56 protein-coding genes, 1 tRNA gene and 1 pseudogene (2 of these 58 running past the window's edge) are annotated in these 54,638 nt (G+C 66.1%); 22 read left to right on the forward strand and 36 right to left on the reverse strand.

The window, feature by feature from the left end:
* The 3 genes in view from J0I42_RS12535 to J0I42_RS12545 are tightly spaced (at most 2 nt apart) and all read left to right on the forward strand, a layout consistent with a single transcriptional unit that may run on beyond the window.
* Positions 1-57 carry the 3' end of an ABC transporter permease gene (locus J0I42_RS12535; protein ID WP_291655176.1) on the forward strand. The gene continues 1,116 nt to the left of window position 1, outside the view, so the window shows 57 of its 1,173 coding nt (coding positions 1,117-1,173); its start codon lies beyond the left edge, outside the window; its stop codon occupies positions 55-57.
* The gene (locus tag J0I42_RS12540) at positions 54-1,682 is read left to right on the forward strand and encodes an ABC transporter ATP-binding protein (protein ID WP_291655177.1); all 1,629 of its coding nucleotides are present in this window, start codon (positions 54-56) and stop codon (positions 1,680-1,682) included. Before J0I42_RS12535 ends, J0I42_RS12540 begins: the two co-directional genes overlap by 4 nt.
* A 2-nt stretch (positions 1,683-1,684) precedes the next feature.
* Positions 1,685-2,902, forward strand: a complete 1,218-nt coding sequence (locus J0I42_RS12545; protein ID WP_291655178.1) for a phosphopentomutase — start codon at positions 1,685-1,687, stop codon at positions 2,900-2,902.
* Between the two features lie 5 nt (positions 2,903-2,907).
* On the opposite strand, the gene J0I42_RS12550 is transcribed toward J0I42_RS12545, so the two are convergent.
* From J0I42_RS12550 to J0I42_RS12585, 8 genes are all read right to left on the reverse strand, one after another.
* Positions 2,908-4,365 carry a methyl-accepting chemotaxis protein gene (locus J0I42_RS12550; protein WP_291655179.1) on the reverse strand — a complete coding sequence of 486 codons (1,458 nt, stop codon included), beginning with the start codon at positions 4,363-4,365 and terminating at the stop codon, positions 2,908-2,910.
* Positions 4,362-4,688 carry a hypothetical protein gene (locus J0I42_RS12555; protein ID WP_291655180.1) on the reverse strand — a complete coding sequence of 109 codons (327 nt, stop codon included), beginning with the start codon at positions 4,686-4,688 and terminating at the stop codon, positions 4,362-4,364. Before J0I42_RS12555 ends, J0I42_RS12550 begins: the two co-directional genes overlap by 4 nt.
* A 522-nt stretch (positions 4,689-5,210) precedes the next feature.
* The gene (locus J0I42_RS12560; RefSeq protein WP_291655259.1) at positions 5,211-5,615 is read right to left on the reverse strand and encodes an arsenate-mycothiol transferase ArsC; all 405 of its coding nucleotides are present in this window, start codon (positions 5,613-5,615) and stop codon (positions 5,211-5,213) included.
* 41 nt (positions 5,616-5,656) lie between these two features.
* Positions 5,657-6,145: a UPF0262 family protein gene (locus J0I42_RS12565; protein WP_291655181.1), complete on the reverse strand. Its 489-nt coding sequence runs from the start codon at positions 6,143-6,145 to the stop codon at positions 5,657-5,659.
* A 103-nt stretch (positions 6,146-6,248) separates the two neighbouring features.
* A complete protein-coding gene (gene hisD, locus J0I42_RS12570) occupies positions 6,249-7,541 on the reverse strand; it encodes a histidinol dehydrogenase (protein ID WP_291655183.1) in 1,293 nt (430 codons plus the stop codon).
* Positions 7,542-7,581: 40 nt separating this feature from the next.
* A complete protein-coding gene (locus tag J0I42_RS12575; protein ID WP_291655184.1) occupies positions 7,582-8,028 on the reverse strand; it encodes a DUF2948 family protein in 447 nt (148 codons plus the stop codon).
* 31 nt (positions 8,029-8,059) lie between these two features.
* Positions 8,060-9,349: a UDP-N-acetylglucosamine 1-carboxyvinyltransferase gene (gene murA / locus J0I42_RS12580; protein WP_291655186.1), complete on the reverse strand. Its 1,290-nt coding sequence runs from the start codon at positions 9,347-9,349 to the stop codon at positions 8,060-8,062.
* Positions 9,350-9,409: 60 nt separating this feature from the next.
* Positions 9,410-9,571, reverse strand: a complete 162-nt coding sequence (locus J0I42_RS12585; protein ID WP_291655188.1) for a hypothetical protein — start codon at positions 9,569-9,571, stop codon at positions 9,410-9,412.
* 414 nt (positions 9,572-9,985) lie between these two features.
* On the opposite strand from J0I42_RS12585, the gene J0I42_RS12590 reads away from it, so the two are divergent.
* The 4 genes from J0I42_RS12590 to J0I42_RS12605 all read left to right on the forward strand — a co-directional run bounded on the left by J0I42_RS12590 (position 9,986) and on the right by J0I42_RS12605 (position 16,421).
* Positions 9,986-10,927: an enoyl-CoA hydratase-related protein gene (locus J0I42_RS12590; protein ID WP_291655190.1), complete on the forward strand. Its 942-nt coding sequence runs from the start codon at positions 9,986-9,988 to the stop codon at positions 10,925-10,927.
* A gap of 150 nt (positions 10,928-11,077) precedes the next feature.
* Complete coding sequence (locus J0I42_RS12595; RefSeq protein ID WP_291655192.1) at positions 11,078-13,408, forward strand: putative bifunctional diguanylate cyclase/phosphodiesterase; 2,331 nt, start codon at positions 11,078-11,080, stop codon at positions 13,406-13,408.
* 107 nt (positions 13,409-13,515) lie between these two features.
* Complete coding sequence (locus J0I42_RS12600) at positions 13,516-14,961, forward strand: FAD-dependent oxidoreductase (protein ID WP_291655193.1); 1,446 nt, start codon at positions 13,516-13,518, stop codon at positions 14,959-14,961.
* A gap of 11 nt (positions 14,962-14,972) precedes the next feature.
* On the forward strand, positions 14,973-16,421 hold the full coding sequence (locus tag J0I42_RS12605; RefSeq protein ID WP_291655194.1) for a sensor histidine kinase: 1,449 nt from the start codon (positions 14,973-14,975) through the stop codon (positions 16,419-16,421).
* Between the two features lie 13 nt (positions 16,422-16,434).
* On the opposite strand, the gene J0I42_RS12610 is transcribed toward J0I42_RS12605, so the two are convergent.
* Entirely contained in the window at positions 16,435-17,064 is a 630-nt protein-coding gene (locus J0I42_RS12610; RefSeq protein WP_291655196.1) for a S24 family peptidase, read from the reverse strand.
* A gap of 167 nt (positions 17,065-17,231) precedes the next feature.
* Here J0I42_RS12610 and J0I42_RS12615 point away from each other — a divergent pair, with 167 nt between their 5' ends.
* Positions 17,232-17,576: a DUF952 domain-containing protein gene (locus J0I42_RS12615; protein ID WP_291655198.1), complete on the forward strand. Its 345-nt coding sequence runs from the start codon at positions 17,232-17,234 to the stop codon at positions 17,574-17,576.
* On the forward strand, positions 17,573-18,661 hold the full coding sequence (locus tag J0I42_RS12620) for a quinone-dependent dihydroorotate dehydrogenase (protein ID WP_291655200.1): 1,089 nt from the start codon (positions 17,573-17,575) through the stop codon (positions 18,659-18,661). The genes J0I42_RS12615 and J0I42_RS12620 overlap by 4 nt, the downstream gene beginning before the upstream one ends.
* 3 nt (positions 18,662-18,664) lie before the next feature.
* Here the strand turns inward: J0I42_RS12620 and J0I42_RS12625 are convergent, their stop codons facing one another.
* From J0I42_RS12625 to J0I42_RS12635, 3 genes are all read right to left on the reverse strand, one after another.
* On the reverse strand, positions 18,665-18,919 hold the full coding sequence (locus J0I42_RS12625; protein ID WP_244638997.1) for a DUF6460 domain-containing protein: 255 nt from the start codon (positions 18,917-18,919) through the stop codon (positions 18,665-18,667).
* A 103-nt stretch (positions 18,920-19,022) separates the two neighbouring features.
* Positions 19,023-19,703, reverse strand: a complete 681-nt coding sequence (locus J0I42_RS12630) for a response regulator transcription factor (protein WP_265058086.1) — start codon at positions 19,701-19,703, stop codon at positions 19,023-19,025.
* Positions 19,704-19,849: 146 nt separating this feature from the next.
* Complete coding sequence (locus J0I42_RS12635; RefSeq protein ID WP_291655205.1) at positions 19,850-21,487, reverse strand: cisplatin damage response ATP-dependent DNA ligase; 1,638 nt, start codon at positions 21,485-21,487, stop codon at positions 19,850-19,852.
* Positions 21,488-21,600: 113 nt separating this feature from the next.
* Between J0I42_RS12635 and J0I42_RS12640 the strand changes: the two genes are divergently transcribed.
* Complete coding sequence (locus J0I42_RS12640) at positions 21,601-22,371, forward strand: SGNH/GDSL hydrolase family protein (protein ID WP_291655207.1); 771 nt, start codon at positions 21,601-21,603, stop codon at positions 22,369-22,371.
* A 7-nt stretch (positions 22,372-22,378) separates the two neighbouring features.
* Here J0I42_RS12640 and J0I42_RS12645 read toward each other — a convergent pair whose 3' ends face one another.
* A complete protein-coding gene (locus J0I42_RS12645) occupies positions 22,379-23,449 on the reverse strand; it encodes a ligase-associated DNA damage response exonuclease (protein WP_291655208.1) in 1,071 nt (356 codons plus the stop codon).
* A 137-nt stretch (positions 23,450-23,586) separates the two neighbouring features.
* On the opposite strand from J0I42_RS12645, the gene J0I42_RS12650 reads away from it, so the two are divergent.
* A complete protein-coding gene (locus J0I42_RS12650; RefSeq protein ID WP_291655210.1) occupies positions 23,587-24,525 on the forward strand; it encodes a methyltransferase domain-containing protein in 939 nt (312 codons plus the stop codon).
* 16 nt (positions 24,526-24,541) lie between these two features.
* Here J0I42_RS12650 and J0I42_RS12655 read toward each other — a convergent pair whose 3' ends face one another.
* On the reverse strand, positions 24,542-25,027 hold the full coding sequence (locus J0I42_RS12655) for a GNAT family N-acetyltransferase (protein ID WP_291655212.1): 486 nt from the start codon (positions 25,025-25,027) through the stop codon (positions 24,542-24,544).
* 96 nt (positions 25,028-25,123) lie between these two features.
* Between J0I42_RS12655 and J0I42_RS12660 the strand changes: the two genes are divergently transcribed.
* The 3 genes from J0I42_RS12660 (at position 25,124) to J0I42_RS12670 (ending at position 28,512) form a co-directional block, all read left to right on the forward strand.
* Complete coding sequence (locus J0I42_RS12660) at positions 25,124-27,610, forward strand: ligase-associated DNA damage response DEXH box helicase (RefSeq protein ID WP_291655213.1); 2,487 nt, start codon at positions 25,124-25,126, stop codon at positions 27,608-27,610.
* Positions 27,611-27,624: 14 nt separating this feature from the next.
* Entirely contained in the window at positions 27,625-28,326 is a 702-nt protein-coding gene (gene pdeM, locus J0I42_RS12665) for a ligase-associated DNA damage response endonuclease PdeM (protein ID WP_291655260.1), read from the forward strand.
* A 111-nt stretch (positions 28,327-28,437) separates the two neighbouring features.
* Positions 28,438-28,512 (forward strand) — tRNA-Thr (locus tag J0I42_RS12670).
* 464 nt (positions 28,513-28,976) lie between these two features.
* Here the strand turns inward: J0I42_RS12670 and J0I42_RS12675 are convergent.
* Entirely contained in the window at positions 28,977-29,600 is a 624-nt protein-coding gene (locus J0I42_RS12675; RefSeq protein WP_291655214.1) for a hypothetical protein, read from the reverse strand.
* A gap of 654 nt (positions 29,601-30,254) precedes the next feature.
* On the opposite strand from J0I42_RS12675, the gene J0I42_RS12680 reads away from it, so the two are divergent.
* Complete coding sequence (locus J0I42_RS12680) at positions 30,255-30,644, forward strand: hypothetical protein (protein WP_291655215.1); 390 nt, start codon at positions 30,255-30,257, stop codon at positions 30,642-30,644.
* A 196-nt stretch (positions 30,645-30,840) separates the two neighbouring features.
* On the opposite strand, the gene J0I42_RS12685 is transcribed toward J0I42_RS12680, so the two are convergent.
* Entirely contained in the window at positions 30,841-32,004 is a 1,164-nt protein-coding gene (locus tag J0I42_RS12685; protein WP_291655216.1) for a helix-turn-helix transcriptional regulator, read from the reverse strand.
* A gap of 300 nt (positions 32,005-32,304) precedes the next feature.
* On the opposite strand from J0I42_RS12685, the pseudogene J0I42_RS24015 reads away from it, so the two are divergent.
* A pseudogene (locus tag J0I42_RS24015) lies at positions 32,305-32,472 on the forward strand (RidA family protein); the annotation flags it as partial.
* 158 nt (positions 32,473-32,630) lie between these two features.
* Here J0I42_RS24015 and J0I42_RS12695 read toward each other — a convergent pair.
* From J0I42_RS12695 to J0I42_RS12720, 6 genes are all read right to left on the reverse strand, one after another.
* Entirely contained in the window at positions 32,631-33,224 is a 594-nt protein-coding gene (locus J0I42_RS12695) for an ankyrin repeat domain-containing protein (protein WP_291655218.1), read from the reverse strand.
* 112 nt (positions 33,225-33,336) lie between these two features.
* Positions 33,337-34,257: a DMT family transporter gene (locus J0I42_RS12700; RefSeq protein WP_291655219.1), complete on the reverse strand. Its 921-nt coding sequence runs from the start codon at positions 34,255-34,257 to the stop codon at positions 33,337-33,339.
* A gap of 53 nt (positions 34,258-34,310) precedes the next feature.
* Positions 34,311-35,600 carry an ArgE/DapE family deacylase gene (locus tag J0I42_RS12705; RefSeq protein WP_291655220.1) on the reverse strand — a complete coding sequence of 430 codons (1,290 nt, stop codon included), beginning with the start codon at positions 35,598-35,600 and terminating at the stop codon, positions 34,311-34,313.
* Positions 35,601-35,630: 30 nt separating this feature from the next.
* Complete coding sequence (locus tag J0I42_RS12710) at positions 35,631-36,140, reverse strand: hypothetical protein (protein ID WP_291655221.1); 510 nt, start codon at positions 36,138-36,140, stop codon at positions 35,631-35,633.
* Positions 36,141-36,198: 58 nt separating this feature from the next.
* Entirely contained in the window at positions 36,199-36,807 is a 609-nt protein-coding gene (locus tag J0I42_RS12715) for a helix-turn-helix transcriptional regulator (protein WP_291655222.1), read from the reverse strand.
* Between the two features lie 188 nt (positions 36,808-36,995).
* A complete protein-coding gene (locus J0I42_RS12720) occupies positions 36,996-37,760 on the reverse strand; it encodes a GntR family transcriptional regulator (protein ID WP_291655223.1) in 765 nt (254 codons plus the stop codon).
* A gap of 65 nt (positions 37,761-37,825) precedes the next feature.
* On the opposite strand from J0I42_RS12720, the gene J0I42_RS12725 reads away from it, so the two are divergent.
* Together J0I42_RS12725 and J0I42_RS12730 are read left to right on the forward strand one after the other, a co-directional pair.
* A complete protein-coding gene (locus J0I42_RS12725; RefSeq protein ID WP_291655224.1) occupies positions 37,826-38,767 on the forward strand; it encodes a PfkB family carbohydrate kinase in 942 nt (313 codons plus the stop codon).
* A 120-nt stretch (positions 38,768-38,887) separates the two neighbouring features.
* Positions 38,888-40,027 (forward strand): helix-turn-helix transcriptional regulator, encoded by a 1,140-nt coding sequence (locus J0I42_RS12730; protein ID WP_291655225.1) that lies wholly within the window; start codon positions 38,888-38,890, stop codon positions 40,025-40,027.
* Positions 40,028-40,363: 336 nt separating this feature from the next.
* On the opposite strand, the gene J0I42_RS12735 is transcribed toward J0I42_RS12730, so the two are convergent.
* The 3 genes from J0I42_RS12735 to pyrF are packed head-to-tail and all read right to left on the reverse strand — an operon-like array spanning position 40,364 to position 41,709.
* Positions 40,364-40,672, reverse strand: coding sequence for a DUF1330 domain-containing protein (locus J0I42_RS12735; RefSeq protein ID WP_291655226.1), 309 nt, complete (start codon positions 40,670-40,672; stop codon positions 40,364-40,366).
* Between the two features lie 3 nt (positions 40,673-40,675).
* Positions 40,676-40,963 carry a DUF1330 domain-containing protein gene (locus J0I42_RS12740; RefSeq protein ID WP_291655227.1) on the reverse strand — a complete coding sequence of 96 codons (288 nt, stop codon included), beginning with the start codon at positions 40,961-40,963 and terminating at the stop codon, positions 40,676-40,678.
* Positions 40,964-41,001: 38 nt separating this feature from the next.
* Positions 41,002-41,709 (reverse strand): orotidine-5'-phosphate decarboxylase, encoded by a 708-nt coding sequence (gene pyrF / locus J0I42_RS12745; RefSeq protein WP_291655228.1) that lies wholly within the window; start codon positions 41,707-41,709, stop codon positions 41,002-41,004.
* A gap of 180 nt (positions 41,710-41,889) precedes the next feature.
* On the opposite strand from pyrF, the gene J0I42_RS12750 reads away from it, so the two are divergent.
* Positions 41,890-42,654, forward strand: a complete 765-nt coding sequence (locus tag J0I42_RS12750) for a sulfite exporter TauE/SafE family protein (RefSeq protein ID WP_291655229.1) — start codon at positions 41,890-41,892, stop codon at positions 42,652-42,654.
* A 19-nt stretch (positions 42,655-42,673) separates the two neighbouring features.
* Here the strand turns inward: J0I42_RS12750 and J0I42_RS12755 are convergent, their stop codons facing one another.
* From J0I42_RS12755 to epmA, 3 genes are read right to left on the reverse strand one after another with little or no spacing between them, the layout of a single operon-like run.
* Positions 42,674-43,336, reverse strand: a complete 663-nt coding sequence (locus J0I42_RS12755) for a DsbA family oxidoreductase (protein ID WP_291655230.1) — start codon at positions 43,334-43,336, stop codon at positions 42,674-42,676.
* Between the two features lie 17 nt (positions 43,337-43,353).
* Complete coding sequence (locus tag J0I42_RS12760) at positions 43,354-44,421, reverse strand: lysine-2,3-aminomutase-like protein (RefSeq protein ID WP_291655231.1); 1,068 nt, start codon at positions 44,419-44,421, stop codon at positions 43,354-43,356.
* Positions 44,418-45,482, reverse strand: a complete 1,065-nt coding sequence (epmA, locus tag J0I42_RS12765; protein WP_291655232.1) for an EF-P lysine aminoacylase EpmA — start codon at positions 45,480-45,482, stop codon at positions 44,418-44,420. Before epmA ends, J0I42_RS12760 begins: the two co-directional genes overlap by 4 nt.
* A gap of 116 nt (positions 45,483-45,598) precedes the next feature.
* On the opposite strand from epmA, the gene efp reads away from it, so the two are divergent.
* From efp to J0I42_RS12780, 3 genes are all read left to right on the forward strand, one after another.
* Positions 45,599-46,168 (forward strand): elongation factor P, encoded by a 570-nt coding sequence (gene efp / locus J0I42_RS12770; protein ID WP_291655234.1) that lies wholly within the window; start codon positions 45,599-45,601, stop codon positions 46,166-46,168.
* An 89-nt stretch (positions 46,169-46,257) separates the two neighbouring features.
* Complete coding sequence (locus J0I42_RS12775) at positions 46,258-46,776, forward strand: DUF1993 domain-containing protein (RefSeq protein WP_291655236.1); 519 nt, start codon at positions 46,258-46,260, stop codon at positions 46,774-46,776.
* Between the two features lie 15 nt (positions 46,777-46,791).
* Positions 46,792-47,271 carry a GNAT family N-acetyltransferase gene (locus J0I42_RS12780; protein ID WP_291655237.1) on the forward strand — a complete coding sequence of 160 codons (480 nt, stop codon included), beginning with the start codon at positions 46,792-46,794 and terminating at the stop codon, positions 47,269-47,271.
* Between the two features lie 253 nt (positions 47,272-47,524).
* Here the strand turns inward: J0I42_RS12780 and J0I42_RS12785 are convergent, their stop codons facing one another.
* The 8 genes from J0I42_RS12785 to J0I42_RS12820 form a co-directional block, all read right to left on the reverse strand.
* A complete protein-coding gene (locus J0I42_RS12785) occupies positions 47,525-48,178 on the reverse strand; it encodes an MBL fold metallo-hydrolase (RefSeq protein WP_291655238.1) in 654 nt (217 codons plus the stop codon).
* Positions 48,179-48,210: 32 nt separating this feature from the next.
* Positions 48,211-48,534: a hypothetical protein gene (locus J0I42_RS12790; RefSeq protein ID WP_291655239.1), complete on the reverse strand. Its 324-nt coding sequence runs from the start codon at positions 48,532-48,534 to the stop codon at positions 48,211-48,213.
* Entirely contained in the window at positions 48,531-50,147 is a 1,617-nt protein-coding gene (locus J0I42_RS12795) for a fumarate hydratase (RefSeq protein ID WP_291655240.1), read from the reverse strand. The genes J0I42_RS12790 and J0I42_RS12795 overlap by 4 nt, the downstream gene beginning before the upstream one ends.
* 119 nt (positions 50,148-50,266) lie before the next feature.
* Positions 50,267-50,728 carry a PTS IIA-like nitrogen regulatory protein PtsN gene (ptsN, locus tag J0I42_RS12800; RefSeq protein WP_291655241.1) on the reverse strand — a complete coding sequence of 154 codons (462 nt, stop codon included), beginning with the start codon at positions 50,726-50,728 and terminating at the stop codon, positions 50,267-50,269.
* 85 nt (positions 50,729-50,813) lie between these two features.
* Positions 50,814-51,398 (reverse strand): ribosome hibernation-promoting factor, HPF/YfiA family, encoded by a 585-nt coding sequence (hpf, locus tag J0I42_RS12805; protein WP_291655242.1) that lies wholly within the window; start codon positions 51,396-51,398, stop codon positions 50,814-50,816.
* Positions 51,399-51,529: 131 nt separating this feature from the next.
* Positions 51,530-53,059 (reverse strand): RNA polymerase factor sigma-54, encoded by a 1,530-nt coding sequence (gene rpoN / locus J0I42_RS12810; RefSeq protein WP_291655243.1) that lies wholly within the window; start codon positions 53,057-53,059, stop codon positions 51,530-51,532.
* Between the two features lie 160 nt (positions 53,060-53,219).
* Positions 53,220-54,074, reverse strand: coding sequence for an LPS export ABC transporter ATP-binding protein (gene lptB, locus J0I42_RS12815; protein ID WP_291655244.1), 855 nt, complete (start codon positions 54,072-54,074; stop codon positions 53,220-53,222).
* Between the two features lie 37 nt (positions 54,075-54,111).
* Positions 54,112-54,638, reverse strand: the 3' portion of a protein-coding gene (locus J0I42_RS12820; RefSeq protein ID WP_291655246.1) for an LptA/OstA family protein. Its footprint extends 169 nt past the window's final position; only the last 527 of its 696 coding nucleotides appear in the window; its start codon lies off the right edge, out of view; the stop codon is at positions 54,112-54,114.

Raw genomic sequence — 54,638 nt, forward strand, 5'->3', positions numbered from 1 at the left:
ATCTTCATCGGCGAGGCCGTGCGCGACGCCTTCGACCCGCGGAAGACCTTCGCATGACCGCGCCCCTCCTTTCCGTCGAAGACCTCTCCGTCGCCTTCCGCCAAGGCGGGCGGGAGACGCTCGCGGTCGACCGCGTCTCCTTCTCGATCGCCAAGGGCGAGACCCTGGCGCTCGTCGGCGAATCCGGTTCCGGCAAATCGGTCTCGGCGCTGTCGATCCTGAAACTGCTGAACTATCCGGCGGCGCATCACCCTTCCGGCAAGATCCTGTTCAACGGGCAGGACCTGATCGCGGCCGACGAGGACGCGATGCGCAAGGTGCGCGGCAACGACATCACCATGGTGTTCCAGGAGCCGATGACCTCGCTCAACCCGCTCCACACGATCGAGCGACAGATCGGCGAGATCCTCGAGCTGCACAAGGGCCTGCGCGGCGAGAAGGCGCGAGCCCGCACGCTGGAACTGCTCGACCTCGTCGGCATCCGCGACGCGAAGAGCCGACTCGATGCCTATCCGCACCAGCTCTCGGGCGGCCAGCGCCAGCGCGTGATGATCGCGATGGCGCTCGCCAACGAGCCCGAATTGCTGGTCGCGGACGAGCCGACCACCGCGCTCGACGTCACCGTGCAGGCGCAGATCCTGAAGCTGCTGAAGGAGCTGCAGGGCCGACTCGGCATGGCGATGCTGTTCATCACCCATGACCTCGGCATCGTCCGGCGCATCGCAGACCGGGTCTGCGTGATGCTGAAGGGCAAGATCGTCGAGCACGGTCCCGTCGCCGAGATCTTCGGCAACCCGCAGCACGACTACACCAAGCGCCTGCTCGCAGCGGAACCGAAGGGCCGCCCCTCCCCTGTCCCGGCTGACGCTGCGACGCTGCTGGAGGCCGGGCCGGTCAAGGTCTGGTTCCCGATCAAGTCCGGCCTGCTGCGCCGTACGACTAGTCATGTGAAGGCCGTCGACGGCATCTCGGTCAAGGTCCGCGAGGGCGAGACGCTCGGCGTCGTCGGCGAATCCGGCTCGGGCAAGACCACGCTCGGCCTCGCCATCCTCAGGCTGACCGCCTCGGAAGGGCCGATCGTCTTCCTGGGTGACCGGATCGACGGGCTCTCCAGCAAGCAGGTGCGGCCGAAGCGCAAGGACCTGCAGGTCGTCTTCCAGGACCCCTATGGCTCGCTCTCGCCTCGCATGTCGGTGGCCGAGATCGTGGCCGAAGGGCTCGCCATCCAGCAGCCGGACCTGAGCTATCAGCAACGCCGCGCGATCGTGGCGCAGGCACTGGTCGACGTCGGCCTGGACCCCGCGGCGATGGATCGCTACCCGCACGAGTTCTCCGGCGGCCAGCGCCAGCGGATCGCGATCGCGCGAGCGATGGCGCTCAATCCGAAATTCGTCGTGCTGGACGAGCCGACCTCGGCGCTCGACATGTCCGTGCAGGCGCAGATCGTCGAATTGCTGCGCGGGCTGCAAAGCAAGCGTAAGCTGGGCTATCTCTTCATCAGCCATGACCTGAAGGTGGTCAGGGCGCTGTCGCACCGGGTGGTGGTGATGCAGAACGGCAAGGTGGTCGAGGAAGGCCCGGCCGAGGCGATCTTCACATCGCCACGCGAGGCCTACACCCAGGCGCTGCTGGCGGCGGCGCTCAATCTCGATACCGCCAATGACAGCGCGGTGAGGAGCTGAGCATGGCGCGGGCGCTCCTGATCGTGCTGGACTCGGTCGGCTGCGGCGGAGCGGCCGATGCGGCCGCCTATGGCGATGCCGGCTCCGACACGCTCGGCCATATAGCCGAGGCTTGCGCCGATGGGCGCGGCGACCGCGAGGGTCTGCGTCGCGGGCCGCTGCAACTGCCGAACCTCGTGCGTCTTGGCCTCGCCCATGCCTGCGAAGCCTCGACCGGCCGGCGGCTGGCCGGCATAACGAAGCCCGCCAGCCCCGAAGGGCGCTGGGGCTATGGCGTCGAAATCAGCCAGGGCAAGGACACGCCTTCGGGCCATTGGGAGATCGCCGGCTGCCCGGTGCCGTTCCGGTGGGGCTATTTCACCGATCACGAGAATGCCTTCCCGCCCGAGCTGATCGCCGGCATCATCAAGGAAGGCGCCCTTCCCGGCATCCTCGGTAACAAGCACGCGTCAGGCATCGCGATCATCGACGAGCTCGGTCCTGAGCATATCCAGACGGGCAAGCCGATCTGCTATACCTCCGTCGATTCCGTGCTGCAGATCGCTGCGCATGAGGAGCATTTCGGGCTCGACCGGCTCTATGCGCTCTGCAAGACCGTGCGCGGGCTCGTCGATCCCCTACGGATCGGTCGCGTCATCGCGCGGCCCTTCGTCGGATCGCCGGAAGAAGGCTTCACCCGCACCGGCAACCGCAAGGATTTCGCCATTCCGCCGCCGGACGAGACGATCCTCGACCGCCTGACGGCGCAAGGACGCACGGTCGTCACCGTCGGCAAAATCGGCGACATCTTCGCCCATCGCGCCACCGGCACCGAGATCAAGCCCTACGGCAATGCGGCCATGCTCGATGCTACGCTTGAGGCCTGGGACAGCCTGCCGGATGGCGGTTTCTGCTTCGTCAATCTCGTCGATTTCGACACCGAGTTCGGCCACCGGCGCGATATCCCGGGCTACGCGGCGGCACTGGAGGCCTTCGACCGCCATCTACCCCATATCGAAGCGGCCTTGAGGCCGGGCGATATTGCCGTGGTCACCGCCGATCACGGCAACGATCCGAGCTGGCCCGGCAGCGACCATACGCGCGAGCATGTGCCGATCCTGGCCTTCGGCCCGGGCATCGGGGCAGAGCCGCTCGGGCGTCGTGGCAGCTTCGCCGATATCGCGGCGAGCCTCGGCAGTTTCCTCGGTATCGGGCCCGTCGGTCCCGGCCGCGCCTGGTAAAATTCTCAGGCCGTAGCGACCCGCCCGCAGAAGCTCGCGACCTCCTGACGGATGTCCTGCGCCTGCTGCGCGAGCGTGCTGGCGGCACTCTGCAATTGCTGGGCGGCGCCATGTGTCTGGCGGGTCATGACCTCGAAACCTCCGGCAACGTCGGCGCTGCGCTGCGCACCCTCGAAGGACAACCGGACCTGATGCGCGATCTCGGCGGTGGCGCGGCTCTGCTCGTCAACGGAGAGCGCGATTGCATCGGCTACGCTCTCCACCTCGCCGATTGCCACGACGATATCGCGGATCGCCTTGAGCGAGCGCTGCGACGCCTGCTGCATCGCACCGATCTGATGCGAGACCTCGTCGGTCGCCCTGGCGGTCTGGGCCGAGAGCGTCTTGACCTCGCTGGCAACGACCGCGAAGCCGCGGCCCATCTCGCCGGCGCGGGCCGCCTCGATCGTGGCGTTGAGCGCCAGCATGCTGGTCTGGGCGGCAATGCCACGGATGATCTCGACGACTGCGCCGACATTCTCGCTGCTCTGCGCGAGATGCTCGATCTCGGCGCTGGCGCGCCGCGCGAGCTCCGCCGCGGCCTTCGAGCCATCGGCAGATTGTCCGGCATTGCGGCCAATCTCGCTGATGGAGGCGACGAGCTCCGTACTGGCGGCCGAGAGATGGTCGATGCTGTCCATCGTGCCGGCTGCGGAATCGGAGACCATCGCGGTCTGGCGCCGGACATGATCGGAGGTCTCGGTCAGCGCCCCGGCCTCGGTCGTCATCGCCGCAGCGGAATTGTCGAGCACGGCCATCGCCTGCTCCATCTGCGAGCGGAAGCCGGCGACGACATCTCGCATCATCTCGGCACGCCGACCTAGCTCTTCGGCGAGATTGCGCTCCTTCTCACCGGCGATCCGTTCGCGCTCCGCCACTTCCTGCGCCCGCGCCAGATTCTGCTCGTTCACGGCGAACATGCGCTGCAACACCACGGCGAAGACCGCGAGAAACGCCGTCTCGATGACGACGATCACGGCATGAAGCAGCACGCGCAGCAGGCTGCCGCCCTGATAGAACACGGCCGCAGGCAGGACATATTGCAGCACGAGATGATGCGCAGCCGTGAGCACGGCACCCATCAGGATCGGCCGCCAGTCGCAGAAGCCGGCCAGCAGCGCCAACACCGCGAAATAATACATGTGGATGTCCGGCTGCCAGGAATGGCCGGCAAAGCTGAAAACCAGGATCGAGACCTGCCCGATCAGCACAGACGCGATGACGAGTTGAGTCACGATCGCGGGACCCGCCAGGCGATAAACCAGAACGGCGGCAATGACCGCCAGCGTCGCCATCAGCACCGGGACGATGCCTGAGGCCCCGTTGGCCCAGAAGGACAGTGCGAGCAACGGCAGATGAAGCAGCCCGAGCGCAAGCAGGGCCTGCGCGACCCGATGGCGCACTGCCGACAACGTCCAGATCATGACGATGCACCTGTTCGGCCGGGGCGGTCGAGACATCCGGCAAGGCCAGCCAGAACGACGGAGAACCACGCGCCTTGCGGCAGGGAAGGTGCTTGCCCGCTCAGCGTCGGGGCCACGACAACGACTGCACTCAAACGGCCGCTACGCAGGACGCGATGACCGGCTGCAAAGCTCAGCGCCACGGCTTCCGCGCCATCGGTCCAGGGCGGAAAGACGATCGCCACCGGCTCGGTGCCGTCGGCTGCCGCCGGCAGGCTCGCAAGGGCCCCGAAACTGACCAGCAGACAGACCAGTCCGACGAAGAGACCGCCGGCAGGGGACAAGCGTTCCGCGGGCGCCGCACCAGGTTCCGCTGGAGAAGTCGAAGGCATTGGCAGGGATCACTCGGGGCAACGGCGGCGTCCAGGCGAAGCAACCGTAGCTGCGTAAAATTTCGCTTAACCCGTTCGTTCGGACCGAGGGTCGACTGCTCGGCCCGCAAGCTGCGCATCATTCATGAACGAGAGAAAATTACAATCCTACGCTGCATTCAATTGCAATCCTACCGTTTGTCTCTCTCCGCAAAACTGAAGGATTTCACCGCTATAAGCGGCATTTTATACAATTGTTGATTTTTTTGATACATTTTACAAACAATCCGGCCCATAACCGCCTCAGCCGCAGGAGGCAATTTTTACAATTACTGATTGAATTTTTGCGATGGCGCAGCAAGGTGGATATCCCACGGCTTTCGCGATCTCAAGCCAGGAGGGCATGCAGTCTCAGGACAAGGCACCGGCCTGAAGCAGTTTCCGTTCCATCGCATTTTCTTCACGCGAACCGGATCCGTCTCCCTCGAATATGCTCTAACCCTGGAGCCGCTGCTTGATCCGCCTGGTCAGGCCGTCCCGGACATCACGATAGGCATCGAGTTTCTGCTCGCGCGAGCCCTGGAACACGGTGGGATCGACCGTCGGCCAGTATTCCACTTCGGCCGCATGGGTTCTTGTCAGGTCCAGAGCCTTATGGTGCGCTTCCGGCGAGAGCGTGATGATCAGGTCGAAATTGAGCCCTTCCCACTCCTCCAGTTCCTCGATCGATTTCGGCTTGTGGCGGCTCAGATCGATGCCGATCTCCTCCAGCACCGTCTGCGCGAAGCCGTCTGCCTCGCCTTTGCGAGCACCGGCCGACTGGACATAGACCGACTTGCCGAAAAAATGCTTGGCCAGGGCTTCCGCCATGGGCGAGCGCACAGCATTCATCGCGCACATGAAGAGCACGCTCTGCACCTTACGCGGCGGCTCCAAGCGCGTCAGCCCTTCCAGTGCAAGGCGTAGATCAGCGTGAAGAGGCGGCGCGCCGTGTCGAAATCGACCTCGACCTTATTGGCCAGCCGCTCCGCCAGGATACCGGCGGCCTCGTCATGCAGGCCGCGCCGCCCCATGTCGATCGCCTCGATCTGCGCCGGGGTCGAGGTCCTGATCGCCGCGTAATAGCTGTCGCAGACCAGTTCATAGTCCTTGATGATGCGCCGGAACGGGCTGAGCGAGAGATGATGCGTCACGACAGGCGCGCCATCCGCCGCCTTGATCTCAAAGACGAGGCGTCGCTCGACCATCGCGAGGTGCGCCAGATACGGCCCCCCGTCGTGCTCGGGGATGACGAAGCTGTTGCGCTCGATCAGATCGTAGATCGCGACGGCGCGCTCGTGCTCCTGATCGGGCGTGCCGCGGCCGAGGGAATTCTCGTCGAGGGTCAGGCCCACCAGGCGCTTGGTGGGGGCAGTCGAGACGTCGGACATCGCTCCTCCGGCCATGGCACCGTCTGTCGAACGGAGCCGGTATCACTAAGCCTTAGGGTATTGCTCTTGCGGAAAACCGGTTCCCGCTTTCTCGCGCGATACTCTAGAGATTCAACCTGATCGTCACGGATCGGCCGTGCGCCTGCAAGCCCTCGGCTTCGGCCAGTTGCGTGGCGGCGGAAGCGAGCACGCGCAGGCCCTCGGGGCCGCATTTCAGGAGCGAGGTCCGCTTCATGAAATCGCCGACGCCGAGACCCGACGAGAAGCGGGCCGAGCGAGCGGTCGGCAGGACGTGGTTGGGGCCGCCGACATAGTCGCCAATCGCTTCCGGCGTATGGCCGCCGAGGAAAATCGCGCCGGCATTGCGGATCAGCCCGGCGAGGCGGTCCGGATCGGCCGTCATGATCTCCAGATGTTCGGGCGCAAGCCTATCGACCAGCGGCACCGCGGCCTCAAGATCGGCAACGAGCAGGATCGCGCCGAATTCCCGCCAGCTCTTGCCGGCGATCTCCGCCCGCGGCAGCGTCGCGAGCTGAGTGGCCACCGCCTTCTCGACCTCGGCGGCGAGTGCTGCATCGTCCGTCATCAGGATCGATTGGGCGGAGACGTCATGCTCGGCCTGCGCCAGCAGGTCGGCGGCGATCCAGTCCGGATTGGCGCTGCGGTCGGCGATCACCAGCACTTCCGAGGGGCCGGCGATCATGTCGATGCCGACCTGGCCGAAGACGCGACGCTTGGCAGCGGCGACATAGGCATTGCCGGGGCCGACGATCTTGGCGACCGGTGCGATCGAAGCCGTACCATAGGCGAGCGCGGCGACGGCCTGCGCGCCGCCGATACGATAGACCTCGTCGACGCCGGCGAGCCGGGCGGCCGCGAGCACGAGCGGATTGGTCTCGCCGCGCGGCGTCGGCGCGACCATGACGATGCGCGGCACGCCGGCAACCTTGGCCGGAATAGCGTTCATCAGCACCGAGGAGGGATAGCTCGCCGTGCCGCCGGGCACATAGAGCCCGACCGCCTCGACCGCGCTCCAGCGCCAGCCGGCGCCGACACCGGCAGCGTCCTCGACCCAGGAATCGGTGGGCTTCTGGCGACGGTGATAGGTCTCGATGCGCTCGCGCGCCGTCTCCAGCGCCGCGAGCAACTCCGGCGAGCAGGCGGCGACGGCCGCGTCGATCTCGGCTTCCGAGACGCGCAGGGTCTGCGGCGTCAGGACGAGCGCGTCGAAGCGGGAGGTATAGTCGATCAGCGCCGCATCGCCCTTTTCGCGAACCTCGGCGATGATGTCGGCGGCGATGCGGTCGACCTCCTCCGAGACCTCGCGCTTGACGGAGAGCAGCGCCGCGAAGCCCGCGGCGAAGCCGGCATCCCTGTCGTCGAGCCTGATCGGCATCGCTTGTCCTTGGATATCGTCGGGAAAGGTGTTCGGAGGCTCAGGCGCCGTCGGGATGGCCAGGGGTCGCCACCGCTTCCCAGACCGGGCCGAGATCCTTCATCTGAGCCTCGATGCATTCGACCGAGAGACGGATCGCCGCCCCTTCCGAAAAATGCAGCGTCACATCGCCGGCCGGGTCCGCGCCCAGGTCGAAGGTGACGGCGAGAAGGTTCAGGACCTTGTCGGGGTCGTTCTTGTCGAGCTTGGCGCTGCGCACCGACTGGACGCGGTCGAAATGCAGCGCCGTCAGGCGGCGCCGGCGCTGGCCACGCTGGGCACCTTCCCAGTCGAAACGGCGCAGCGCCAGGGCGAAGCGCTTCTCGCGCGGGAGATAAACGAGGTCGGCCGCCTTCAGTACCGCATCCTGGAGATGGGCTGAGACGATCGCGAGATCATCGGCATCGAGCGCTATGAGCTTCAGCGGGTCGGCGGCTGCGTCTGACATGGCTTTGTTCTGACGAGCCGCCCCGAGAAAATCAACCGCTGATGCGCTCCACCACGGCGCCGCAACGGCTGAGCTTGGCTTCCAGCGCTTCGAACCCGCGATCGAGATGATAGACGCGGTTGATCGTGGTATCGCCTTCGGCGGCGAGCCCGCCGATAACCAGCGAGACCGAGGCGCGCAGGTCCGTCGCCATCACCGGCGCGCCGGTCAATTTCTCGACGCCCTCGACATGGGCGACATCGCCGTCCAGCCGGATCTTCGCGCCGAGCCGGGCGAGCTCCTGAACGTGCATGAAGCGGTTCTCGAAAATCGTCTCGCGGATGCGCGAGGTGCCCTTCGCCCGGGTCATCAGCGCCATGAACTGCGCCTGAAGGTCTGTCGGAAAGCCCGGGAAGGGATCGGTATCGACATCCACCGCAGCCAAATCATGGCCGTTGCGGCGGACACGGATGCCCTCGTTGGTCGAGTCGATCTCGACACCCGCCCTGGTGAGCACGTCGAGCGCCGATTGCAGCAGTTCCGGCCGTGCGCCTTCCAGCATCACGTCGCCGCCGGTCATGGCCACCGCCATCGCGTAGGTGCCGGCCTCGATCCGATCGGGCAGCACCGCGTGATGCGCGCCGCCGAGGCGCGCCACACCGGTGACCACGATGCGCGGGGTACCAGCCCCTTCGATCTTGGCGCCCATCTTGACGAGACAGGCGGCGAGATCGATGACCTCCGGCTCGCAGGCGGCGTTCTCGATCACCGTCGTGCCCTGGGCGAGCACGGCTGCCATCAACGCAGTATGGGTGCCACCGACCGTCACCTTCGGGAAAACGATCTCGCCGCCCTTCAGGCCCTTCGGTGCCCGCGCCAGCGCATAACCGTTCTCGATCGCGATCTCTGCACCGAGCTTCTCGAGCGCCATGAGCAGCAGATCGACCGGGCGCGTGCCGATGGCGCAGCCGCCGGGCAGCGAGACCTTGGCCTCGCCCATGCGGGCGAGGATCGGCGCGATCACCCAGAAGCTCGCGCGCATGGTCGAGACCAACTCATAGGGCGCACAGGTATCGACGATCTGGCGGGCCGTCAGCGAGATGGTCTGGCCGGTCTCGGCCGACTGGCCGATACGCTTGCCGGCGACGGTGCGATCGACGCCCTGGTTCGACAGTATGCGTGAGAGCGCAGTCACGTCCGAGAGACGCGGAACATTGGTCAGCGTCAGCGTCTCGTCGGTCAGCAGGCTCGCGATCATCAACGGCAAGGCGGCGTTCTTTGCGCCGGAAATCGGAATGGCGCCATTGAGGCGCTGGCCGCCGGTGATGCGGATCTTGTCCATCGTCGGGTCCTGCTCGGCCGGCCGGGCTCGGGGCCGGCCGCATCTGGGGGAAACGGGAATTCAGGTCCGGGAGGAATCGGCCTGAGAGGGTGGCTCCAGCTCACGCGCTTGCGCTTCGTCCGAACGGCGAGCGCGAGCCTGGGCCTTGCGGCGCTTCAGGTTCTCGCGGAGCGCGGCGGCAAGGCGCGCCTGCTTCTCGTCCTCGGCTGTCTGGCGGGTCACGGCATCAGCTCGGCATAGGGTGTTTGAACGCGGGAACGCGGCGAATTCGCGGCGGTATCGTTAGACCCTGAGCCCTCCCCGGACAAGCGCCGTCGACGACACCCGGCCTGCCCCGTGACGGGCCCGCATCTTGCCGCAGCGAACCAGCCGGCAGCGCCATTTTCCGCTCCGGCAACGATCTTCTCCGGCGGCGTATCGGGGCGCTCTTTTCGTTTCACCAATACGGCCTCGTCGCGAAATTTTCGTTCGGCCCATGACGGTGCGGCTCTTGCCATCCCGGTGTCGGGCGGCGGCACTCTGACGCTTGGGAAAGCAAAAAATGCTTAATGCTATTAACCATTTCCAGGAGATTTCGTTTACAGTTCGTTAAGCTTGTTTACGCTGCCGGCATCAAGGAGTTTGTGGGGTAGCGTCATGTTGCAGTCCTTGAAGTTGGAAGCCGGGTTCGTCGCGCCGACGCTGCTCGAGAGTTGCGAAGTCATCGATGCGATCCGCTACAAGGCGGGCTTCCTGCCGGAGGTGGAGATCGCCTACGAGCCGGATATCAAGACGCTCTGGGTCACGATCCGGCCGGAGCTGAAGCCCGTCTTCACGCTGCAGTTGCTCGACAGCCTGGTGAAGATCCAGAGCGCGATCGTGGCGCTCTGGGGAGCTCCGGACCAGTATCACCGCGCTCCGGTGCGCTTCCTCGCCTTCCGCGGCACGGGGCCGTTCTTCACGCTCGGCGGCGATCTCGATTTCTATCTGGACTGCCTAGCCAAGAACGACCGCGCCGCGCTGACGGAATACGCAAGGCTTTCGGCAGAAGGCGCGATCTGGAATTCCAGCGGCCTCAACGGGCTCGTGGTAACGCTCTCGACGATCCACGCCAAGGCGATCGGCGGCGGCATCGACGCGCCGCGTTCATGCAACGTGATGATCGCGGAGGAGCAGGCCTCGTTCGTGTACCCGGAGATCAAGTTCAATCATTTCCCGATCACGGCGGTGGCGATCCTGTCGCGGCGCATGGGGCAGCGCGCCGCCGAGGAGATGCTGCTGTCCGGAGAGGAGATGAGCGCGCAGGACTTCATGGCAGCGGGCGGCCTCGAGGCCGTGGTCCCGACCGGGACCGGCGAAAACTGGATCCGCAAATACTGCGCCGACTCGCTGCCTATCCATGCTGCCAAGACCGCGTTGTTTTCCGCCTTCAACCGACGCTCCGGCGACCTGCGCGAAGAGCTGGGCCATCTCGGTCAGATCTGGACGAATTGCATGCTGCGTCTCAGCCCAAGCGCGATCTCGAAACTGCAGCGTATCGCCCAAACCCAGGATCGGATGCTGGCGCGCGTCTACCAGCGCCATCTCGCCCCGGTCTGAGGGAAAGCGAGCAACCCGCCCCTGTCCGGGCGCGCGCCCCCGGAAAACCACACGAAGCATTTACCTCTGCTCTCGTACAACCCTCTGGCATGATGCGCGACGTGTGGATTTCGCGCGTCGCGCCGCGTTGGACGGCAAAGGCGGGAGTAGATGGCAGGCGCGCTCAAGCGACTGATGACGGCCGGCGGGCGCGAGCAGGGCGAGACCGTCGACCTGACCGGCTATGCGCTGCTGGTCAGCTCGCTGTTCTCGTCGCCGGCCTCGATCATTCCCGGCGGCATCGCCGGCATCCTGACGCCATTCCTGTGCTGGGTTTCGACCGGCATGGACATCTTCATGAGCCTCACCATCCTGGTGACGCTCATCGTCATCCTGCGCATCATGACCGTGGTGGCCTATCGTCGGCGCAACCACGCCCATGACAGCTATGCCGAGACCCGTCGCTGGGACCGCGATTATTTTCTCGGCGCCACGATGTTCAGCGCCGTGCTCGGCTATAGCTGCTATGTCGCACTGGTCCAGACCGACGACCCCGCCGCGCATATCACCTCCGTCGCCTCGACCATCGCTCTCGCCTCGGGCTATGTCGCGCGCAATGCCGGCCGGCCAAAATTCGTCGCGGTGCAGCTCCTCACCTTCTGCATCCCGATGGCGATCGGCCTGATCGGTGCGCATAATCCGTATTATCGCTATATCGGCTACTTCGCCTTCCTCTACGTCGCCGCCAATATCGCGATCACCAACTCGCTGCATCGCAACCTTATCGCGCTCAGCGACGCCAACAAGCAATCCAAGGCGCTCGCCTCCGCCCTGCACTCGCAGAACCTGACGCTCGACGCCGCGCTCAACACGATGATCGATGGGCTGGCGATGTTCGACCGCAGCCTCAAACTCGCGGTCAGCAACGCCCCACACAGCACACTCTACGGCCTGCCGGAGACACTTGCCCTGCCCGGCACGCCCCTGACGGCGATCGCGCGCTTCCTGGTCGAGCGGCAGGTGATCAGCCAGGAGCAGCTTCGCGACATCCGCGCGGCATTGTCGGAGGTCCAGGCGACCCAGCAGGCGACCAGCCGCGAATTGGTGACGCGAGGCGGGCTCGTGCTGGTTCTCACGCTCGCACCGGCCGCCGAGGGCGGCATCCTGATGCTCACGGAGGATGCCACCGAGCGCAAGGCGACGGAGGCGCGCATCGAACAGATGGCGCGCTTCGACGAATTGACCGGACTCGCGAACCGCTTCGAATACACCACGCAGATCGCGGAAACATTCGCCAAGCTCGAGCGCACGGGCGACGGCTTCGCTCTGCTCTATCTCGATCTCGACGGTTTCAAGCAGGTCAATGACAGTCTGGGCCACGACATCGGCGACCATGTGCTGATGGAGACGGCGAGCCGCCTGCGCAGCGCGATCCGCAGCAACGACATACTCGCCCGCTTCGGCGGCGACGAATTCCTGCTGATCCTGCCATCCGCGGACCATCTCGTCGTCACCGCCATCGCCCAGCGCATGATCGACGCGATGGCGCGGGCTTTCGATGTCGACGGCAAGACCGTCTACGTGACTGCCAGCATCGGCATCGCCATGGCCCCGCTCGACGGCGCCAATCCCACCGACCTGCTGCGCCATGCCGACACGGCGCTCTACAAGGCCAAATCCGCCGGCCGGAACACGCTGATGTTCTTCAACCCGGCCATGGCCGAGGAGATGATGGAGCGGCACGAGATCGAGGTCGATCTGCGCAAGGCCTGCATGGATGGCACGCTCGAGCTCTACTATCAGCCGATCATCAACCTGAAGACCCAGAAGATCGTGTCGCGCGAGGCGCTGATGCGCTGGCGCCACCCGACCCGCGGCATGGTGCCGCCCGGCGTGTTCATCCCGATCGCCGAGCAGTCCGGCCTGATCGCCGGCATGGGCGACTGGGCGATCCGCCAGGCCTGCCGCGACGCCGCGAGCTGGGAGCCGGGCATCGGCGTCTCGGTCAATGTATCGCCGCTGCAATTCCGCGAGCCGCGCCGGATCGTCGAGACGGTCAAGGAGGCTCTACTGGCATCGCAGCTCGAATCGCGCCGCCTGATGCTCGAAGTCACGGAATCGCTGCTGATCGAGGACGACAAGCTGGCACTCTCGGTGCTCGACGAATTGCGTGCGCTGGGCGTGACCTTTGCGCTCGACGACTTCGGAACCGGCTATTCCTCGCTCGCCTATCTTTCGACCTATCCGTTCGCACAGGTGAAGATCGACCAGAGCTTTGCCCGCGAGGTCCATACCAACGAGGCCTCGAAGGCCGTCATCGAGGCTGTCTGCCAGCTCGCGCGCCGGCTTCAGATGAATGTCGTGGTCGAAGGCATCGAGACCGAGCAGCAGCGCATCGCCGTCCAGCTCCTCGGCGCCCATCGCGCCCAAGGCTTCCTGTTCGGCCGCCCGGAAGCGCTGGCCAGCATCAAAGGCCGTAGCGGCAATCGCAGCGTGGCCTGAGCCGGCCAATCTTCCCCTTTCGTTCCGGGACGGCTGCGCAACGGCCTTGATTCCGCCCGGCCGACAACGCATCAGCGATCAGGGACGACAGCAAAACGGGACATCCGGTGAGCGACGGCACGGCCAAGGCGGCGAAACCAGCCGCGTTGACACCCGATATATGCGTCATCGGCGCGGGCGAGAACGGCGTCGCTCTGGCGATCGCCGCGGCGGCCTTCGGCGTCTCCGTCGTCCTGATCGAGCGGGACGCCATCGGCGGGGACATCGGCGGCCTCGTTACCCGCGCGCTGATCGAGACCGGCTCCCGCGCGCAGGCGTTGCGCGATGCAGCGCGACTTGGCCTCTCTGCAGCCGAACCGCAACCGAACGCTGCCCTGATCCATGACCATATCCAGCGCGCATTGGCCGCCGACCGGGCCAATCACGCAGCCGAGCGACTGACCGCGCTCGGCATCGCCGTCCTCTGGGGCGAAGCCCATTTTACCAGCCGTAGTACGGTCACCGTCGGGGAACAGCCGGTCAAGGCACGCCGCTTCGTCGTCGCCACCGGCGCGCGCGCCATCCCGCCCGCGGTACCGGGGCTCGACACGGCGCCCGTTCTGCGGGAGGCCGACCTTGCCGGCCTGACCCGTTTGCCAGAACGGCCGATTGTGCTCGGAGGCGCAGGAGCCGCCCTGGCCCAGGCCCTGCGCCGGCTCGGTTGTGCCGCAACGCTCCTCGCTTCCGAAGGTTTGCTCGCGAGCCACGATGCCGAAGCCGCGGCGCTCCTGCGCCGACGCCTGCTGCGCGAGGGACTCGAGCTGAACGAGAGCGGCGAGCCTTTGCGGGTGGAGCGCACGCGATCCGGGCTGCGCCTCGTCCTGAGCGCTCCCTCCGGCGAGACGGCGATCGAGGGCTCGCATCTCATCCTCTGCGGTCCGCTCCGGCCCGCGCTCGACGCTCTCGACCTCGATCTCGGCGGTATCCGCCATGACGTTTCCGGCATCGTCGTCGACCGCAGCCTGCGGACGAGCAATCGCCGCGTCTACGCGCTGGGCGCCTGCGCCGGCGGGGCGGCGACCGCCCTGCCCGATCGCGCCGGCGACGATCATGCCGGGCTCGTGCTGCGCAGCGTCCTGTTTCGCCAACCGGTGAAGATCGATCCGGGTAGCGAGCCGCGCATCGCCTGGAGCCGGCCGCAAGTGGCCTCGATCGGGCTGCCGGAGGCAGAGGCCCGCACAGCGGCCGGAACAATCCGGGTGCTGCGCTGGCCGTTCTCGGAGAATGCAGCCGCGCGGGCCGCGGAGGAGACCGAGGGCTTCGTCAAGGCGGTCGTCGACCGCAAGGGTCGCATTCTCGGCGTCACCATCGTCGGCGAGGATGCGGGCGAACTGATCGCGCCGTGGTGCATCGCGCTGCGCGCCGGGCTCGGCATCGGCGAAGTCGCCGGCCTGCCGCTGCCTGCCATGGCGCGCTCCGATGCCTCGCGCCGCGCCGCGCTGTCGTTCCATGCGACATTGACCACGCGGCCGGCCTTGCGCCGCCTGATCGGCTTTCTGCGGCGTTTCGGCTAAGATCGCCGGCGATGCATGCACCCAAGCCAGCCCTCTCGGTCAGCCAGCCGCGTAGCCTCACGCGCCTCGGCCTCTCGGCCAAGCTGCTGCTCGTGACCGTGCTCTTCGTCATGCTGGCGGAGGTGTTGATCTATCTGCCGTCCATCGCAAATTTCCGGCGCAACTGGCTGCATGACCGGATCGCCGCCGCGCAGGTCGCGGCGCTGGTTCTGGAAGGTGCGCCGGAGGACGGCCTGCCCGAGGGCAGCGAGAACCGTCTGCTGATGGGCGTCGGGGCCCGCGCGATCGCGGCGCGCGTCGGCGGGGCGCGGCGCCTGCTCAGCCTCGACTCGATGCCCCCGCCTGAGGTCTCCCGCTCGATCGACCTGCGCAATCCGGGCTGGCTGAGTGCGATCCGGGAGGCGCTGGCCGTACTCGTCTCGCCAGCGACCATGCCGATCCGCGTCGTCGGCGAGGCGGTCGGCGGTGCCGACTTCGTCGAGATCGTCATCGACGAGGCGCCGCTGCGCCGGGCGATGCTGAAGTTCTCCTGGAGCCTGCTGCTGATCTCTCTGCTGATCACAGGCTTGACCGCGCTGGCCGTCTATATCGCGCTCAACGCGCTGATCATCGGGCCGATCCGGCATCTGGCAGCGAATGTCATGGAGTTCGAAGCCGATCCCGAAAATCCGCGGCGGATCATCGAGCCCTCGCTGCGCGCCGACGAGATCGGCGAGGCGGAGCGCGCGCTCGCCCGCATGGAAGCGACGCTCGCCGACGAATTGCGCACCAAGAAGCACCTCGCCGAGCTTGGCCTCGCCGTTTCCAAGATCAATCACGATCTGCGCAACATGCTGGCGGCGGCACAGCTCATGTCCGACCAGTTGATCGAGACCCGCGATGTCAAGATCCGCCGCTTCGCGCCGCGCCTGATAGCGACGCTGGGGCGCGCCATCGACTTCTGCCAGGCCACTCTCGCCTATGGCCGCGCCGCCGAGGCGACGCCCGCGATCCGCGACGTCCCGCTGCGGCAGCTCGTCGCCGAGCAGGCGGAAATGCTCGGCCTTGGCGAGGGCAAGCAGCCGCGCTTCGAGAATCGGGTTCCGCCCGAATTGTCGGCGCCCTGCGACCCGGACCAGATGGCACGCGTGCTCACCAACCTGATGCGCAACGCGATCCAGGCGCTGACGCGTGCGGGGACGGAAGGCGGCGACCTGCCCGTACTGACCGTGACGGCCGGGCCGGAGAACGGGTCCGTGGCCCTGCGCATCATCGACAACGGCCCCGGCGTGCCGGAGCGGGCGCGAGCCAACCTGTTCCAGGCCTTCCGCGGCTCGGTGACGCCGGGCGGCACCGGGCTTGGCCTCGCCGTCGCGGCCGAACTGGTCCGGCTCCATGGCGGCTCGATCGCGCTGGAGTCCTCAGCCGCGGGAGCGGTATTCGCGGTCATGCTGCCGGCTCGGCGCACCAACGGACACTGACTGGCAAAAGCGCCTACTGGCTCGCCCAGATCACCCGTGCCATGAAGGCGACCTCGGCGAGATTCAGCACGCGGTCGGGATGCTCGGGATTGAGCGAGGCCAACTCCACCGTCCTGGCTGTCTGGCGCTTGAGCTGCTTCGCCAGCACCTCGCCCTCCACGGTCTTGACCACGACCCGGTCGCCGCGCCGGACCGTCGCGGTCGGCGAGACGATGATGGTGTCGCCATCACGATAGAGCGGCAGCATCGAATCGCCTGATATCTCCAGCGCATAAGCCTTCTCGTCGGCAGCACCGGGAAAGGCGACCTCCTCCCAGCCCGTGCCGACCGGAAAGCCGCCATCGTCGAAGAAGCCGCCGGAGCCTGCCTGGGCGAAGCCGATCAGCGGAATCGTACGAGGCGGCGCCGGCTCGCGCCGCCGCACCACGCTCATGAACTCGTCGAAGGATGCACCGGTCGCGAGCAGGATCTTGGAGATCGATTCGGTCGAGGGCCAGCGCTCACGCCCGTCGGAGGCGACGCGCTTCGAGCGGTTGAAGGTCGTCGCGTCGAGCCCGGCCTTGCGCGCCAATCCCGAGGCGGTGAAACCATAACGCTGGGCGAGCGTATCGATCGCCCCCCAGATCTGGTCGTGTGACAGCATCGCTGAGGACCTCGCTTCGCTCTTGCCGTTCGGCGGGGATCAAAGATAGGAAATATCCCCTATCTTATAAGATTTCAATCCGAATCTCTCGACAATCGGACAATGGCTTGCGCAATCCTCCTGCCAACGTTTAAGCGAGTGGCCGACATGTACGTGCGAGATTTCCGGTGCCTCTGATCTACAAGATATGCCCCGCCGCGCTCTGGTGCGAGGCAGAGGCCAAGGGCCGCTTCGACGGCGCCCCGATCGATCTCGCGGACGGGTACATCCATTTCTCGACGGGTGCCCAGGTCGCCGAGACCGCGGCGAAGCATTTCGCCGGGCAGGACGGGCTCCTGCTCATCGCGATCGACGGAGAACGCCTTGGCTCGGCCCTGCGCTACGAACCGTCACGCGGCGGCGCCCTGTTCCCGCATCTTTATGCCCCGCTCGATCCGAAGGCGGCGCGCTGGATTGTCCCCATGCCGTTGAAAAAAGACAACCACCACGTCCTACCGGAGGATCTCGCATGATCGGCGGCCTGTTCAATCTCGCGCGGCCGTTGATCCACCGCATGGATGCGGAGACGGCGCATCGGCTGACCGTCGCGGCGCTGGCTACCGCGCCTGCCCTGAAACCCGGCGCCGACGACCCCGTGCTCGCGACCGAAGCGTTCGGGCTCTCCTTTTCCAACCCTGTCGGGCTTGCAGCCGGTTTCGATAAGAATGCGGAGGCGGTCGACGGTGCGCTGGGGCTGGGCTTCGGCTTCGTCGAGGTCGGCGGCGTAACGCCCCTGCCACAGCCCGGAAACCCGCGCCCGCGCGTCTTCCGTTTGCTGGAGGACGAGGCCGTCATCAACCGCTACGGCCTCAACAGCGAAGGCATGGAGGCCGTGGCGAAACGGCTCGAAGCCCGCCGGGGCCGCGGCGGGCTCGTCGGCGTCAATCTCGGTGCCAACAAGGAATCGGCCGATCGTGCCGCCGACTATGCGACGCTGGCGCGCCGGCTCGCCCCACTTGCCGATTTCCTGACGATCAACGTCTCGTCGCCGAATACGCCCGGCCTGCGCGACCTGCAGGCGGAAAGCGCGCTCGACGATCTCGTGGCGCGCACGCTCGCGGCGCGGGACGAGGTCGCAACCGGCGGCCGGCACACGCCGATCCTGATCAAGATCGCACCGGATCTGACCCTGCCCGAACTCGACGGCATGATCGCGGTCGCGCGCAAGCGCGAGATCGACGGGCTGATCGTCTCGAACACCACGATCGCGCGCCCGGAGAGCCTGCGGAGTGCGAACAAGGCCGAGACCGGCGGGCTTTCCGGCAAGCCGCTTTTCACCGCCTCGACCCGCATCCTGGCCGAGGCCTTCCTGCGCGTCGAAGGGCAGTTTCCGCTTGTCGGCGTCGGTGGCGTCGATTCGGCCGAGACGGCTTTCGCCAAGATCCGCGCCGGCGCGACGCTGGTGCAGTTCTACTCGGCGATGGTGTTCAAGGGACCGGGCCTCGCCAAGGAGATCAAGGCGGGGCTCGCCACGCGGGCACGCCGTGCCGGTCTCACGCGCCTGACCGCCCTGATCGGACGCGACGCGGCGGCGATCGCACGCGGCGAAGGTCTGTAGAGTTTACTTCCGCGCCGCGAAGAGCCGCATCAACAGCCAGAGCGGGACGACGATCAGCGCGCCCGCGATGACCCATTGGCCGACTTCGCGCACGGCGCCGAAACCGAGCCCTGTAATCGAGCGCAGGAAGCGCGCAGCGGCCTCGTAGAGACTCTGCGGCGACAGGCCAAGGAAGGCCATCGCCGCGCCGACCAGCAGCGAGATGAAGATCAGGCGGACGAGGACGCTGAGGGGCGAGCCACCGAGAAACCGTTCCATGGAAGCAATCGTCATCCTGTTGCGCCCCAAGCCGATCCGGGGCGCTTCCGCGCTGTCTTAACCTGAAACAGGCCGCGCTTGAACGGTGTCTGAACGGATAGCGTCAGGCGGTGGCCGAAGCGCCAGCCGTCGCCCAGGCCGTGCCAGCGATCTTCGAGGCCGCGATCACCGCCTGCGTGCGGCTGTCGACGTCGAGCTTGGTCAGGATCGCCGAGACATGCGCCTTCACCGTGGCCTCGGAGACGCCGAGCTCATAGGCGATCTGCTTGTTGAGAAGCCCCTCCGACAGCATCATCAGAACGCGCACCTGCTGCGGCGTCAGCGTCGACATGCGGCGGACCATGTCGGCAATCTCGGCATCGACCGGCGCGGAAAGATCGACGCCCGGTGGCGTCCAGACGCCGCCGTCGAGCACGGCGCGGATCGCCTCGCCCATCTGGGCGACGTCAGCGGTCTTGGGCAGGAAGCCCAGCGCGCCGAACTCGATGCAGCGGCGAATCACCGCCGGGTCATCATTGGCGGAGACGACGATGACCGGTATCTCGGGATGGTCGGCACGCAGGAAGAGCAGGCCGGAAAAGCCCTGCACGCCCGGCATGGTCAGATCGAGCAGGACGAGATCCGCATCGCCGCCGCTGGCCAGGGCCTCGGTCAAAGCCTCGAGCGAACCGACCTCGCTGACCTCGGCCCCGCCGAGCGCGCTCGACACAGCCTGACGCAGCGCGCCACGAAACAGCGGATGATCGTCCGCAATGACGATCCGCGTCGAAGGCTGCTTGCTCATCGCCCCACTCCTTAAAACCTGCATCGCCCCCGCCCGAAGCCGCGTGACCCGCTCCGGACCGATGCATTCGTCCGACCCGGACATTTTGCCTCAGGCCGACCGCGCATCACAAGCATTGCAAGCGCAAGGCTGCAACTCATTCCGGTTCAACCATTGGTCGGCAACAGCGCTTCCAGCACTTCGATATGGTCGGCCTCGCGCGGCGGCTTGTCCCAGCGGATGCGGTTGATCCGGGGAAAGCGCATGGCGAGGCCGGATTTATGCCGGGTCGAACGCTGCAGGCCCTCGAATGCGACTTCGAAGACGAGGCCCGCCTCAGCCTCATGCGTGACCTCCCGCACCGGGCCGAAGCGATTCAGCGTGTTCTTGCGGACATATTTGTCGATCTCGATCAGTTCCTCATCCGTAAAGCCGAAATAGGCCTTGCCGACCGGGACCAGCTCCTCACCACCATCCTCGCCCACACGCCAGACGCCGAAGGTATAGTCCGAATAGAAGGAGGAGCGCTTCCCGTGGCCGCGCTGGGCATACATCAGCACGCAGTCAACCAGCCGGGCGTCGCGCTTCCATTTCCACCAATAGCCCTTGGGGCGGCCGGGTAAGTAAGGCGAATCGCGGCGCTTGATCATGCAGCCCTCGACGGCTTCCGCATCGCCCCCCGCACCCGCACCGGCCGGATCGGCACGGGCCGCCGTCAACTCCTCCCAGGAGGCGAAGGGAATCACCGGCGAGAGATCGAAGCGGATGCTGGATAGCCGAGAGAGGAAATTCTCCAGCCGCTGGCGCCGCTCCTCCAGCGGCAGATGCCGGATATCCTCCTCGCCATCGACGAGCAGGTCGTAGACGCGGATATGGGCGGGGAATTCGCCCAGCATCTTGGCGGTGACGGTCTTGCGGTTGAGCCTCTGCTGCAGCGTGTTGAAGCTCTGCACCGCACTCTCGCGCATCACCAGCAATTCGCCGTCGAGTGCGCCATCTTCAGTCAATTCCTCGACGAGATCGGGGAAAGCGGCGGCGATATCCTCGCCGGTGCGGGAATAGAGCCGCGTCACGCGCGTGCCGTCGGCCCTGCGGCCCCTCACGGCCTGGACGCGGATGCCGTCCCATTTCCACTCGGCGGAGAATTCGGCCGGGTCGAGCCTGTCGAAATCGCCGTCCTCGATCGGATGCGAGAGCATGACCGGGCGGAACGGCGCGGGATCGCGTGCCTCGGGCCGCGCGCCCCTGCCTTCCAGCCAGGCAAAGAGCTCGGCATAGGGCGGTTCCAGCCCATGCCAGACCTGCTCGATCTCGTCGGGCGGGACGCCGCCGAGGCTGGCCGTAGCCGTCTTGGCGAGCCGGGCCGAGACGCCGATGCGCAGGGCCCCGGTGATCAGCTTGAGCAGGGCCCAGCGGCCAGTTTCGTCGAGCGCGTCGAGCCATCCGGCGACGAGGCGCGGCAGGTCGGCCTTGCCGGCCTCGCGCAGGCTCTCGACCACCTCCGGCAGATGTGGCACCGCGTTGGAGCCGTGCCGGGCCGGCCACATCAGCGCAACCGTCTCCGAGAGATCACCGACATAGTCATAGGACAGCGCGAAGAGCACGGGATCGGTGCGCTCGGCGATCAAAGCGCGGATCAGCCCGGCCTTGGCGTTGCGGAAGACGAGTCCGCCCGTCATCGCCGCCAGCGCATAGCCGCGATCGGGATCGGGGGTGGTGCGCAGGTAGTCGGCGATCAGCGCGATCTTGGCGTTGCGGCGCGGCTCATAGGCGAGGCGATCGAGCAGCCAGGCGAAGCGGTTCATGCTGTCGCCCCCGTGCCACAGCGCTTCGGTTCGTTTCCGTTGCACCGCATCGTTCAGATACCGTTCATGAAGCAAACCTTAACGGCAGCGGAATAGCTAGGAGAGAGACGCCGATGCGTGCCGCGATGCGGTTCCTTGCCTTGCCTGCCATCGCTGCCATGCTGTCGGCCGGAGCCCCCGTGCAAGCGGCGAGCTTCTCCTGCCGCGAGACGCCGATCGTGCGCTCGAACGCCGCGCTCGCGCCGCTCTCCGCCAAGGTCTCGCAGGGCCAGGCCCTGACGATTCTCGCCATCGGCTCGTCCTCGACCGAGGGCATCGGTGCCAGCGCCAAGGACAAGACCTATCCGGCCCGCCTGCAGGCGCTGCTCGGCAGGGCCTGGCCGAAGTCCCAGGTCGAGATCGTCAATGCCGGCATCGGCGGCGAGACCGCGCCGCAGACGCTGGCCCGCATGAAGGCTGCGCTGGCCGCCCATCCCTACGATCTCGTGATCTGGCAGGTCGGCACCAACGACGCCGTCAAGGGCGGTGATCTCGACGCCTTCAAGGCGATGGTCGGCGAGGGCATCTCGCTGGTGCGCGAGGCCGGTCCGGCACTCGCCATCCTCGATCCTCAGTATTTCCCCTCCGTGCGCGATCCGCAACGCTATGGCCAATATGTCGAGGCCGTCGGCGAGGTCGCCCGGCGCGAAGCGGTGCCGGTCTTCGGCCGCTATGACGCGATGCGCGAATGGCATCGCACCGATGCCGAGGCCTTCAAGGCCGCGCTCTGGACCGACGGCTTCCACATGAGCGATGCGGGCTATGACTGCCTCGCCCGTGACATGGCGAACGCCATGGTCGGCATGGCCGCGCCCGCACGCCCGGTCGTCGCAGCCTCGCGCTGATCGGCTCTCAGACAGAAGCTGCATCAGCCGCCCCCTCGGCAGGATCGGCCTCGCCCTCGTCGCCATAGCCGACGAGATGCAGCGGCTTGGCCTTGAGGCCGGCCGTGCCGCACCAGTGGACGAGCGCGTCGGCCTCGCCATGCGTCACCCAGATCTCGCCGGCCTGGACCTCCCTGATCGTCGCGAGCAGGTCGTCCCAGTCAGCATGGTCGGAGATGACAAGCGGCAGCTCGACGCCCTTCTGACGCGCCCGCGCCCTGATCCGCATCCAGCCCGAGGCGAAGGTCGTCACCGGATCGGGAAAGCGGCGCGCCCACAGATCCTGCGTCGCGCTCGGTGGGCAGATGACGATCTCGCCGCCCAGCGTCTTGCGATCGGTCTCGGCGACCAGCCTGATCTCGCCGAGCGGGATGCCCTCGGCTTCGTAGAAGACGGTGATTTTCTCGACGGCGCCGTGAATATAGATCGGCCGCTCGTAGCCGGCTTCGCGGATCAGGGCCATGACGCGCTGCGCCTTGCCCAGCGAATAGGCGCCGACGATATGCGTGCGCTCTGGAAAGAGCCTGACGGATTCCAAAAGCTTGGCCACTTCCCCCGATGCCGGCGGATGGCGGAAGACCGGCAGGCCGAAGGTCGCCTCGGTGATGAAGATGTCGCAAGGCACGGGCTCGAAACCGGCGCAGGTCGGGTCGCGTTCGCGCTTGTAGTCGCCGGAGGCGACGATCCGCAGCCCCCGGCTCTCGACGGCGATCTGGGCGGAGCCGAGGACATGGCCGGCCGGCACGAAGGTGAAACCGACCTCGCCGATGCGGATGGCCTCGCCGGGCACCGCGACCTGCTGCGAACCGGCGAAACCGTCGCCATAGCGCAAGGCCATGATCGCCAGCGTCTCACGCGTTGCCAGCACGGCGCCGTGGCCGGCGCGGGCATGGTCGGAATGGCCATGCGTGATCAGCGCCCGCGCCACTGGGCGGACGGGGTCGATATGGATGTCGGCAGGCGGGCAATAGAGCCCGGCCGGCGTCGGCAGCAGCAATTCGGAGGGGCGCCAGCCGGCGCTTCGTCTGGGCAGCGTCATATTCCTCCGTGCGGCGTCGCCAGGCGGGTGAATGGCCGCCTGCTGCCCGAAATCGGCCTTGGATTTCTGCGAAAGGCGCATTTCGCTTCGCTTCGCGTTACTCTAGATCCGCCAACTCCACTTCCGAGGATTCGCCCATGCATTTCGCCAGCTCCGGCGACCCGGTGCTCGACCGCCGTTACGGCCGAGCCAAAGCCGCGCTGGAAGATGGCGATCCACAAACCGCAGTCGACATCCTCGACCAAACCGTAGCGCAAGCCTACCACTTCACTGCGGCCTGGTATCTCTATGGGCTGGCGCAGGAAGCGCTCGGCCACAGGGAGGATGCCGCGACCGCCTGGCGGCAATGCCTCGACCTCGATCCCAATGACCATTTCGGCGCACGGCTCGATCTCGCCCGAATCGGCGCACTGCCGGCCGAGCAGGCGACCTCGGAGAATTTCTCCAGCGCGCTGTTCGATACCTATGCCGACCGTTTCGACAGCCATCTCAAGCAAACCCTGCACTACAACGCACCCGACCTGCTGAAGGCGGCGCTGGTCCGCTGCTGCAGCAACGCCGGCCGGCCCTTCCGGTTCGATATCGTCTACGATCTCGGCTGTGGCACCGGGCTGATGGGCGAGGCGATCCACGAACAGAGCGGCTTCATCGCCGGTTGCGATCTGTCGCCGCGCATGGTCGAGCGGGCGCGTACCAAGCTGGCACCCGACGGCACACCGCTCTACGACAAGCTGGCGGTCGCCGGGCTGACGAGCTTCCTGACCAGCCGACCGGACGCCTCCGCCGATCTCGTGATCGCCGCCGATGTCTTCGTCTATCTCGGCGAGCTCGCCCCCTGCTTTGCCCAGAGCGCGCGCGTGCTGGAGCCGGATGGCCTCCTGGCTTTCACGGTGCAGAGTCATGACGGCGAGGGCGTCGTCGTGGGCGGGGATCGGCGGTTCGCGCATGCGGAAAGCTGGCTGAGGGAGCGGCTCGCGGAAGCTGGGCTCACTCCCCTACTCGTCGAGCCCGCCAGCGCGCGGCAGGACCGTGGCGCGCCCGTGCCGGGGCTGCTGGTGGTCGCGGAGAAGCGGTGAAGCTGCCCAGGCGCCGTCAGGCGAGGCGAAGGGCCAGGTAACGCACCGTCTTGGCTCCGCCATGGATTTCCGCGCTGCCGATCTCCTTGAAGCCAAGTGCGGCGTGAAACGCGTCCGACGCCGGGTTCGGCGGCTCCGAATTGACCTCGCACACCAGAATGTCGTGCCCCGCGGCGCGTGCCCGTTCGATCAGGTCGCCATAGAGACGCCTCGCGTGTCCCTTGCCACGGGCGCTGTCGGCCACCACGACCCGGTCGATATAGACGAAGCGTGGATAGCGCTGCCGGAACCAGAGGTAGTTCGGGCTCGCATAGGTCGCGTGCCCTTCGTCGAGCGCGATCAGGGCCGCCTCTGCGACCCCGATCCGGCGTGCGTAGAAACTCCCGGCTAGCAAACCGGCGAGGCTCTCCCGGTCAAGCGGCGAAAGCTCCACGACATGGGCGGCGTTGAGCGCGAGAACGGGTTCGTAAGCGTCGGGCGAGATGTCGAGCAGGTCAGTCATAGGGATCGTTTTGCCTCGGCTTGAGCGCCCGCGCCAGCACCCCGATCGCCTCATTCCCCTTTCGTTCTCCCTTATCACCCCCTATCTTCGGCCGGCATGGCAGCCCCCTCCCCGCTCCCTCCCGCCTTCGAGGCCTGGTTCGCCGGGCGCGGCTGGAGCGTGCGGCCGCATCAGCTCGCCTTGCTGGAGGAGGCCCGCGCCGGGCGCTCGACGCTGCTGGTCGCGCCGACCGGTGCCGGCAAGACGCTCGCCGGCTTCCTGCCGTCGCTCGTCGAACTGGCAGAGCGCAAGGGCAAACGTGACGGCCTGCACACGCTCTATATCTCGCCGCTGAAGGCGCTCGCCGTCGATATCGCCCGCAATCTCGACGCGCCCGTGCGCGAGATGGGACTCCCGCTCACGATCGAGACGCGTACCGGCGACACCTCCGCTGCCAAACGCACGCGCCAGATCCAGCGGCCGCCGGACATCCTGCTGACGACGCCGGAGCAGCTCGCATTGCTGGTCTCGCATCGCGACGCGGCGCCGTTCTTCTCCAACTTGCGCCGCATCGTGCTCGACGAGTTGCACGCGCTGGTCACCTCCAAGCGTGGCGACCTGCTGGCGCTCGATCTCGCACGCTTGAAAGCACTTGCGCCGCAGGTCTCGGCCGTGGGGCTTTCGGCGACGGTGCGCGAACCTGCCGACCTGCAACGCTATCTCGGCGGCGCCGGGACGCCGGCCGGGCTTGTGACCGTCGCGGGCGGGGCCAAGCCGCGTATCGGCATCCTCGATACCGAGCGCAACCTCCCAATCGCCGGCCACACCACGCTGCACGCCATGGCCGAGGTCTATGAGGCCATCCGCACGCACAAGCTGACCCTCGTCTTCGTCAACACGCGCATGCAGGCGGAATTCGCCTTCCAGTCGCTGTGGAACCTCAACGACGACAACCTCCCGATCGCGCTGCATCACGGCTCGCTCGACGCCCAGCAGCGCCGCAAGGTCGAGGCCGCGATGGCGGATGGACGCCTGAAGGCCGTGGTCTGCACCGCGACGCTCGATCTCGGCATCGACTGGGGCGACGTCGACCTTGTCGTCAATCTCGGCGCGCCCAAAGGCGCGAGCCGGCTGATCCAGCGCATCGGCCGCTCCAACCATCGCATGGACGAGCCCTCGGAGGCGCTGCTGGTGCCCTCCAACCGCTTCGAACTGCTGGAGTGCCGCGCTGCGCTCGAAGCCGTCCACGAGGCCGCGCAAGACACGCCGCCGCCGCGCATCGGGTCGCTGGACGTGCTCGCCCAGCATGTGCTCGGCGTCGCCTGCTCGGACGGGTTCCAGGCCGAGGCGCTCTACGAGGAGGTCCGCACGGCCTCGCCCTACGCCGATCTCTCTCGCGACGATTTCGACGCCGTCGTCAATTTCGTCGCGACCGGCGGCTATGCGCTGAAGAGCTATGAGCGCTTCGCAAAACTTCGGCAGGACAAGGCCGGGCTCTGGCGCGCCAGCAATGCCCGTGTGATCCAGCAGTATCGCATGAACGTGGGCACCATCGTCGAGGCGACGATGCTGAAGGTCCGGCTCGGCCGGGCGCGCGCCGGAAAGCCCGGCCAGCCCGGCATGATCACGCGCGGCGGGCGCGTGCTCGGCGAGATCGAGGAATATTTCGCCGAGACGATGGTGCCGGGCGACACCTTCGTCTTCGCCGGCGAGGTCTTGCGCTTCGAGGGCATCGTCGAGAATGAGGCAGTCTGCTCGCGCGCCGCCGCCGGCACCGACCCGAAGATTCCGTCCTATGACGGCGGCAAGTTCCCGCTCTCGACCTTCCTCGCCGCGCGCGTGCGCGCCATCCTGGCTTCGCCCAGCCTCTGGCATACGCTGCCGGAGGAGGTCTCGGCCTGGCTCCATGCGCAGAAGCGGATATCGCGCCTACCCCAGCCCGGCGAGCTTCTGGTCGAGACCTTCCCGCGCAGCGGGCGCTTCTATCTCGTCGCCTATCCGTTCGAGGGCCGCCTCGCCCATCAGACGCTCGGCATGCTGCTGACGCGACGATTGGAGCGCGCCCGGATGCGCCCGCTCGGCTTCGTCTGCAATGATTACGGCATGGCCTGCTGGACGCTCGGCGACATGACGGCGGCGGTAGCGCGCGGCGCACTCAATCTCGACGAACTCTTCGCGCAGGACATGCTCGGCGACGATCTGGAGGACTGGATGGCGGAATCGGCGCTGATGAAGCGCACCTTCCGCTCCTGCGCCATCATCGGCGGGCTGATCGAGCGCCGCTTCCCCGGCCAGGAGAAAAGCGGCCGGCAGGTGACGATCTCGACCGATCTCGTCTACGACGTGCTGCGCCGGCACGAGCCCGACCATATCCTGCTGAAGGCGGCACGGGCGGATGCGGCGACGGGCCTGCTCGACATTCGCCGGCTCGGTGAGATGCTGACACGGATCAGCGGCCGAATCGTGCATCAGCCGCTCGACCATGTCTCGCCGCTCGGCGTCTCCGTCATGCTCGAGATCGGGCGCGAGGCGGTCTATGGCGAGGCGGCGGACGAGATCCTGGCGGAAGCAGAGGCGATGCTGACGGAAGAGGCGATGGCGTGACTGCGGCAACGGCAATGCCGGCCAAGCGATTGGGAGAGTCGAGCGAAACCTTCATGCTGGGCCGGCTCGCGCTCGTGCCCGATCTCTCGGGCGCGCTCTGGCTGCCGGAGGAGCGTACGCTCGTGGTTGCGGACCTGCATCTGGAGAAGGGTTCCGCCTATGCGGCGCGCGGCGTGATGCTGCCGCCCTATGATTCGACCGCAACGCTCGCCGTGCTCGCCGCCGCGATCCGTCGCCACCAGCCGGCCCGCGTGATCGCTCTCGGCGACAGCTTCCATGACCGCGATGCCGAAAACCGCCTCGCGCCCGAGACTCGCGCCGCGCTTGCCTCCCTGCAGCGGGGGCGCGACTGGCTCTGGATCACGGGCAATCACGACCCGACGATCAGCCACGCCATGGGCGGCGAGAGTGCGGCGGCCGTGACGCTCGCCGGCGTGACCCTGCGCCACGAGCCGACCGCTTCCGAGGACGAATACGAGATCGCCGGACATCTTCACCCAGCCGCCAAGATCAGGATGCGCGGCCGGGCGATCCGGCGGCGCTGTTTCGCCCTGTCGGCGCTGCGCTGCATCATGCCGGCGATAGGTGCCTATGCCGGCGGCCTCAACCTGCGCGACGCCGCTTTCCGACCGCTCTTCCGCGCGGGACTGAGCGCGCATCTCCTCGGCGATGGCCGTCTCTTCCGGATCGATCCACGGTTATTGCTGCCGGATTGATCGAGCGGGTTGCGTCCGTCACAAGGTTGTGGCATCAGGGCGCCGCTTCGGAACGACGCCAGCGCCCGCAACCGCCTCAGAGCGACCGCGAGCGCCCCGGCCGCCGGACCTGCTGCGGTAGCTCAGTGGTAGAGCACTCCATTGGTAATGGAGAGGTCGCGAGTTCAATCCTCGCTCGCAGCACCAGCGCTTCTCGATAAAATTGAAGCCTTAGCCTCAATCCTCGGCTTGATCGCTAGGCGTATTTCGGCAAACGGACGCAGAATACGGCGGCCGGGTTCTTGGCAAAGCCATGGTCGCCTTGCCAGCCAAAACCGCGGCAACCACACTCTTACCCAGATAGGCCCAGAGAGATCGGACAATGCGATGCCGGCCTGCGCCACGCCGGCATCTCGAATCCCAACTCCAAAACCGAACGAAGCCCTCCGTTTCCATCAAGTGTGGAACCACTCCAGGGTCTTATCGATAAGCGCATCGAGGACGGCAAGCGTTCGTGGATCGAGACGACGGAATCCGCTCGAGCCCTAAGGATCTCCATCGAACGGTAGGCTCCCTGCGTGCGAATGTCAGAATCTCGACAATCTGCAAAACCGCACTCACACGAGCCAGACACGCTTCAGGACACTCGGCTCGGACGAGCCAGTTCATCGTCAGCCGTCGTGAGTGTAGCTGCCTCCGGAGGGAACCGGGCCAAGAGTCCAGTTGTTGGAAGCGCTCCATGGAAACATATAGAGCGGGTGTGTCATGAGGACGGCACGCAGGAGCTGCCAGTTCGCCGCATCTACCGGATGCGTGCCTCGTTCGCCGCGCTGATACCGGGCTAGCAAGCCACGTGCGACCCGACCGGCGGATACATAAGGCTCCACAGCCCAGCGTGGCGGCTTTACACCGGTCATCAGAAACGCAAGAGCCGAGACCACATAGCAGGATGCCTCGTCCTCCGCGGCCGCGATGTTCGTGCCGAGCAGATCATAGGCGCAATGAAGCGACTCGTGGAGAACATGGCCTTCCTCGATGCGTCCGAGTATGCGTGGCACCTCCATCGTGTTTGCCGGCACTGAACCGCCGCTGAAGCCGGTGTATTGTGCCGCTGCTCCAGGGACGATAGCCGCGGGGGGAGATACCGTTGCCCGGCCGGTTTCCAGGGCGCGCGCCACATGGTGAAACGTGCCGGCCGAAATCTCGATGGTCCTGCCACCGGACGGGAATGTAAAACGGATGCGGGCTGCCGTCGGCCCACGCAAGATTCTGATTACCTGCTGTTTCAGCGTCATCTGTCAGGCCCTTCCACGATTGAAGTTCCGTGAGCTTTTGTCGCGGCGGGACGCAAAACGGTTCATGGGGCGCGCGGACACGGGCCCGGCACTGGTCGAAGCATGTCGGCAGCGGATCGAGGCAGGCGCTTGCCGCATTCAGGTTGCTGAACCCGCGATGCGGCCACACAGGCTTTACGGACGATAGGCGACGACGAGAGCAAGAGCCCCCATTTCGTCAGCGCAGAGAACAGGCAATCCTCGCCTGGCTGGCATCGGATTGTGCGCCCGTCCGGCGGCTCTCGGTATCTGAGACTTCGCTGTAAAGAGCAGGGCGATAGGCATAGACAGCCATGGGTACACTGCTCCGACGCCGGCCCATCAGCGCCTGAAATCGGGGGGAAGGCTTTCGTGGAGTTTCTTACCCTCCCTCTCTCCCGTAGTTCAGATTCTGGGTCGAGTTCGCGCCGCCCCGGGCCTCAGGCCTATTTGCGCCAGTAGGCTCCGGAATTCGTTCCCGCTGAGATTCAGCAGAATCCGGCTTGGCGCCGAAACCTTCCCTTGTCGGTGGATGGATCGATTGGGCAACAGCCCCTCCGATCAAAAGCATCGAGATTGCCATGGCCGGCAGATGAATTCTCATCGGGCGCTCCACTTCATACCGAGCGAACGCGCGTGTCGGGCACCGCGTTCCTCGACGCCATCGCCGGCAGGAGATCGACGCATCGGAACAGGCTGGCGCCCGCCCCGTTAAGCCATGAGCGGCAGGAGCAGGTCTTCGGCCGAACAGGTCAGATGGAGGCGGAAATGGTCGATGTGAGCGAAAAGGTAAGCGATACGAATCTGGAGCAGCTCAAGATCATATTCAACTCGCTCTATCTCTGCCTTGAATTCGCGATGAAACACATCGCGGCTCGCGATGGTGTAGAGGCTGCTGCTGAATTCAAAAACCTACTGCTGGAAGCTCTGACTGCAGGAGATATCAACATGGCACTTTTGGAAGAAAGCAAGACATTCGACATCGTGGTTTCCAAGGTGCAGACCTTGGGCAACGAGCCGGCGTAAGGCAGCTTCTGATTTATCGCTGTTTCTTCGCGAGAGCCGGTGCCCGCATGCCGACCGCGAGCCGGATGTCGCACAGCCCGGGGTTTCTTGCCCGAATCCTCGATCAACATGAAGGCGGCATCTGTCCCGCCGGTTGCCCAAGTTTCTGGCCGCCCCTCTTCCGCCAGCAAGGGCGCACTCTGTCCACGCAGTTGCGTCAACTTACGTTGACCAGCAGCAACATCAGCTCCGCCTGCCGCGATGTGCCCGTCTTATGAAAGATCGCCTTCAATCGCGTTCGGGCAGTTCCCAGGGTGATACCGAGCCGTTCCGCCGCCTCGGCAATCGTTTCACCCAGCAGCAAGCGCCTGCAGAAGGTGATTTCCGATTGCGTCAGGCCGAAGCTTCCGCCTAGCGCCTCGAGGCCGCCGGCATCCATCCCCCTCGAACCGAGATCAACGGCCAGCACCAGGACCATGCGCCGCAGCGGAAGCAGGGCAAGACGCGTTCCGCCCGGCGGCTGCGCGACCGGCAGCGCGGCGACCGACACCTGCCATGCGCCAGCCACGGTGCGGAAACCGATCCGTGAAATCGGCGTGGGCTCTCCCCGGGAGAGCTTTTCCAGCGCGGCCGCGAAGCGATCATCCGCAACCGCATCGGAAAGATAGCAGCGGCCATGCCGAACCGCCACGCCCTGCCCCGAAGCGAAGAGACGTGCTGCAGGCCGGTTTGCCTCGCGCAGACGCCGGCTGCCATCGACGATGAAGGCCGCGCCGCGGCTGCGCTCCACAAGGGCTGCTTCGGCGACCACCGTTTCCACGCTCATGCGCAGGAGGCGGGCCAAGTTGACCGAACGCTGCAGATTGCCGCGGATATTGGTCAGTACTTTGACCGTCGCCGTATCATAGACGCCGGATTTCGACAGAGGATAGTGCACGAGAAGGTTTACGACCTCACCGCTCTCACCAACGAATTTCATGCCAGCGGCAGCCACCGCCCGGTTCTGGGGAAGCAGCCAATCGTTGTAGAACTCGGTCTTGCTGAAATTCTGGGCCGGAGACACCTCTTCCGAGGCAGCGATCGTGGTTCCCTTGATGCGTCCCCAGTAAACGTTCCAAGGATTGATATAGGCGAAATGCTCCGCATAGGCAGCGGCGAAAGCCGGGTCCATGTTCTGGAGCGATAGGAAATTGAGGCGACTCTCGGAAAAATTCATGTTGGCGAGGCCACCCCACGAACCGGGAAAGGCTTCACTCAGGATCGCCGGAACCTGGTCCCACGACCCCTCTCCGAAGGTTGCAGCATCGATGGCCGCAGCCACATTGCGGCTGATGACCGACACGCGGTCGTCGTCGTAGGAGTCCAGCGATACCGATCCCATTCCGGGTGCGCCCCGAGCGTTCGGAGGTGGCTGCCCTGTCGCGGCTGTCCGACCTGGCCTGCGTCCAGGTTAATCTATGGAATTTGCGCGAGAGAAGAAAAATCGCTCAAGCGACGCTGGAATACCAAGACAGCAGCCACATTTTCACCGTTTCCCGACGATCGCGTTGCTCTCGCGGCGGCCGGTCTCCAGGATCGGCCTCCACCGACGGAGTCTGCCATGGCCAAGCGCATCATCACCTCGGACCGCATCCACAAAGGCCGCCTGCCCTTCGCCCAGGCGACGGTCGCAGGCGGCTTCATGTTCGTCTGCTGCATCGGCACCGACAAGGACGGCAAGCTCGCCATCGGCGATGCCCGGGCCCAGACCCAGCAATGCATCGACAATATCAAGACCCTGCTCGAAGAAGCCGGCGGCGGCCTCGACGATATCGTGAAATGCACCGTCTATGTCACCGACCGCGCCTATTGGGAGCCGATGAACGAGGTCTATTTCGCCAATTTCGCCGAGGCGACGCCGCATCGTGTCTCCGCATCGTCAACGGCCTCGGCTCACCGGACTGCATCGTGGAGATCGACGCGACCGCCTATCTCGGCGACAGGACCTGAGTGGTCCTGCTTGCCCGGTCATCGCCCTCCCGCAGCGATCAGGATCTGCTGCATCCTGGTCTGGCCGCGTTTGCGGGCATGCTGGAGCGGAGTGACGCCGTCGCGGTCGGCGAGGTTCACATCGGCACCGGCGGCGAGCAGATCCTTGACGATCTGCTGATGCCTCTCGCCGCCATCGCTCAGGATGATCGCCTCCAGGAGCCCGGTCCAACCGAGATTGTTGATATGATCGACGGCAATGCCGGCCGCAATCAGGGTACGGACGGTCTCGACATGACCGCGCTCGCAGGCCGGAATGAGCGCGGTACCGCCGTAGCGATTGGTGCTCTTCAGGTCGGCGCCATGCTCCAGCGTCAGCTTGAGGATAGCGAGATGGCCGCGCGCGCCCGCATAGAGATAGGGGCTGTCGTTGATGGCATCCTTGGCGTTCACGTCCGCACCGGCCTCGATCAGAGCGCGGGCGGCATCGAGGCGGTTTTCATGGGTGGCGACGAGCAGGGCCGTTTGCGCGCGGCTGTCGCGCCCGTCGACGGCGACCCCCTCGGCGATGAGGCGCTTGATCGCAGCAACATCGTCCTTGGCCGCCGCCACATGCAATCTTGTATCTGTCATGGCTTGTCCCAAAGCTGTCTGCGGACCGAGGGCCAGCAGGAGAAGAAGGAAGGCAAGGGTCAGCGGCGATCTGATCAATTTCGTCTCCGTAAGAGACCTGGGAACGGCAACATCAACCACGCCGGGCCGGGACCAGGATCGCGCCTGAGGCCGCAATGACCAGGGCGAGGCCCAGCCAATCGGTCGGCGTCGGCCGCTCGCCGAGCAACAGCACCGAGCCGAGCACGCCGACCGCCGGCACCATCAGCGTACCGAGGCTGGCGATGCCGGCGGGCAGGCGCGCAACCACAGTGAACCACAGGAAATAGGCCAGCGCCTGCGCCCCGATGATGTGGAAGCCCAGCGCCGTTAGCACGCGCGACGACAGCAGTTTCGGGACCGGCAGGCCTTCGAAGACGAGCATGCCGATGCCGGCGACGAGCCCGCCGATGAGCAATTGCCAGGCCGCGATGGCAAGTGCCGGAGCCGAGACCGGCCAGCGCTTGGTGACGATCGTGCCCAGTGCCCAGCTCACCGCCGCGCAAAGCGCCAGCATCAGCCCGAAGGAAAGCTGCCCGGCGAGGATCAGCGGCAAACCCAGGCAGACAAGGCCGGCGATGCCGAGCGTAAGGCCGGCGAGGCGACGCCCGTCGAAGACCTCTCCGAGCACGAAGCGGGCGAGCAGCGTCGCCCAGATCGGCATGGTGAAGGTCAGGATGGCGGCACGCGAGGTCGGCGCCGCGAGCTGGGCGAAAGCGAGCAGCACGTTGAAAGCCGCAATCGAGAGAATGCCGGCAATGACAAGGCGCAACCACTGCGCTCGCGGCACGGCGAGCGGAACACCGCGCGCCAGCGCGACCGCTACGAGGACGACGCCGGCGAAGCTCATGCCGGCGGCGCGCAGGGTCCATGGCGCGATCTCCGTCAACGAGATCCGCACCGCCGGCCAGTTGAAGCCCCAGAGCAGTCCGAGCAATGGAACGAGCAGCAGCGCCCTGCTCGATCGCCCGGCATCCCCCCGAGCGCGCGGCAATCCCGCTTCCTGCTTCAGCATGGGGCCCTCCGAAAACCGGTTCCCATCTTTCGGTCCGATGCCCGGGGCGGCGCTCAAGCGTCGACGCTTTCGAGGCCGCACCATTCGGCGACGAAGAGCGCCATCGCGCCGGTGATGCGCTTCACCGAGGCGAGGCTGACTCGCTCATCGAAGGCGTGGATGTTCTCGCCCATCGGACCGTAGCAGAGCGCGGGAATCTTGTCGTAGAGCGCGTGGACGCGGGCATCGAGATAGGCCGGCGTCATGAAGCTCTTCAGCGGCTTGCCGAGCGCCGCCTCATGCGCGCGTCCGAGCACGGCTTCCGCCTCGCTGCCGGGCTCCAGCACGTAGCCCTCGGCCCAGAAGCCGTTGAAGGTGACCTTCGGCGGATTGTTCGCCAGGAACGAATCGCCACGTGCGGCGTCGCGAATGCAGTCCTCGATGCGCTGCGCGGTCTCCTTGGCGGTGACGCCGGGATAGAGGCCGACACGGCAATCGACGCGGCACCAGCACGGGACCGAGGAGGCCCAGTCGCCACCCTCGATCTTGCCGATGTTCAGATTGATCGGATGGGCCTGATCCTCGAAATGCTCGCGGCCGGCCTTCTCGACGTTGAACTGTTCCTCAAGCTTTCGTAGCGCGGCGACGACCCGGTAGGCGGCGTCGATCGCATTGGCGCCGACACCCATCTCGCGGACATGGGCGGGAATGCCGCGCACCTCGAACTGGAACCAGAGCACGCCCGCATTGGCACGGGCCAGCATCTCGTGCTCCGGCTCGGGGATCAGCGCGGCATCGGCTCGATAACCACGCAGATGCGTCATCAGTGCGCCATTGCCGGTCGATTCCTCCTCGACGACGGATTCGACATAGACCGTCGCCGCCGGCTGCATCCCGATGCTCCTGAGCGCATCGAGGCAAAAGAGATTCGCGGCAGCGCCCGCCTTCATGTCCGCGCTGCCGCGGCCATACATCCAGTCGCCCTCGATCACCGGATCGAAGGGCGCATGCTTCCACTGATCGGCTGGGCCGGCCGGAACGACGTCGACATGGGCCTGCAGGATCAGCGAGCGACCCTTCTCCTCGCGGGGATGATGAATGCCGACGACAATCGGAGCGTCGGAATGCGTATCGGAAAAGGGCGCGCCGCCGGGATGGGCCGCGATCGCCTCCTTGTCCATGGCGAAGCGGTCCATGATGAAGCCGCGCTGCTTCATTGCCCGGAAGATGAAGTCCTGAACCGTGTGTTCCTGCCCGCGCGTGGAGGCGAAGCGGACGAGCTCCTGCGTATAAGCGACCTGCTCGTCGAAGCCCGCCTCGACGGCGGCGAGGATTTTTGCACGCAAGGCGGGGTCGAGAGGCATGGTCGTTCCTATGCAGAATCATGCCCGGCTTCACCCGAGCATCCCGGAAACCAGTGTCAGCTCGCTACGAGATTCCCGGGGCTTGGTTCCGCTTCGCCCCGGGGATGACGGCGAGAACCCTATTAGTGCCCGAAGCGCCCGCGGCCGGGCACTGCCGCCAGCAGTTGTCGTGCATACGCGTGCTGCGGGTCGGCTCGTCTCGACGATGCGGCCGCGTATCTGCACCGCGATCCCCAGGTCGTGCAGCACGAGCCTCGTCACGAAGAGCGCGAGACCTGTGAAGAAGCTGATCCAGCAGGCGGAGAGCCGGAGCGTGCGCACCCCGCCGAGCACATGGCCCCGGCTCATCGGATCGAAGCTGCCGAGCCTGAGGAAGGAGAGCGGAGATTCCAGCAGGATCGCCGCGCGGTCATCAGCCAGAGGCGGGCGCCATGAATGAAGCGGGATGCGAGATTGCGGCCGAGCGTCGATACCCAGCGGGCCGCGCTTGAGGCAATCCGTGCCGTCATCCTGCGTTTCGAGATCGGTGTTCCCGAACATCACGGCCGATGTCGAGACAATACCGAATGTCGATACGACGCGTCTTCGGACCGCCTGCTCAGCGGACCTCCTCGACATAGGTCGCGACGAAGCGGACGAGTTCGCTCTGCCGGGCCGTGCCGGTCTTGGCGAAGAGACGCTGGAGATGGGTCCGGGCCGTGGTCGGCGCGATGCCCAGCCGTTTGGCGGCGATGATCGTGTCGAGCCCCTCGACCATCAGGGCCAGCATACGCTCCTCGGTCGGCGTCAGGCCGCAGGTCTCGCTGACCCGGGCGATATTGCGGTCGATCGCACTCTCAGGATCATCCACCGTCAGGACGAACAATTCGATACTGCTCAGATGGACAGCCTCGACCGCGATCTGCCTGCCGTTGCGCAGCATCAGCGGCAGCCGCGTCTCGCCGACGACGCTGCCATTGCGGCAGCGTTTCAACCAGACCTGCAGCCGCGCCATGAAATCCTTGTCGCAGGCGGTAAAGCGGTCGATGCCGCCCAGACCGTCGCGGGCAAGCGCTTCCGCACCGCGATTGCCAAAGCGCTGGTTCAGTTCGGCATCGATGACGAAAACCGGCCTGGAAGCCCGTCCGAAGGCTTCGGCAGCCACGTCATGGCGCGGCGGAAACGGGGGGTAGCTCGTCCTGCCGACAATCGAGACATGAAGCGACATCGCAATATCCATCCCTGCAATCAGCGGATCGCCGCACCGTGTCGCCGGTCTCATTGGGGCCGGACGAATGCTGCTCCGTTTCCCTTGGTCGCGGCGAGTTGCGGGCAGGTTCAAATCCCGCCTCGGATTTTGGACTGCCATTGGATATCGAAAGCGGTTGCCCGCGGGGGCATCTCGACGGTGTCGCGTCAGGCGGTCAGCGTCAGCCGGTAGGTATAGGTATCACCCCGGAACAGACCCTCGACATATTCGAGCATATCGCCATCGGCGCCATAGCTGCGCCGCTTGATCAGCAGGCAGGGCACAGGAGCATCGAAGCCGAAGATGGCGCATTCCTCAGAGGTCGGCGCCGCGGCTTCGATCGTCTGGTCGCAGCGCGTCAAAGGCAGGCCGAGCGCGGCGAAATGGGCATAGACCGACCCCGAGAGATCGGCCTCGGCCAGATCGGGCGCCCGTTCGAGATTGTACCAGGCGACCTCGCGCGACATCGGGATGCCGTCCCCCGAGCGGACGCGCACGAGCTTGAGGAAGCGCGCATGCGAGGAGCGGCCGAAAATCGAGGCGATAGACCGATCATTCACCACGGAACGCTCGACGATGCGGGAGGACGGCACGCGTCCAAGCTCCTGCATTTCCTGGGTGAAGCCCTTGAGACGGTCCATACCGGAATGCAGGCGCGCGCCCCCGCCCTGAACGATCGAGCCAAGACGCCCCTGTGCACTGAGCAGCTTCCGCTCGCGCAAGGCATTGTAGGAGCGCTGCACGGTGGCGCGGCTGATTTTGAGGCGCTCGGCAAGCTGGCGCTCGGCCGGCAGGGTCGTGCCGGGGGGCAGCGTGCCGTCTCCGATCAGCCGAGTCAGCTGGTCTTCAAGCTGCTGGTAGAGCGGCTTGGCGGTGTCCGTGCGCAATTCCAGCAGGTTCTGGAAGGGCGGTTTCGTAATCTGCTTAGGCACTGTCATCGTTGGCATGAGCGTGACACAACCCGCGTAGCAGTTCGAGAACGGGAAAATCAAATTGCATGACCGGCAAACCAATTTTCGTGCTCGGAAGCTTCGTCGTCGCCTGCTCGGCTAAGGTCGCCCGCTTCCCGCGCCCGGGTGAATCGCTCGCCGCTGAGACCGTGACGATCGAGCCTGGCGGCAAGGGGCTGAACCAGGCGATCATGGCGCGCCGGCTCGGCGCCGAAGTCGACGGCCTGCTCGCCGTAGGCGACGACCTCGCCGCCGCCTTCGCCCGGCCCGCACTCGAACGGGCAGACCTGCCACCATCGATGCTGGTCCGGCTTGCGGGCAAAACCGGCAGCGGCATCGGCTTCACGGATGCCGGCGGCGAGACCTGCCTCGCCGTCGCCTCCGGTGCCAATCTCGCCCTCTCGGCCAACCATGTCAGGGAGCGGGCACGGGCCATCGCCGGTGCCGCGCTGGTGACGGCCCAGTTCGAGATCGGCGATGCGCCAATCGAGGCCGCCTTCGCGCTGGCACGTCAGGCCAACGTCCCGACCTTGCTCAACCCCTCGCCCTATCGGGCAATTCCCGCTGCCATCCTGACGCTGACCTCGATCCTGATCGTCAACGAGATCGAGGCGCGCGGCCTTGCAGCCGCCCTGGGCCTTGGACAGGGCGAAGCCAGCGAACCGCAACGCTTCACGCGAGAACTCGGACCGGCGCTTCTGGAACAAGGGCCTCAGCTCGTCGTCCTGACCCGCGGCGCGGCCGGAGCCGTCGCCGTGGCAGCCCATGGCCGCCCGGTCGAGCAGACGGGTTTTCCGATCGACGCGATCGATTCGCTCGGCGCAGGCGACGCCTTCGCCGCGACGCTCGGCGTCAGACTGGCGATCGGGTTGCCCTTGCCGGACGCACTGCGCGACGCCGCAGCAGCCGGCGCGCTGACCGCAACGCGGCACGGTGTCTTCGATGCCCTGCCGACGGCCGACGCCATCGCGGCCATCAGCCGACCTTGAACCGGCCTGCATTTGCCGAGAAATTTTGGATTGCTTTTGGACTTTTCCTGAGCGGCCCATCCTGCTAGTTTCAGACGCGCATCTCACATATCCGCCTTCCATGGCCAGCCGGGGGCTCTGATGCCGCGCCTCGACGTCGACACCGTCATGTCCGCGATCGACCAGTTGCTGGCCGGGGCGATGGACGAAGGGCAGATGCAGGCTGCCGCCGAAACGATGCGGCAACTCTTCAACGGCTCGAAAGCCTGCTTTGCCGGGTTCGGCCCCAGCCCCGAGGACTGGGCCTCCTATGCGAGCAATCCCGACTCTGCGCTGCAGGAGCGCTGCTTCGGCGAGCTCGCGCCCGATTTCATCGAGATGGGCGGCGCGCTGCGCGACATCCCACTCGGCGCGGTCTACCACGATCATGACGTATTCGGCACGGAAACCCTGCGCAGGTCGCGCGTCTGGCAGGAATGGATGCGTCCGCAGGACATGTACGGCGGCATGGCCTGCCGCCTCGCCCAGCACGGAGAAACCTTCTGGTTCTTCGACGTGCAGCGGGGCCGGCGACAGGAGGGCTTCGACACTGAAGATATCGCCCTGCTCGAGAAGCTCTACCCCGTGCTGCGGCGCGTCGTCGAAATGCGCCGCCATATCGGCCGGGTGACCGCCCAGCGGGACGAGGCGCGCAGCGCCCTCGACCAGATCGCCATGGGCATCGCGGTTCTCGACCAGGGCATGCGGATCAGCTACGCCAACGAAGGCGCCGACGAGATCCTGTCCGATCCCCAGAGCGCGCTCGGTCTGCGCCAGGGCCGCCTCTATGCGCGCCGGCCGGCCGACCAACGCCAGCTCAGACACCTGATCGAAGGCGCGCTGCTGAGCGCGCAGGACCCGCTCGTCTCCCGCCAGGCCAACATGATCCTGCGTAGCGAGGACGGTTCTCATTCGCTTTCGGCCTGCGCCATGCCAGCGCCCCCCTCCGTCACACAGGCTCACACGAGCGGAAAGGTGATGATCGCCCTGCGGCGCCTGGAAATGGCGACCGATCTCGCCGCCTGCGCGCGCCAGCTCTTCGATCTCACCGAAGCTGAAGCGAGATTCGCCTCCGCGCTCGCGGGCGGATCGTCCCTGACGGAAGCGGCCGGAGCGCAGGGCGTCCGGATCTCAACCGCACGCACGCATCTGGCGCGCATCTTCCAGAAGACGAATACCCGCCAGCAAAGCCAGCTCGTTTCACTGCTGCGCAGCGCGGCGCTCCCCCTTCGCCCGCGCTGAAGCGTCGCCATGCCGCATAGAGCGAGGCAAAGGCCCGCATCTTTCGGCCAACCTTCCCGGTTTCCGGTCGACCTGGCCGCAAAAGGGAGCCTAGAAGACGCAGAGCGACAGTTTCGTCATCCAAATGACGGAGACGGATTCAGCAAGGCAGGATCGACCTTGCAAAGGCGGACCAGCCGATCCGCAGGGCGGCTTCCCGTAGAACAAGACGCCAACCCCGCTGCCGAGGGAAGCCGGCACCACGCCTGAACTTATGCTGGTTAGGTTCCGGCCGGGCCTCCGGATCAGCGCCGCCACGCCGCTCGTCAGGGATGACGCGACAGGCCGGCAGATCGCCTACTCGCCCGGCTGCGGACCGTCATAGCCGCCGATGATGACGAGGTCGGACTGACCGGCGCTGCTGAGATGCTTCACCGCCTCCTGATATTCGGGCGAGGCGTAGCAGGCGCGCGCGGTCTCCTCGTCCTCGAATTCGATGACGACGTTGTGCTTGCGGCCTTCGCCGCGAGCGAGCTTGTACTCTCCGCCACGGACCAGGAACTTCGCCCCGTATTTGGCGAAGGCGACGGCATTGAGCGAGCGGTACCTGGCGTAGGCCTCGGCGTTCTCGACGTCGACGCGCGCGATCCAGTAGCCCTTGGCCACGGTTCAGGCCCCTTCGACGGCGACGAGATCGATCTCGCCGGCACCCTCGCGCAGCTTCCGCGCCTCGGCATATTCGGGCGAGAAGAGATAGGCCCGCGCCGAAGCGAAATCGTTGAACTCGATGATGATATTGCGGGCGCGGCCCTCGCCTTCGCCCACCGTCATCTGGCCGCCGCGCACGATCGGCGTGCCGCCATAGATCTTCATCACTTCCGAGGCCTTGGCGGCATACCCCGCCCATTTGGTCGCGTCGGAGACCTTGGCGCGGCCGATGACATATCCCTTGGGCATGGTGCTATCCGTTGGCTGAATCGGTTCCGGGCAGCAGTTTACGAAGCTGCGACGATCTCGTCCATGACCGCGCCGGCCGCCGCACGCGGGTCTGCCGCGCGGATGATGGGACGCCCGACAACGAGATGGTCCGCGCCGACGCGGATCGCCTCGGCCGGGGTGAGCGTGCGCTTCTGGTCACCCGCCGCGCTGCCGGACGGACGGATGCCGGGGGTGACGATGACCATGTCCGGCCCGATCACCTCGCGCACGATCCCGGTTTCGGCGGCCGAACAGACGATACCGTCGATCCCGGCGGTCCGAGCCTGCTCGGCGCGCAGGCGCACCAGATCGCGTACTGCGAGCCCGTAGCCGGCATCGCGCAGGTCGCCGTCGTCATAGGAGGTGAGAGCGGTGACAGCGAGCAGCTTGAGGGCGGCATCGCCGCGCCCCTCGACCGCGCCGCGCATGGTCTGCGGATAGGCATGGACGGTGAGGAAGGTGACGCCGAGCTTGGTCAGCGAGTCCACGCCCTCGGTCACGGTATTGCCGATGTCGTGCAGCTTGAGATCAAGGAAGACCTTCTTGCCCTCGGCGACGAGCTGGCGCGCAAGATCGAGCCCGCCGGCGAAGGCGAGACGATAGCCGATCTTGTAGAAGGTTACGCCGTCACCCAGCGTCGAGACGAGACGGTAGGCGTCCCACACGGTCGGCACATCGAGGGCGACGATCAGGCGGTCGCGGACATCGTTGATCTTCTGCTTCATCAACCGGCTCCCTGAGTTTCGAGGGAAGGCGCATGATTCGAAGCGCGATGCAAGGCCGAGCGCCGCTGCGAGCGCAGGCAGACCATCCTTCCGTGCATCGACGCCTTGCCAACAAATCTGTTTCCGCCTGCCGGGCCGATCCATTAGGCCACACGTTCCGTTCTTCTGGAGACGCCGACCATGTCCTGGACTGCCCTGACCGGTTTTCTGCTGCTGACCGGCATGGCGGCCTATGTCCAGACGCTGACCGGCTTCGCCTTCGGGCTGATCACGATGGGCGGCGTCGGCCTGACTGGGCTGCTCTCGCTGCCGGATGCGGCAATGCTCGTCAGCATCCTCACGCTGGTCAACGCGACGCAGATGCTGCTCAGAGGCTGGCGCGATGTCGACTGGCAGAAATTCGGGCTGGTGCTGGTCGCGAGCTGGCCGTTTCTCTTCATCGGCTTCCATCTGCTGGAATGGCTCGCAGCGAGCCGGGCCGACCTGCTGCGGCTGGCACTGGGCTTCGTGATCGTCGTATCCAGCCTCCAGCTCGCGCGAAGGCCCGACCCGCTAAAACAGCCGTCGGGCGCACCGAGTTTTCTGCTCTTCGGCAGCATCGCCGGGCTGATGGGCGGCATGTTCTCCACAGCCGGCCCGCCGCTCGTCTACCATTTCTATCGACAACCGCTGCCGCTCGTCGTCGTCAGGGAAACGCTGGTGACGATCTTCGCGCTGAACGCCCTTTTCCGGACGGGGCTGGTCATCGCCACCGACCAGATCCCGGCAGCTTCGACTCTGTCGGGACTTTTCGCCGTTCCGGCGGTGATCGCGGCGACGCACCTGGCCCGGCGCTATCCACCCCCGCTCTCGCAGGCCGTCATGCGGCGGATCGTGTTTCTGCTGCTGTTCCTGTCAGGCGTGTCGCTCGGCGCGCCGGCGGCCGTCCACCTGCTCGGCTTCTGACGAGCGGGCGGGCCGCGCCCTAGAACTGCGTTTCCTGTGGGGCCTGCGCGGCGAAGATCTGCTGGAAGACCTGTCCCCAGATCTCCGGCGGCTGCGCGCCCGAGACGGCAAGCTTGCCGTCGACGATGAAGAAAGGCACGCCGGTGACGCCGACCTTGCGAGCGTGGTCTTCGAGGCCGATCACCGTTTCGCGCAGCTCGTCATTGGCGAGTTCGTCGCGGGCGGCCTGCTCGTCGAAGCCCTGCTCGACCGCGATCTGGACCAGGGTCTCGATATCGCCGATGTCGCGCCCATCCTGCCAATAGGCCTTGAACAGGGCGGCGGTCATGTCGCCGCCGCGCTGCACCGTCGACGCCGCCGCAACCAGCATATGAGCCATGCGGGTGTTGACGCTCCGCGTCACCTTCGCCCAGTTGAAGGTAACGCCGCTCTCCAGCGCCGCTTCCGACAGGCGAACCTCGATCTCCTTGCGCTTGCCCGGGCCGAACTTGCCGTCGAGATACTGGGTACGGTCCATGCCTTCCTCGGGCATCTCCGGGTTGAGCTCGTAAGGCAGCCAGGTGATGGCGAAACGCTCGCCCAGGCCGAAGCGCTCCAGTGCCGCCTCCAGCCGCGCTTTGCCGATGAAGCACCACGGGCAGGCGATGTCGGAGACGATCGCGAGCGGCATCTTGTCCTGCATGTCGATATCCTCAGGTATCAGGCGGGCGGGTAGCGATGCTGCCCGCCATGGCGGTCTTCGGCGACCGCTTCCACACCCGGCGTCTCGCAACCGGAGAGGAAGGCGGGACCGACCGGAATCTTGCCGGCACCGCCGGGGATGTCGAGGATATAGGTCGGCTGGCACAGGCCGGAAAGGTTTCCGCGCAGGCTTTTGACCAGCGCCTGTCCCTCTTCCAGCGTCAAACGGAAATGCGAGGTGCCGGGCGCGAGATCGGGATGGTGCAGGTAATAGGGCTTGATCCGGTTCTCGACGAAGGCCCGCATCAGCGCGCCGAGCGTCTCGATATCGGCATTGATGCCCTTGAGCAGCACCGACTGACTGAGCAGGACATGGCCGGCATCGACCAGCGCCGTGATCGCGGCGCGAGCCTCGGCGGTAAACTCGCGCGGGTGGTTGGCGTGGATCGCGATGTAACTCGCTTTGCCCGGGATGCGCAGCGCCCGCGCATAATCCGGCGTGATCCGGCCAGGATCGACGACGGGCACGCGCGTATGCCAGCGGGCGACCTTGATATGCGGAATCGCGGCAAGGCGCTTGGCGACCTCCCGCACGCGGCGGGCGGAAAGAATGAAGGGATCACCGCCGGTCATGATCACCTCCCAGATTTCGGGCCGGGAGGCGAGATAAGCGAGCGCAGCGTCGAGCCTGGCGCCAGTCAGGGCATCGCCGCCGGGGCCGACCATTTCGCGGCGGAAACAGAAGCGGCAATAGACCGGGCAGGCATGGACGAGCTTGAGAAGCGCGCGGTCGGGATAGCGATGGACCACGCCCTCGACCGGCGAATGGACATCGTCGCCGATCGGGTCGGCCAGCTCATGGAGCGACGCTATCAACTCGGCTGCATCGGGGATGAACTGGCGCGCGATCGGGTCGACAGGGTCGCTAGGATCGATCAGCCCGGCGACGGCCGGCGTGACGGAAACAGCGTAGCGCGCCGCCACCTCTTGCAAGGCGTCGCGCCGCGCGGGCGCGACGAGGCCCGCCTCGACGAGCGCGTCGATGCTGCGCAAAGGCTGGCCACCGGGGGGCTGGTGAACGGTCATGCCCTTCCCCTGCCCGGTTCCGCGACCGGCGTCCAGAGTACATCCTCGATCCGGCGGGCGCCCACGCAGAGCATGACGAGACGGTCGAAGCCGAGTGCGATGCCCGACGCTGCCGGCATCAGCGCCAGCGCCTCCAGAAAGCCCTCGTCGATCGGATAACGTTCGCCATAGATGCGCTCTTTCTCGTCCATGTCGGCCTCGAAACGACGGCGCTGCTCTTCCGGATCGGTGAGCTCGCCGAAGGCATTGGCAAGCTCGACGCCGCAGGCATAGAACTCGAAGCGCTCGGCCACGCGCGGATCGCCCGGCTTCGGCCTTGCGAGCGCGGCCTCGCTGATCGGGTATTCGCAGAGGATCGTGGCGCGGCCGCGACCGAGATGCGGTTCGATGCGTTCAGAGAGCACACGGCTGAAAATGTCGGACCAGGTATCGTCATCCGCAATCCGGATGCCGGCCTCGATCGCGTCGGCGGCAAGCCCGCCGCGATCGAGTTCCTGATCGGCCGTCACCGTGCGCAACAGATCGATCCCGGCATGGCGCCTGAAGGCTTCCTGCAAGGTCAGGCGCTCTGGTTCGGCGAAGGGATCCGCCTCGATGCCGCGCCAGCGCAGCGTCTTGGTGCCGGCAGCGCGTGCGGCTTCGGCCAGCAGCGTCGCGCAATCCTGCATCAGCGCCTCATAGCCCTCGCCGGAACGATACCATTCCAGCATCGTGAATTCGGGGTGATGCAGCGCTGTGCGCTCGCGATTGCGGAAGACGCGGGCGAAATCGAAGATGCGGGTCTCGCCGGCGGCGAGCAGCTTCTTGGCGGCGAATTCCGGCGAGGTGTGCAGGTAATAGGGATGCGGTTCGGCCGCGTTGTCGATCAGCGTCGTGCCGAAACCGTGCAGATGCGTCTCGTTGCCGGGCGAGACCTGAAGGATCGCCGCCTCGACTTCGGTGAAGTCGCGAGCCTCGAACCAGCGGCGCAGCGCCGTCTTGATCCGCCCGCGCGCCAGCAAGGCCGGACGACGGTCGGCATGGATATCGGACCGCCAGTACGGCGTCTGGGACGAACTCATCGAATCTCGCGTCGAATGCGTCGGAAAGCTTTCGTTTCGCGCGCGAATGCGGTAGTTGCGCGGCGACAGAATTCGCATAGCGCGGGGGAACGCCGCGCACCAGCAAGGACATTCACGTGGTCAAGGTCATCGCCTCTTCCGTCCGCAAGGGCAACGTCCTCGAAGTCGACGGGCATCTCTGCTCGGTGCTCTCGGCCGAGAGCTTCTTCCCGGGCAAGGGCACGCCCACGACGCAGATCGATATGCGCCGTATCGCCGACGGCGTGAAGGTTTCGCAGCGCTACAAGACGACCGAACAGGTCGAGCGCGCCTATGTCGAGGATCGCGACTTCACCTATCTCTACCAGGACGGCAACCAGTACATCTTCATGAATCCTGAGACCTACGACCAGATCCCGGTCGATGAGGACGTGATCGGCGATTCCGCTCCCTATCTCCAGGAGAACATGAAGGTCACGCTCTCGGTGTTCGAGGACAAGGCCGTCGCGATCGAGCTGCCGCAGCGCGTCACGCTGGAAGTCGTCGAGACCGAGCCCGTGACCAAGGGTCAGACGGCTTCCTCCTCCTACAAGCCGGCGATCCTGTCGAACGGCGTGCGCAGCGCCGTGCCGCCGCATGTCGGCGTCGGCACCCGCGTCGTCGTGATGACCGCCGACGGCTCCTATGTCGAACGCGCGAAGGATTGATCTGCCAGCGCAGAGCGCCGCAGAAAAATCTCCTCTATAGCTTTACGCAGCGGGCCCTTTCCGGGCCCGTTGTCGTTTCCGAGGACATCATGACGCTCACAGTCAAGGCCGCCGCCCTTTCCGGCTTCGTGCAGACGCTCAAGGCGCTCGACGCCATTCTCGACAAGGCCGTCGCCCAGGCCGAGACCCGCAAGATCCAGCCGGAGGTGCTGCTCTCCGCCCGGCTGGCGCCGGACATGCTGGCCTTCACCCGTCAGATCCAGCTCTGCTGCGACTTCGCCAAGAACGCGGTCGCGCGCCTTTCCGGCGGCGAGAACCCGCGCTTCCCCGACGAGGAGAAGAGCTTCCCGGAGCTGAAGGAGCGCATTGCCAGGACGCTGGCCTTCATCGCCGCGGCCGACGGCGCCGCGCTCGATGCCGGGCTCGGCCGCGAGGTCAGCTTCCCGCGTGGCCCCTCGGCGACCGCGACGATGACCGGCGAGGCCTATCTCACCCGCTTCGCCATCCCGAACTTCTATTTCCACGCCACGACGGCCTACGACATCCTGCGCCAGAACGGCTTCCAGATCGGCAAGCAGGACTTCCTGCTCGGCGTCTTCGACGCCTGAGGCCTGCCTTTGGGCATGAGCGCGACGCCTGCCATCACGATCGAACGCGCCTCTCCCCGGGATGCCGGGGAGATCGCAGCGCTTTATCTGGCGTCGCGCGCGGAAGCCCTGCCCTACCTGCGCCGTGTCCATAGCGACGACGAAGTGCGGAGCTGGATCACGCATGTCAGGCTCGCCACCGGCGAGACCTGGGTTGCGCGAGAGGCCGGGCGCATGCTCGGCTTCCTCTGCATAGACGGCGAGGATCTCGACCAGCTCTACCTGCTGCCGGGCATGTTCAGGCGCGGCATCGGCTCTCTCCTGCTCGCCAAGGCGAAAGAGTGCAGCCCCGAACGGCTGACCCTGTTCACCTTCCAGCGGAACGGCGCTGCGCGGGCCTTCTATGAGCGCCACGGCTTCCGCCTGGTCGACCTGAACGACGGCGAGCGCAACGAAGAGGGCGAGCCGGACGCGCTTTACGAGTGGCGCCGATCTTTTTCAGATGGAGCCTTGTAATCGGGAACAAGCGTTCCCATTTTGGGCTCACGGCGGTGTCGAGAGCGTTCCACAGCTCTCCATTGCCCGTGAAGACGGCCATGAGCCGAACGTGTGACGCCGGATGTACGCGCACCGTTCCGCTGCATGGCCGTTGGCATTTCTGGGGTATGCGTCCATCATGGTCGGGCCTGTCCCGACCGTCCTCGTTCGTGCGATGCAGCGCCCAAGACGCGGATGCACGCCACAAGGGCGAGCGCGACGTCACGCCCTCTCAGCCCTGCAAGAACGGATTGTTCTGCCGCTCCTCGCCCAGCGTGCTCGCCGGACCGTGGCCCGGCAGGAACTGGACGTCGTCGCCGAGCGGCAGAAGCTTGGTCTTGATCCCCGAGATCAGCGCCTCGTGGTCGCCATAGGGGAAATCGGTGCGTCCGACGGACCCGGCGAAGACGGTGTCGCCCGCCAGCAGGAAGCGCAGGTCCTTCTGGAAGAACGTGACATGGCCCGGCGAATGGCCGGGGACATGCGCGACCGCGAAGGTGAGGTCGCCAAGCGAGACCGTATCGCCCTCCTTCAGCCAGCGCGTCGGCACAACGGATTTCATGCCGGGGATATCGAAGCGCAGCCCCTGCTCCGGCAAGGCATCGAGCAGGGGCTTGTCGCCCTCGTGCGGCCCGATAATCGGGATCGACAGCGCCTGCGCCAGCTCGGTCGCGCCGCCGGCATGGTCGAGATGGCCATGGGTCAGCCAGATCGCGACCGGCGTGACGCCGAGTTCCTTGATGGCAGCCTGCAGGCGCGGCACGTCGCCGCCGGGGTCGACGATGGCGGCTTCTTTGGACTTCGGCTCCCAGACGATCGAGCAGTTCTGCTGGAACGGCGTCACCGGCACGATGGCGATCTGGAGCGGCGGCTGCTGGTCGGTCATGGGACAAGCCTTTCGGATATCTCGGAAGGCTCTTACCGCCCGCCGCAGCGATTGGCGATCAGGGCGCGGTAGTTCACCAGCTCGGAATCCATCTCCGCGACATTGCGCGCGCGTTCCGCGCCATCCTGACAGGTGGCGAAGACCGAGCGGGCCTTCTGGAGATAGGTGACGTGCTCGCGAAAGGTCCGGCATTGCGTCGCCTGGTCGGCGCTCGCGACGGCCGCGAGCCGCGTCTGTTGCTGGCGGAAGCCAGCCTCGTTCAGCAGGAGATCGCGCGAGCAGGTCGCCGGGCGCGGCTGCTGCGCCAGCACGGGAGCGGCCAGCAGCAGCGCCGCGACAGTCAGCGCCAGCCTCATCCGAGGTTCAGCTCCTTGAAGAAGTCATTGCCCTTGTCGTCGATGACGATGAAGGCCGGGAAATCCTCGACCTCGATCCGCCAGACCGCCTCCATGCCGAGTTCGGGATATTCAAGGACCTCGACCTTGCGGATGCAGTCCTGCGCCAGACGCGCCGCCGGGCCGCCGATCGAGCCGAGATAGAAGCCGCCATGGGCCTTGCAGGCTTCGCGGACCGCCGCCGAGCGATTGCCCTTGGCGAGCATCACCATCGAGCCGCCGAAGGACTGGAACTGGTCGACGAAGGAATCCATGCGGCCGGCCGTGGTCGGGCCGAAAGAGCCGGAGGCGAAGCCTTCCGGCGTCTTGGCCGGGCCGGCGTAATAGACCGGATGGTTCTTGAAATAGTCGGGCATGCCCTCGCCACGCTCCAGCCGCTCGCGGATCTTGGCATGGGCGAGGTCGCGGGCGACGACGATGGTGCCGGTCAGCGACAGGCGCGTCTTGACAGGATGCTGCGACAGCGTCGCAAGAATTGTACTCATCGGCTGGTTGAGGTCGATCTTGACGACGGAGCCGCCGAGCGCGGATTCGTCGACATCCGGCAGGTACTTGGACGGATCGGTTTCCAGAGCCTCCAGGAAGATGCCGTCCCTGGTGATCTTGCCCTTGGCCTGGCGGTCGGCCGAACAGGAGACGCCGAGCCCGATCGGCAGCGAGGCGCCGTGGCGCGGCAGGCGGATGACGCGGACGTCATGGCAAAAATACTTGCCGCCGAACTGCGCGCCGACGCCAAGCGCCTGCGTCATCTTGTGGACCTCTTCCTCCATCTCGATGTCGCGGAAGGCATGGCCCGACGGCGACCCCTTCGTCGGCAGCGCGTCGAGATATTTGGTCGAGGCGAGCTTGACGGTCTTGAGGTTCTGCTCGGCCGAGGTGCCGCCGATGACGATGGCGAGATGGTAGGGCGGGCAGGCTGCAGTGCCCAGCGTCAGGATCTTCTCCTTCAGGAACGCCATCATGCGATCCCTGGTGAGGAGCGAAGGCGTCGCCTGGTAAAGGAAGGTCTTGTTGGCCGAGCCGCCGCCCTTGCAGACGAAGAGGAATTTGTAGGCGTCCTCGCCCTCGGCATAGATGTCGATCTGCGCCGGCAGGTTGGTCGCGGTGTTCTTCTCCTCGAACATCGAGAGCGGCGCGAGCTGCGAATAGCGCAGGTTGCGCTTGAAATAGGCGTCCGCGACGCCCTCGCCGAGCGCGGCCTCATCCTCGCCATCGGTCCAGACCTTGCGGCCCTTCTTGCCCATGATGATCGCGGTGCCGGTGTCCTGGCACATCGGCAGGACGCCGCCTGCGGCGATATTGGCGTTCTTCAGGAGGTCATAGGCGACAAACTTGTCGTTGGAGGTCGCCTCGGGATCGTCGAGGATCTTGCCGAGCTGGGCGAGATGGCCGGGGCGCAGCAGATGGTTGATGTCGATGAAGGCCTGTTCGGAGAGCTGGCGAATCGCCTCGCGCGAGACGCTCAGGACCTCGCGGTCGCCGATCTTCTCGACGCTTACGCCCTCGCTGCCGAGCTTGCGATAAGGCGTCGTGTCCTCGCCGAGCGGGAAGAGTTCGACATGCGTATAGGCCATGACCTGCGGCTCCGAAACAAGGCGCGCCGCGATCAGGAAAGGGAAGACGCGACGCCGATCCAGCCGGGGTCATAGCCCGTCGGCCGGGATCGTCCAAGCAGTCTTTGTTGCGTTTAAGTCTAGGCCGCCTGCGCCGCCGATTCGGCAAGGATGGCGTAGATCGCAGAGGGGTCGCGGACCTTGCGGACCTGCTCCAGAACGGACTGGTTACGCAGCACGCGCGCCACGCGGGCAAGGGCCTTGAGATGGTCGGCGCCTGCGCCTTCGGGGGCGATCAGCACGAAGATGATATCGACCGGCTGGCCGTCCAGCGCATCGAAATCGATCGGCTTCTCCGTCCGGGCGAAAAGCCCGACGAGGCGGTCGATGCCCGGCATCCGGCCGTGCGGGATCGCAATGCCCTCGCCGATCCCGGTCGAGCCAAGGCGCTCTCGCTGGAGCAGGGCTTCGAAGAGCTCGCGGTCCGGCAGGCCCGTCAGGGTGGCGGCATGATGGGCAAGCTCCTGCAGAGCCTGCTTCTTGCCGTTGGCCCGCAGCGGGGAGATCACCGCGGCGGGACTTAGAAGATCGGTCAGCGTCATTCGCCCGTCCATGCATGTCCCATGCCGGCTGAAATGCCGTCGGCATGGGTCAGGTTCGACGGCCGGAGCGGATCGCCCGCCGGCCTCAGGACAACGATGCCGGCGGGTCGATCCAGCCGATATTGCCGTCGCCGCGGCGATATACGATGTTCATGCGGCCATGGCCAGCGTGGCGGAAAACGACGACCGGAGCACCCGTCAGATCAAGCTCCGCAACGGCATCGCTGACCGTCCTGACATGCAGGGGTTTGGTCGATTCCGCAACGATCACCGGGTTGTCGGCAACCGAGACCCCGTCGAAATCCTCGATATCGTCATCGGGAGCCGCAATCACATAGCTGGGGATTTCGATCGCGGCCTCGCGGCCATTGCTCGCCGAACGGTCCTTCAGCCGGCGCTTGTAGCGTCGCAGCCGCTTCTCGATGCGCTCGGCCATCTTGTCGAGGCTGGCATAGGGATCGTGAGCGGTGGCGGAGGCTTCCAGCGTGATTCCGGAGGAGAGGTGCAGGACACCGTCGGTCCGGAATGCGGAGCCGTCCTTGTCGACCGTGACGTGCCCCTGATAGCCGCCCTCGTAATATTTGCTGACCGCCGCGGCGACCCGCTCCTCGGCCTGGCCGCGGAGGGCCTCGCCGACATCAAGATTCTTGCCGGAGATTCGCAAGCTCATGGAGTGCTTCCCCTTGATTTAGCCATGGCCCGTGTGCGGCCATCCCTAGGAGCTAAGAACTGGGAGTCGGGGTTGTCAATGAGCCGGCGCAATCATGGCGCGCATGCAGGAGCGCTTTGGAACAAAATGGCTCAGCGATCGGCCGCCGCCATCGCGACTTTCTCGCGCCGTCGCTCGATCGAAGACGGAATCCGGAGCGATTCGCGATATTTTGCCACGGTGCGCCGGGCGATATCGATGCCGCCCTCCTTGAGCCGGGCGACGATGGCATCGTCCGAGAGAACCGCTGCGGGCGCCTCGTCGTCGATCATCTGCTTGATCCGGAAGCGGACCGCTTCGGCGGAATGCGCCTCGCCATAGCCGGTCGCGGCGATCGCCGCCGAGAAGAAATACTTCATCTCGAAGACGCCGCGCGAGCAGGTCAGGTACTTGTTCGAGGTGACGCGCGAAACGGTCGATTCGTGCATGCCGATGGCATCCGCCACGGTCTTGAGATTGAGCGGGCGCAGATGCTCGACGCCATGGGCGAAGAAGCCGTCCTGCTGGCGCACGATTTCGCTCGCCACTTTCAGGATCGTGCGGGCGCGCTGCTCCAGCGATCGGGTCAGCCAGTTCGCGGTCTGCAGGCACTCTGCGATGAAGGCTTTCTCGACCTCGTTGCGCGCCGCCCGGGAGACGCGCGCGTGATAGGTCTGGTTGACGAGCAGGCGCGGCAGGGTGTCGGGGTTGAGATCGATCAGCCAGGAGCCGTCCGGCGCGGCCCGGATGAAGACGTCCGGCACCACGGTCTCGGCGGCCGAGCCGCCGAAGGCGCGGCCGGGCTTGGGATCGAGACGGCGGATCTCCGCGACCATGTCCGCGATATCCTCGTCGTCGACGCCGCAGATGCGCTTGAGCGCAGTGAAATCGCGCCTGGCGACGAGGTGCAGATTCGCCACCAGCGCCTGCATGGCCGGGTCGAAGCGGTTGCGATCGCGCAACTGGATCGCGAGGCATTCGGCGACGTCGCGGGCGGCAACACCGGAAGGATCGAAGCTCTGCACGACGCGCAGCACCGCCTCGACCCTGTCGATCGCGACGCCGAGGCGCTCGGCGATCTCTGCGAGAGGCTCCCCGAGATAGCCGCTGTCGTCGACTGCATCGATGATGTGGCGGCCGATGATGCGCGCAGCCGGTTCGATGACGGCGAGATCGAGCTGCGCGACCAGATGGTCGTGCAGGGAGGCATCCACCGTCAGGCTGCTTTCGAAACCTTCGGGGTCGCCATCGAACGATCCGCCCGTCGCACCATAGGCACCGCCGACGATCGGTAGGCTGTCGGCACCGCTCGCCTCGCTGCGGGCGGCCGTCGGCTGCTCGCTCTGAAACACATTGTCGAGCCCGGTGCCGAGCCTGCCTTCCATGCCCTCCTGCGTGTGCAGGCTCTCGGCCTTGGCGAAGCTCTCGGCATCGGCTGTATGAGGGCTGTCGGCATCATCGGACCGCACCGGCTGGTCCAGCCCCTCATCGCGTTCCAGCAAGGGATTGCGCTCGAGCTCGCCCTCGACGAAGTTCTGGAGTTCGAGATGCGAGAGCTGCAGGAGCTTGATCGCCTGCAGCAACTGCGGCGTCATCACCAGGGATTGCCCCTGGCGCAGCTCCATGCGCGGCATCATCGCCATACGCGAAAGGCCCTTCCCGCTCGCGCGCCATCGGCACGCTTCTTGCTTGCGGAAAAGACACTAGCGCCGGCTCACCGCCGCGTCAAAGGATCAGCCATGCCTGCGGCCGGAAATTTGATGCACCGCAACAAGGCCGTCACGGCCAATAGGCCATGATGGCTCAGAGACGGAAATCCTCGCCGAGATAGACGCGCCGGACATCCGGATTGGCGATGATCTCGGCCGGGGAGCCCTCGGTCAGCACGCGCCCGGAATGGATGATATAGGCGCGATCGACGAGGCCGAGCGTCTCACGAACATTGTGGTCGGTGATGAGCACGCCGATACCGCGATCGGTCAACTGCCGCACCAGCGCCTGGATGTCACCGACCGCGATCGGATCGATGCCGGCGAAAGGCTCGTCGAGCAGGATGAAGGAGGGCTTGCCGGCCAGCGCGCGGGCGATCTCGCAGCGGCGGCGCTCGCCGCCCGAGAGCGCGATCGAGGGCGCCTTGCGCAGGCGGGCGATGGTGAACTCCTCGAGGAGCTGGTCGAGCTGGCGCTCGCGCGCCTTGCGGTCGGGCTCGACCACCTCCAGCACCGAGCGAATGTTGTCCTCGACGGACAGGCCGCGGAAAATCGAGGCCTCCTGCGGCAGGTAGCCGATGCCGAGACGCGCGCGCTGGTACATCGGCAAGGCGGTAATGTCGTTGCCTTCGAGCGAGATGATGCCGGCATCGGCCGCGACGAGGCCCGTGATCATGTAAAAGATCGTGGTCTTGCCGGCGCCGTTGGGGCCGAGCAGGCCGACAGCCTCACCCTGGCGCAGGTAGAGGCTCGCATCAGAGACGACTGCGCGGCCGCCATAGCTCTTGCGCAGCCCATCGACCGCGAGGATGCCCGGGCCGCCGATGGCGGCGACCGTCGCCGGCCGTTGGCGGGCCTCTTCCTTGCCGCGGCTGCCGAACAGCCCGCGTAGCCGTCCGAAAACGCCCGGCTGCTGCGGGCTCGGAGCCGGTCGAGCCGGCGCGGCCATGGGACGAGGCGCTTCGGAAACGGTCACTGCGGCACGATCAGTTGGTTGGCTTCGGGGCCGGCTTGGCGCCGGGCTTGCCCGCATCGGACTTGTTGGCGTCGGCCGCATTTGGAACGAACAGACCCTGCACGCGCCCACCCTCGACATTGGCGACGCCGGTGACCGTGTCGTAGACCAGCTTCTGGCCGCGGGTGACGTTGGGCCCGTCGTTCAGCGCGACATTGCCGGTCATGATGACGAGATTCCGGGCACGATCGAACTCGGCATTGTCCGAGGTCGCGGCCTGCGTCTTCGAGACCACCGTGACCGGCCCCTTGCACAGGATGCGCTTGATCGAGCTGTCATTGCCCTGGCCGGCCGCGCCCGCCGCTGCGGGAGCCGGAGCCGGAGCTGGAGTCGGAGCTGGAGTCGCCGGGCGGCCGGCGGTTCCACCCGGACCGCCACGCCCCTCGTAAAGCACGGTCATCACCGTGCAGCGAACCGTCGTCTCGCCCTGCACGGCCACGACATTGCCGGAAAAGACCGCCTTGTTCTCCTTGTCCAGCACGTCGAGCTTGTCGGCAT

The sequence above is a fragment of the Allobosea sp. genome (assembly GCF_017308015.1).
Lineage (GTDB): Bacteria > Pseudomonadota > Alphaproteobacteria > Rhizobiales > Beijerinckiaceae > Allobosea.

What these genes read in the sequence shown, in the direction of transcription:
- J0I42_RS12540 (WP_291655177.1), top strand. Translation starts at nt 54, where the DNA reads ATGACCGCGCCCCTCCTTTCCGTCGAAGACCTCTCCGTCGCCTTCCGC.
- J0I42_RS12545 (WP_291655178.1), top strand. Translation starts at nt 1,685, where the DNA reads ATGGCGCGGGCGCTCCTGATCGTGCTGGACTCGGTCGGCTGCGGCGGA.
- J0I42_RS12550 (WP_291655179.1), bottom strand. Translation starts at nt 4,365, where the DNA reads ATGATCTGGACGTTGTCGGCAGTGCGCCATCGGGTCGCGCAGGCCCTG.
- J0I42_RS12560 (WP_291655259.1), bottom strand. Translation starts at nt 5,615, where the DNA reads ATGTGCGCGATGAATGCTGTGCGCTCGCCCATGGCGGAAGCCCTGGCC.
- J0I42_RS12565 (WP_291655181.1), bottom strand. Translation starts at nt 6,145, where the DNA reads ATGTCCGACGTCTCGACTGCCCCCACCAAGCGCCTGGTGGGCCTGACC.
- hisD (WP_291655183.1), bottom strand. Translation starts at nt 7,541, where the DNA reads ATGCCGATCAGGCTCGACGACAGGGATGCCGGCTTCGCCGCGGGCTTC.
- J0I42_RS12575 (WP_291655184.1), bottom strand. Translation starts at nt 8,028, where the DNA reads ATGTCAGACGCAGCCGCCGACCCGCTGAAGCTCATAGCGCTCGATGCC.
- murA (WP_291655186.1), bottom strand. Translation starts at nt 9,349, where the DNA reads ATGGACAAGATCCGCATCACCGGCGGCCAGCGCCTCAATGGCGCCATT.
- J0I42_RS12590 (WP_291655190.1), top strand. Translation starts at nt 9,986, where the DNA reads ATGTTGCAGTCCTTGAAGTTGGAAGCCGGGTTCGTCGCGCCGACGCTG.
- J0I42_RS12595 (WP_291655192.1), top strand. Translation starts at nt 11,078, where the DNA reads ATGGCAGGCGCGCTCAAGCGACTGATGACGGCCGGCGGGCGCGAGCAG.
- J0I42_RS12605 (WP_291655194.1), top strand. Translation starts at nt 14,973, where the DNA reads ATGCATGCACCCAAGCCAGCCCTCTCGGTCAGCCAGCCGCGTAGCCTC.
- J0I42_RS12610 (WP_291655196.1), bottom strand. Translation starts at nt 17,064, where the DNA reads ATGCTGTCACACGACCAGATCTGGGGGGCGATCGATACGCTCGCCCAG.
- J0I42_RS12620 (WP_291655200.1), top strand. Translation starts at nt 17,573, where the DNA reads ATGATCGGCGGCCTGTTCAATCTCGCGCGGCCGTTGATCCACCGCATG.
- J0I42_RS12625 (WP_244638997.1), bottom strand. Translation starts at nt 18,919, where the DNA reads ATGGAACGGTTTCTCGGTGGCTCGCCCCTCAGCGTCCTCGTCCGCCTG.
- J0I42_RS12630 (WP_265058086.1), bottom strand. Translation starts at nt 19,703, where the DNA reads ATGAGCAAGCAGCCTTCGACGCGGATCGTCATTGCGGACGATCATCCG.
- J0I42_RS12635 (WP_291655205.1), bottom strand. Translation starts at nt 21,487, where the DNA reads ATGAACCGCTTCGCCTGGCTGCTCGATCGCCTCGCCTATGAGCCGCGC.
- J0I42_RS12640 (WP_291655207.1), top strand. Translation starts at nt 21,601, where the DNA reads ATGCGTGCCGCGATGCGGTTCCTTGCCTTGCCTGCCATCGCTGCCATG.
- J0I42_RS12645 (WP_291655208.1), bottom strand. Translation starts at nt 23,449, where the DNA reads ATGACGCTGCCCAGACGAAGCGCCGGCTGGCGCCCCTCCGAATTGCTG.
- J0I42_RS12650 (WP_291655210.1), top strand. Translation starts at nt 23,587, where the DNA reads ATGCATTTCGCCAGCTCCGGCGACCCGGTGCTCGACCGCCGTTACGGC.
- J0I42_RS12655 (WP_291655212.1), bottom strand. Translation starts at nt 25,027, where the DNA reads ATGACTGACCTGCTCGACATCTCGCCCGACGCTTACGAACCCGTTCTC.
- J0I42_RS12660 (WP_291655213.1), top strand. Translation starts at nt 25,124, where the DNA reads ATGGCAGCCCCCTCCCCGCTCCCTCCCGCCTTCGAGGCCTGGTTCGCC.
- pdeM (WP_291655260.1), top strand. Translation starts at nt 27,625, where the DNA reads ATGCCGGCCAAGCGATTGGGAGAGTCGAGCGAAACCTTCATGCTGGGC.
- J0I42_RS12675 (WP_291655214.1), bottom strand. Translation starts at nt 29,600, where the DNA reads ATGACGCTGAAACAGCAGGTAATCAGAATCTTGCGTGGGCCGACGGCA.
- J0I42_RS12685 (WP_291655216.1), bottom strand. Translation starts at nt 32,004, where the DNA reads ATGGGATCGGTATCGCTGGACTCCTACGACGACGACCGCGTGTCGGTC.
- J0I42_RS12695 (WP_291655218.1), bottom strand. Translation starts at nt 33,224, where the DNA reads ATGACAGATACAAGATTGCATGTGGCGGCGGCCAAGGACGATGTTGCT.
- J0I42_RS12700 (WP_291655219.1), bottom strand. Translation starts at nt 34,257, where the DNA reads ATGCTGAAGCAGGAAGCGGGATTGCCGCGCGCTCGGGGGGATGCCGGG.
- J0I42_RS12705 (WP_291655220.1), bottom strand. Translation starts at nt 35,600, where the DNA reads ATGCCTCTCGACCCCGCCTTGCGTGCAAAAATCCTCGCCGCCGTCGAG.
- J0I42_RS12710 (WP_291655221.1), bottom strand. Translation starts at nt 36,140, where the DNA reads ATGTTCGGGAACACCGATCTCGAAACGCAGGATGACGGCACGGATTGC.
- J0I42_RS12715 (WP_291655222.1), bottom strand. Translation starts at nt 36,807, where the DNA reads ATGTCGCTTCATGTCTCGATTGTCGGCAGGACGAGCTACCCCCCGTTT.
- J0I42_RS12725 (WP_291655224.1), top strand. Translation starts at nt 37,826, where the DNA reads ATGACCGGCAAACCAATTTTCGTGCTCGGAAGCTTCGTCGTCGCCTGC.
- J0I42_RS12730 (WP_291655225.1), top strand. Translation starts at nt 38,888, where the DNA reads ATGCCGCGCCTCGACGTCGACACCGTCATGTCCGCGATCGACCAGTTG.
- J0I42_RS12740 (WP_291655227.1), bottom strand. Translation starts at nt 40,963, where the DNA reads ATGCCCAAGGGATATGTCATCGGCCGCGCCAAGGTCTCCGACGCGACC.
- pyrF (WP_291655228.1), bottom strand. Translation starts at nt 41,709, where the DNA reads ATGAAGCAGAAGATCAACGATGTCCGCGACCGCCTGATCGTCGCCCTC.
- J0I42_RS12750 (WP_291655229.1), top strand. Translation starts at nt 41,890, where the DNA reads ATGTCCTGGACTGCCCTGACCGGTTTTCTGCTGCTGACCGGCATGGCG.
- J0I42_RS12755 (WP_291655230.1), bottom strand. Translation starts at nt 43,336, where the DNA reads ATGCAGGACAAGATGCCGCTCGCGATCGTCTCCGACATCGCCTGCCCG.
- J0I42_RS12760 (WP_291655231.1), bottom strand. Translation starts at nt 44,421, where the DNA reads ATGACCGTTCACCAGCCCCCCGGTGGCCAGCCTTTGCGCAGCATCGAC.
- epmA (WP_291655232.1), bottom strand. Translation starts at nt 45,482, where the DNA reads ATGAGTTCGTCCCAGACGCCGTACTGGCGGTCCGATATCCATGCCGAC.
- J0I42_RS12775 (WP_291655236.1), top strand. Translation starts at nt 46,258, where the DNA reads ATGACGCTCACAGTCAAGGCCGCCGCCCTTTCCGGCTTCGTGCAGACG.
- J0I42_RS12780 (WP_291655237.1), top strand. Translation starts at nt 46,792, where the DNA reads ATGAGCGCGACGCCTGCCATCACGATCGAACGCGCCTCTCCCCGGGAT.
- J0I42_RS12785 (WP_291655238.1), bottom strand. Translation starts at nt 48,178, where the DNA reads ATGACCGACCAGCAGCCGCCGCTCCAGATCGCCATCGTGCCGGTGACG.
- J0I42_RS12790 (WP_291655239.1), bottom strand. Translation starts at nt 48,534, where the DNA reads ATGAGGCTGGCGCTGACTGTCGCGGCGCTGCTGCTGGCCGCTCCCGTG.
- J0I42_RS12795 (WP_291655240.1), bottom strand. Translation starts at nt 50,147, where the DNA reads ATGGCCTATACGCATGTCGAACTCTTCCCGCTCGGCGAGGACACGACG.
- ptsN (WP_291655241.1), bottom strand. Translation starts at nt 50,728, where the DNA reads ATGACGCTGACCGATCTTCTAAGTCCCGCCGCGGTGATCTCCCCGCTG.
- hpf (WP_291655242.1), bottom strand. Translation starts at nt 51,398, where the DNA reads ATGAGCTTGCGAATCTCCGGCAAGAATCTTGATGTCGGCGAGGCCCTC.
- rpoN (WP_291655243.1), bottom strand. Translation starts at nt 53,059, where the DNA reads ATGGCGATGATGCCGCGCATGGAGCTGCGCCAGGGGCAATCCCTGGTG.
- lptB (WP_291655244.1), bottom strand. Translation starts at nt 54,074, where the DNA reads ATGGCCGCGCCGGCTCGACCGGCTCCGAGCCCGCAGCAGCCGGGCGTT.